Raw genomic sequence first — 57,671 nt, 5'->3', positions numbered from 1 at the left:
TAAGAAAATGAAGAAGTGATTAAGTTTTAGTTTTTAATTTGAAAAATAGGTGTTATCATTTCTTCTGAATATCAATTAACCTTTTTCATTCTCAACTAAACATATATTTTTAATCATGCAAAATAAAATAAATATAAAAAGAACGGAATAGAAACCACATATAGTATGAAGATTTCATTGTTCCGTTCAATAATAATGAATAGGGTGTATAAATAATTTATTTAAGACTCAGGATAATGTTGGAACGTATGTTTAATCAATGACTTTAACTGTGACTGATCCTACTTTGTCATAGTCAGCAGTATACGTACCTTCTTCTAAATTTAAAGGAGAAATAAAGGTTCCAGAAGAAATAAATTGTCCTCTTTTTAAAGATTTGCCATGAGAATGTAATTTTTTATTTAACCATTTCACGGATTCAATAGGGTTTCCAAGCACTTCACTAGAGTGACCAGTTTCAATTTGCTGATTATCTTTGAATAATTTTAAATTAATATCTGCGAATGCTTCATAATCGAGAGGTGTGATGCGTTCGCCCACTACGATGAGTCCTGTAGCAGTATTATCAGAAATCAAGTCACCTAGAGTAAAATTAGGGAACCAATCTTTATAACGTGCATCTGGAATTTCGATTCCTGGTGCGATTTTCACACTTTCTAATATAGTTTGCGTGTCAGCATCTTCAGGTAAGTCAGCAGTTAATTCAAAAATAATTTCAGGTTCTAATAGTGGCGCAAATAATGTAGTGAGTGATACGCCATGACCATTTTCTACAACTTGATGAGATAAAATTGTACCGTAAGCTGGTTCGTTAGTATTAGCGATGGCTTGAGTTGCAGCACTTGTCATACTTACTTTATAACCTTTGATAGGAACTTGCTTCTCAGCTTGGATTTGCTGAATAAGATCATCTTGTGTTTGATAAGCTTCAGGTTCAGTAAGCGTGTGTGTGTTACTTACAAATTCAATAGGTTCCTTTGACATATATGCTTGAAATAAGGCGTTTGATACTTCTTTATTTGCTTGGCTCATGCTATCTCTCCTTAAATATCTGAAAATTGTTACTATTATGATAACTATAAAATGAACATCATGCAAATGGTTTATGAGAGATAAGTAATTCTTTATAAAAGCAAAATAAAAAATAAATTGTTACGATATAGTCAATAGGATTGAAGGAGTGGATACAATGACAGACTATGTTTATGATTTAATGAAAAAACACCATTCGGTAAGACAATTTAAAGATAAACCGCTAAGTGATGACACAGTTAGAAAGTTGGTAGAAGCAGGTCAGAGTGCATCAACGTCTAGTTATTTACAAACATACTCAATCATTGGTGTAGAAGACCCAAACATTAAAGAACAATTAAAAGAAGTATCAGGCCAGCCATATGTTGTGGATAATGGCTATTTATTTGTCTTTGTTTTAGATTATTATCGTCACAATTTAATCAATGAAACTGTTGATTTTGACATGCAAACTTCTTTTGAATCAGCAGAAGGGTTGTTAGTAGGTGCAATCGATGTGGCTTTAGTGTCTGAAAATATGGCTTTGGCTGCAGAAGACATGGGTTATGGTATTGTTTATTTAGGTTCACTACGAAATGATGTTGGTCGTGTTAAAGAAATTTTAGATTTACCTGAATATGCATTTCCATTATTTGGAATGGCTGTGGGAGAACCGGCAGAGGGCGAGAATGGTGCACCTAAGCCACGTTTACCGCTTGATCATGTATTCCATAAAAATGTTTATAATAGTAATGCGAAAGAACAAAGAGAAGCAATTCAAAAATATGATGAGACAGTTAGTAACTATTATAAAGAACGAACGAATGGAAAACGCCAAGAAACATGGTCAGAACAAGTCGCTGGGTTCTTAAGTGGAAAAACACGTTTAGATATGTTAGAAGAATTGAATAAATCAGGATTAATGAAGAAATAATCGAGTTTTAATAAAGAAAGCGTAGCTAACGATTACAATGGTTTGAAATAAACATAGTAACGTTTGAGCTACGCTTTTTAAAATATGAATTAATTTGTTGATAAATCTCCATATTCGTTTGAGTTAAACTTATCTTTGTCCATATTACCAGTCAGCTTAGCTGTACCAGTACCTGCTAATATTGAATCATTAACGTTCAATGCAGTACGTCCCATATCGATGATGGGTTCGATTGAGATAAGTACCCCTGCAAGTGCTACTGGAAGGTTTAAGGTTGATAATACGAGGATAGATGCAAATGTTGCACCACCACCGACACCAGCTACACCAAATGAACTGATAATAACAACGCCAATTAAAGTAAGTATAAATGGTAGATCAATATCTACGTTTGCAACTGGTGCTACCATGATTGCTAGCATCGCAGGATAAATACCTGCACAACCATTTTGACCTATGGATAAGCCAAATGATGCTGAGAAATTAGCAATCCCATCTGGTACACCTAATCGTTGCGTTTGCGTTTGAATGTTTAATGGTAATGCACCCGCACTTGAACGAGAAGTGAATGCGAATACAAGCACTTCGAATGTTTTCTTAACGTAACGAACTGGATTGATACCCATAATTGCTAATAATATTAAATGGATAATGTACATTGTGATTAATGCTGCATATGATGCAATCATAAATTTACCTAATGTCCATATCGCTTGGAAATCACTTGTAGCGATTGTTGATGCCATAATCGCAATGATACCGTATGGTGTGAGTCTTAATACAAATGTCACGATAGACATGACCAATGAGTAAATTGCATCGATACCACGTTTTAATAAACTACCACTTTCCGGTTGTTTGCGAGCCACACGTAAATAAGCAAAGCCTACGAAAATCGCAAAGATAACCACTGCAATTGTAGACGTTGTTCTCTGACCAGTGAAATCTAAGAATGGATTACTTGGTAATAATTCTAGAATTTGTTGTGGTAACGTATTAGCAGTTATATCTTTCGCTTGATTACTAATTTCGCTTCCTCTTGAATTTTCTGCACTGCCTAAATCAATGCTTGAGGCATCGAGGCCAAATACAATGGCATAAAAAATTCCTACGATAGCAGCAATAGCTACAGTCCCAATTAAAAACATAAAAATATAAGTACCGATTTTAGCGAATTTATCACCAATTTGTATTTTACTGAATGCTGATACGATTGAAATGAAAATCAGTGGCATTACAATCATCTGTAGTAATGCAACATAGCCGTCTCCTACAATACTGAACCAATCTGTAGTTGTTTCAAGTACTTTAGAGTTGGCACCATAAATGAGATGTAAAGCAATTCCAAACACGATACCCAATCCTAATGCGGTAAATACTCTTTTAGGAAATGAGACATGCTTTTTAGCCATTATAAATAACCCAATTAAGAATACGATCATAATGACAATATTAATAACTGTAAAAAAAGTCCCCATAATGAATCTCCTTATAATATTCTAATTCCGACATACTTTATAAGGATAATACTATTTATTTTATATTTCAATACTTTGAAATAAAAAGCATAAATTATAAGTTTTTGAAAAGACACAATAGCTAATTAAATTAAAATAATTTAAAGTTTTAAATTATTAATCATATAAAAAAGGGTGAGGCAGTGGATTCAAAATGAATGCTGTCTCACCCTTATATTAATTGTATTGTGACAAATTGATAGTGTCACAACTGTTCGCTTTATTTGAAAGATTTATAAGTTAAATAATCGTGCAAAGAAACCTTTCTTTTCATCGTTAGGTCTGCCAAGAGGAGATGACTGAGATTGTGTCGTAATATCCTCTTTTAATGTATCGATAGATTGTTGATTTTTATCATTAATTTCTTTAACTAAATCATTTTTAGTGTATTCAGATTGCTCTTTTTGAGCCGTTTGAATGGCTTCTTGAGCATTTTGAATAGCTAATAATGATTGATTATTAACATCTAATTTTTCAGTGATTTGATTTTGAAGTTCTTTTAATTCTGTTTGTTGTTGATGCACTTGACTGATCATTTGACCAAGCATTTGACGTTCTTCACGCATTTTTTGAATTTCTGTACGTAATTCTTCTACTAATTGCGTAGCGCTTTGATCCGCAGGTAATTGTTCATTGTCTTCTTTAACAATGACTTGTAAAAAGTCTTTTTCCTTTTCAAGCTCTTCAAAAGCTAAATCATAACTATTTGTTTGTTTTACTTTTTCAGCGATATCTTGGAAAAGTTCAATATCTTCTTCTTTAAAATCAGTAGCTTCACGGCCACGATATTCAGTCTTACTAAGTTGATAGCCACGTTCTTCTAAATGTTGGACTATTTTACGGACTTGTTTTTCACTTAGTTCGACACGCTGAGCGAATTCTTTGGTTAACATAGCTGAAAGTCCTTTCGTTCATTGATTTATGTACACTGACGTTTGTCTTCTGTCAGTGAAACGTCAGTCTAACCTCGACTATTAGTTTAACCCTTTATATCGCTCATTTCAAGTGTTCCTAGTGTGGTAGGCGTAAATTCATTTTTACTAATAAAGGATAGATAATATCGCGTGAAATACCATTAGCAAATACATATTTTAAAATATAATTTGATTTCACACTTGCTGGGTATATATCTTTAGTTAATTCTATATTTGATTTAATGAATAGATCTACTTTAAAAGGCGATTCAATTTTAGAATAATTTGGATGTATATAATCAATTTCACTTTGTCTTTCAAAGCCATTAGATAGCAATAATTGCTGGCGTTGAGTGACTGCTTGTTGATTAATGTCTTGTAATGAGTGGTCTGTTTTAGGGACTTCAACCATTACAAAATTAATATCACGAGCGTGCACCTTATTAGAAAGTAGGTTTAATTGATGCTCAATTTCTTGTAGTGTGCTAACGAGGACATCTTCATAATCTGAAGTGTTATTCGCAATTAAGTGTATTAAAAAGGCTGAATTTGTTGTTGCTTCATAATGTGCCGTCGCTAAACTAATGATTTCATCATCTCGTATGCCCACGAGAAAAGTATAATCATTTTCTGTTTTATTATTTTTTAAGGATCGCTCAATAATATAGCTATCTTCATAAAAATTTACATCTAGTTGTTGATTATAAAAAGCGATTGCTTTGTCATAATATGCATCTTTAATTGATTGAATCACGTGAAATTTCATAATCTCACCCCCACGAATATTTGTTTAAGTATAGCATATTTAGATAATAAGACGTCATTAATAAAACGTTATGAGACGAAAAAAGGCCGTAAGATAAACGCACTACTATAGCGCATCTTACGGCTTCAGAGTTTAAATCCAATCGTGATTATGATTTTGGACCTTTAGATTCATTCGCATAATGTGTGATATCAATTTCTTCGTAAGCTGAGTTATTTTGCTCAACTTCGTCATGTGAAGATTTATCTTTGTTAGCAACTACTAAAAATTTGCCGTCTAAGATTTCTTTTTTGTATTTTTCTTTTTGATCCTCAGATAAATCATAACGAGCTAAAACAGCTTCTTCACCGTCTTCGCCAGTTAATAATTTAGACATGCGATCACTAAATGAACCACTTGTGGCAATTAAAGTCACTTGAGAATCATGTAAATCATCTAAGTGTAATTTACTTTTACTTACAACGACTAATTCATTTTCTGAATATCCTTCAGCTTTTTTCTTTTGTACAACGTTATAAATCTCATCTTGTTTATCTAATACGGTAAAATCTGCCATATTAATCGCCCTCCATCTTTTCGTCCTACTTTTAATAAAAATATACCCTTAAGAATAGTTATAAAACGCAACTATAGTTATTATATAATTAATTAAGAAGTGTTTACAAATAGTGTTGAGCAATATTTAGTTAAACGCTTACACGACAAAATATTATTGTGAAAGGGCTTATAACCATTTCTATGATATTGAAAATCAAGCAAAAGTTTGCTATTATCGTAAAATAATTTATATCACTCATATAATCTAAAGAATATGGCTTTAGAAGTTTCTACCATGTTGCCACAAACGACATGACTATGGGTTCAGAATCAATACATAAAATGGACGATGTTTATTTAAATGACTATCTAGAAATACTGTATAAGGTTGTTTCACTTTGGAGGTTGTATATTCATTCACTTCATCCTATGAGATAAAACAAATTTAAAATTATAAAGTGTTTAAAGAAGAATACATTTAAATTTACGACTTCTTGAAATCTTAAAATGATATGTATTGCCTGTTCGCTCATGGATCCTGAAACTTTCTCGTAAAGTTTGAGGCTTTTTTTGTATACAAATTTAGGAGGTTTTGACGTGGAATCGCTTAGACAGAAAGTCAAAGAAGATGGCGTAGTAATTGATGAAAAAATATTAAAAGTTGATGGTTTTTTAAATCATCAAATCGATGCAAAACTAATGCATGAAGTAGGCAAAACATTTTATGAGCAATTTAAAGATAAAGGTGTCACTAAGATTTTAACAATTGAGGCATCAGGCATTGCTCCAGCTATTATGGCGGCATTACATTTTGATGTCCCATGCTTATTCGCTAAAAAAGCGAAACCAAGTACGTTGAAAGATGGTTTTTATAGTACGGATATCCATTCGTTTACAAAAAACAAAACAAGTACAGTGATTGTCTCAGAAGAATTCCTAGATGAGAATGATACAGTTTTAATCATTGATGATTTCTTAGCAAATGGCGATGCATCACTAGGATTATATGATATTGCACAACAAGCTAAAGCTAAAACAGTTGGTATTGGCATTGTTGTTGAGAAAAGTTTCCAAGATGGCAGACAAAGATTAGAAGAGGCAGGTTTAAATGTGTCTTCATTATGTAAAGTAGCCTCATTACAAGGCAACCAAGTGACTTTACTAGGTGAAAATGAATGAAGACGTTCATTTTAAGTTTACAACACTTATTAGCAATGTACGCCGGTGCAATCTTAGTACCAATCATCGTTGGTACGAGTTTAAAGTTTACACCAGAACAAATTGCGTATTTAGTCACAGTGGATGTTTTCATGTGTGGTGTGGCAACATTTTTACAAGCTAACAAAGTAACAGGTACAGGCTTACCCATTGTACTAGGATGTACGTTTACTGCAGTTGCACCTATGATTTTAATCGGTCAAACGAAGGGTCTGGATGTGCTATATGGTTCATTATTTATATCAGGTATTTTAGTTGTCATTATTGCACCATTCTTCTCTTACTTAGTTAAGTTCTTTCCACCTGTTGTAACAGGAAGCGTGGTTACAATCATTGGTATCAATTTAATGCCAGTTGCAATGAACTATTTAGCTGGTGGAGAAGGCGCTAAAGACTATGGAAATCCTAAAAATTTAATTTTAGGTGGCGTTACACTTATCATTATTCTTATCTTGCAAAGATTTACAAAAGGGTTCTTAAAATCCATTGCGATTTTAATCGGACTGGTTGCAGGAACAATATTGGCAAATCTGCTTGGTTTAGTAGATATTAAGCAAGTGGGAGAAGCCCATTGGTTAGGCATTCCTCAACCATTTCGTTTTTCTGGTTTCGGTTTTGATTTAGGTGCGATACTGGTATTTACGATTGTAGCAATCGTAAGTCTAATAGAATCGACTGGTGTATATCATGCGCTAAGTGAAATTACTGGCAAAAAATTAGAAAGAAAAGATTTTCGTAAGGGTTACACTGCGGAAGGTCTTGCTATTGTATTAGGATCAATCTTTAATTCATTTCCTTACACGGCATATTCACAAAATGTTGGGTTAGTATCTTTATCAGGTGCGAAGAAGAATAAAGTGATATACGGTATGGTAGTTTTACTACTCATTTGTGGTTGTATTCCTAAATTGGGTGCTTTAGCTAATATCATTCCATTACCTGTATTAGGCGGTGCAATGATTGCGATGTTTGGTATGGTGATGGCTTACGGTGTTAGTATTTTAGGTCATATTGATTTTAAAAATCAAAATAATTTATTAATCATTGCTGTATCTGTAGGATTGGGTACAGGTATTAGTGCAGTACCACAAGCGTTTAAAGCTTTAGGTGAGCAATTTGCATGGCTAACTCAAAACGGTATTGTATTAGGCGCGATTTCCGCAATTATTCTTAATTTCTTTTTTAATGGTATAAAGTATAAACAAAGCGAAGAAAATGTGAAATAATAGAAGTAACTATATATAAAAATGGAGGCTGTATTATCAATGTGGGAAAATAAGTTTGCTAAAGAATCTTTGACGTTTGACGATGTTTTATTAATTCCAGCAGCATCAGATGTGTTACCTAGTGATGCGGATCTTAGTGTTGAATTATCAGAACGAATTAAATTAAATATTCCAGTTATATCAGCTGGTATGGATACAGTAACCGAGTCTAAAATGGCAATTGCAATGGCACGTCAAGGTGGTCTAGGTGTCATTCATAAAAATATGGGCATCGAAGAACAAGCTGAAGAAGTTCAAAAAGTTAAACGTTCAGAAAACGGTGTTATCACAAATCCATTCTATCTAACACCTGATGAAAGTGTATATGAAGCAGAGGCGTTGATGGGTAAATACCGTATTTCAGGTGTACCAATTGTGAGTGATAAAGAATCAAGAGCATTAGTAGGTATTTTAACGAATCGTGATTTACGTTTTATAGAAGATTTTTCAATCAAGATTTCTGATGTGATGACTAAAGAAAACTTAATTACAGCTCCTGTAGGCACAACATTGGATGAAGCCGAAACAATTCTACAAGAACATAAAATTGAAAAATTACCTTTAGTGGAAAATGGCCGTTTAGAAGGTTTAATTACAATTAAAGATATTGAAAAAGTCCTTGAATTCCCTCATGCAGCTAAAGATGCGCATGGTCGTTTGCTCGCTGCAGCAGCTATTGGGACATCTAAAGATACAGAAATTCGCGCTCAAAAATTAGTCGAAGCTGGGGTAGATGCATTAATTATCGATACAGCACACGGTCATTCTAGTGGCGTGATTCAAGAAGTTAAGAAAATGAAAGAAACATATCCTGAAGTTACTATCATCGCTGGTAATGTAGCGACTGCTGAAGCAACGCGTGCATTATTCGAAGCTGGTGCTGACGTAGTTAAAGTTGGTATTGGACCAGGCTCAATTTGTACAACACGTGTCGTAGCAGGTGTAGGTGTACCTCAAATTACAGCGATTTATGATTGTGCAACGGAAGCACGTAAATTTGGAAAAGCAATCATAGCAGATGGCGGTATTAAATTCTCTGGTGATATTATTAAAGCGTTAGCAGCTGGTGGACATGCAGTAATGCTAGGAAGCTTATTAGCTGGTACTGAAGAAAGCCCAGGTGCCACTGAAGTATTCCAAGGTAGACAGTATAAAGTGTACCGAGGCATGGGTTCTTTAGGCGCAATGGAAAAAGGGTCAAATGACCGTTACTTCCAAGAAGACAAATCTCCTAGAAAATTTGTCCCTGAAGGTATTGAAGGTCGTACAGCTTACAAAGGTCCATTACAAGATACAATTTACCAACTTATGGGTGGCGTAAGAGCTGGTATGGGTTATACAGGTTCACCTGACTTGAAAACATTACGTGACGAAGCACAATTCACACGTATGGGTCCTGCTGGTTTAGCAGAAAGTCATCCACATAATGTACAAATTACTAAAGAATCACCTAACTACTCATTTTAAAATGAACGTAGTGTGATGATGGCAGTTTGTTAGAAAGAATGGGGAGCACTTTTCAATTCAAATATGTTTGTCTCAGAGTTTGTTCACTTTAAAACATAATCTTGGAGCAATACATTTGGAAAGTGTCTCTCTATTATTTACATAAAATTCAATTTAAAGGAGATCCACAATTATGGAAATGGCTCAAGAGCAAGAGTTGATTCTTGTCTTAGACTTTGGTAGTCAATATAACCAATTGATTACACGTCGTATTCGTGAAATGGGCGTCTACAGTGAATTACACGATCATGAAATTTCAATTGAAGAAATCAAACGTATGAATCCGAAAGGTATCATCCTTTCAGGTGGTCCAAACTCAGTTTATGAGGAAGGTTCATTTACAATTGACCCTGACATTTATAATTTAGGTATTCCTGTACTTGGTATTTGTTATGGTATGCAGTTGACGACGAAACTTTTAGGCGGAAAAGTTGAACGCGCTAACGAACGTGAGTATGGAAAAGCAATAATTAATGCGAAATCAGATGATTTATTCTTCGGTTTACCATCTGAACAAACAGTATGGATGAGTCATTCTGATAAAGTGATTGAAATTCCAGAAGGATTTGAAGTTATCGCGGATAGTCCAAGTACAAGTTATGCAGCAATTGAAGACAAAGAACGCCGAATTTACGGTGTTCAATTCCACCCTGAAGTACGTCATACAGAATACGGTAATGATTTATTAAGAAACTTTGTGCGTCGTGTATGTGAATGTACGGGCGAATGGACAATGGAAAACTTTATTGAAATTGAAATTGAAAAAATTCGTAACCGTGTTGGCAATCGTAAAGTCTTATGTGCGATGAGTGGTGGTGTAGATTCATCAGTTGTAGCAGTCTTATTACATAAAGCGATTGGCGATCAATTAACATGCATCTTTGTTGACCATGGATTACTTCGTAAAGGCGAAGGTGACATGGTTATGGAACAATTTGGTGAAGGTTTCGACATGAATATTATTCGTGTGAATGCACAAGAGCGTTTCATGGATAAATTAAAAGGTGTATCTGATCCAGAACAAAAACGTAAGATTATTGGTAATGAATTTGTATACGTGTTTGATGATGAAGCGGCTAAATTAACAGATGTTGATTTCTTAGCACAAGGTACACTTTATACTGATGTCATTGAATCAGGCACTAAAACAGCGCAAACAATTAAATCTCACCATAACGTAGGTGGATTACCAGAAGATATGGAATTTGAACTTATTGAGCCTATCAATACATTATTCAAAGACGAAGTACGCGCTTTAGGTATTGAATTAGGTATTCCTGAACATTTAGTTTGGAGACAACCATTCCCAGGCCCAGGTTTAGGTATCCGTGTGTTAGGTGAAATTACAGAAGATAAATTAGAAATTGTACGTGAATCGGATGCGATTTTACGTGAGGTTGTGCGTGAAGAAGGTCTTGAAAGAGACATTTGGCAATACTTCACAGTTCTTCCTGGCATTCAATCTGTAGGTGTAATGGGAGATTATCGTACGTATGATCATACTGTAGGTATCCGTGCAGTAACATCTATCGACGGTATGACAAGTGACTTCGCCCGCATTGATTGGGAAGTCTTACAAAAAATCTCAAGCCGTATTGTAAATGAAGTAGATCACGTTAACCGCGTAGTCTATGACATTACGTCTAAGCCACCAAGCACTATTGAATGGGAATAGAATATATGAATGATAAAACCCTTTAACCACAATGGTTAGAGGGTTGTTTTTATGCTTTGAATTTAGAAAAAAGGGCAGAAAAAGGGCAAAGTGTGAGGAAAAGTAGTTATTATGTATCTTTTTTTGATTGTCTATTTCTATTTATGTATTTTTCATCACATGTCCTACGCCCATCAATATGTAACGAAAGACTATCTCTTATGTCTGCACCTAGCGAATCGAGTACGAAGTCGATTCCTTCGGTTCTCGCTAACTTTGCTGCAGGTACAAAGTCACTATCTCCTGCAATTAAAACGATTTTATCTACTAGCTTTTTATAAGATAAGGTGGCAATATCTAACCCGATTTTCATGTCTACACCTTTTTGAACTAATGATAATGCAAAGTCCTTCTCGTCTAATTCATTTATTTCTTTACTGCCTTTCATTAATTTTTTAGTGCTAGTATGTTTGAGATTATAATGCACAGTAGCCTCGTTTAACTCTCCTAATCTCAATGCTACTTTACGTTTTTTTGATATCTCTTTAAAAAAATCTTCGGTCCATTGCTTGGTTTCGCTTTTAGTAAAGTCGATATTCGTTTGTGTTAATGGGTGGAACACTTGTTTATCAATAGGCGGACAATCATAATAAAAAATTCTATATAAGTCTGCATATTTTTCTATTCCAAAATGTGTTTCTTTTAAATGTCGATTACAGTATTTATATAACTCATCTGCTCTTTCTTTTGCTGTAACTTTTCCAAATACATTTTGACTTCTTTTTCGATAGTATCCTCCATCGACTAGTACGGCTATTTTCATCAATAATTTCCCCTTATAATAAAAAATCATACAAAAAACCCATGATTTCGCTCATCCCCTTATGGTGGGGTGTCTACTCTCATGGGTTGAGTTAACTTATTTGTAGATAAATATTAGCACCTTTAATGATAAGAGTCAACAATTTATCTCCCAACCATTTCTAATTTATTCATCATGTCTTTATCCATCTGTTCGGTAACATGGCTGTATATCTGTAATGTAGTTTTGGGGTCTGTATGACCTACACGATTCATTATTGCACGCAGTGACACGCCTAGTTGAAATAATAATGATATATGGCTATGACGCATGGTGTGGCTTGTCTCGTGCTTTTCTATCCCTATATTTTGTGTAGCGGTTTGTATGTTTCTATTAATTGATGTAAGAGGGAGAGGGGGTGCCTCTATGACTTGTGAAAATAAAGTACCTATCCACATACATGTTTTCCCATTGAACTGCTTTCTTATTTTCTAACATAACCTTACGTAAAATATCACAACTTCTAGTAGTTAAAGATGTAGTACGATAAGATGACGCAGTTTTTGAGGTATCTTTGAAACCCATTTTGTTACCATCTTTGCGCCAGTGTATAGTGCTATCAATGACAAGTTTCTTATTTTTAAAATCAATATTATCGGGTTGAAATGCTAAGAGTTTGCCAATACACATGCCATTTAATGCTTGAAATTCAACTATGTAAGCAGTAAATAAGTATGATCTTTTCATATAACTAGCACGCTTTTTATTTGCTATACGTTTTAATTCTTCAACAATAGCTAGAACTTCAGTCATTTCTAAATAATTCTCACGTTTAGCTTTAACTTCTTCTCTTGTAGTCGCTTTTTAGGCATTACAACATCATCTATGTATGATATATCAGTGATGTTATATTTCTTTTAATGTGAGTCACTTTATAAATTTTAGTAGTAATAGTTGACTGTTTAGATCCAGATATTAACTTAACCACTCATCACATGCAGCATGAAAAGTTAACGTTTTAAGGTTAGTAGATGTCTTGTCATTTAACTTTGCCATTATACGCTCATTTAAGCGTTTTTGAGCCTCTTTTTGTGACTGTTTACCAAGCACTACGCTAGTATGTCGCCATTTATTTGTGAGTGGATCTTTATACTTTTCATAATAGCGATATTGTACTTCGCCATGCTTATTAGTAAATTTTTCATGTCACATGTGAGTACATCTCCTAGAATAGAAAGGGTAGACGTGCTACCCTAAATTTAATTATTTCGAATATTTTTGTTCATAATAATTTATAGCATCGAGTTTTTGTTGTGCATCATCACCTTCATATGTACCATTTAATATTTCATTTCTTGTTTGAATTTCACCTGAAGATAAACCACCAGTATTATTACGCCATTCTTGGTTTGGTAAATTCATATACGGGTTATTTGGATCATAATTTGAATTTGATGATTGTTGGCTATTATTAGGAACTGTTACATCATCTGCCATACCAGGACGGCCAGATTTTTTAGTTTCATATTCTGCATGTGCTTGTTGTTCCTCAGTCCAATCACTGTTGTAGTTAGCATTTGGATCATTTCTTAATTCATTTGCACGATTTATTTCCCAATTTGAACGTTGCGTATCAGATTGTTGTGTTTGCTCTTGAGATTGAGCTTCTTCACTTGAGTTGTTGTTTTTATTTTCTTGTGTGTCAGTATCTGGTTTTGAAGTTTTCTTTTCTTCTTTAGTCTTATTATCCTCTTTAGATTTGTTTTCTTTTTTATCATTAGTTTTCTTTTCAGTAGTACTTTCCGACTTTTTATTTTCATCTTCTTTAGTATCGTCTTGACTACAAGCACTTAAAACAAGTGTAGCTGCAAATAAAGTTCCTAGTAATTTTTTCATATATATTCTCCTAAAATTTATTGTCCTTTATATTCATTTTTCTATGGTGTAATAAATATTGTTCGATAGAACTACCACCTTAATTATTAGATGAAAATTTGTTGAATATCTAATACTACATGTGAGTGAGCTTCCTAAAATAAATAGGGTAGATAAACTACTCTGAAATTATTAAGTTATTTCAAACCTTCTTGTTCTAGTTCGTTAGCATGTCGTTCCATAGCAGCTTGTTCTTCTTCAGGAGTAAATTCTTCTACATCTTCATTATTGATGTTTTTATCTTCTTCATAGCGTTGTTTTGCATAGGCTTCCATTTCATCGGCAGCCCCAATATCACCATTAGGAATACCAGTATAACCATTCTCTTTCGCTACTCTAGCATTAGCTTCCATTTGCTCTTGATTTAAAAGGCCGCTGCTTTGTTGGTTATTATTTGCTTGTTGTTCTTGAGTTTGCTGAGATTGTGGATCTTGATTAGTCTGAGTTTGTTGAGTAGGTTGTTCATTGCTAGATGATTTATCTTGGGGATTTTCTTTCTCATTTGCATTCTTATCGTCTTTTTTAGACTTGTTCTCAGATTTCTTTTTATCGTTATCTTTTTTATTATCTTTACTTTTATCCTTATTAGGATCATTTGACTTCATACCAGATTTGGTATCTTCATCTTTCTTAGAAGCGTCATTATGAGTGCTGCATGCTCCTAAAATTAATGTGCTTGTTAGTAATACGCCGAATAGTTTTTTTATATGTATAACTCCTTTTCTATTTATAAAATATTTAATTATCCTTGTTTTTTGCATCAATAACTTGACTTAAAATATCTAAGTCATCTATTAAACCATTCTCAATATACTTTTTTAAATTAGAATTTTCTAAAACAGTGTTCTTTAACATGTTACTTTCCTTATTGACATATAGACATGTAATCAAAAAATTAATTATATTTATTTCTATAGTTTTATCTATCTCATCATTTTTATTCAATTTTGATAATTGTATACCGTATTTGATTAAATCATTTATTACATCTGCAATAAAATAATTCTTAGATTGGTATCTATATAATTTGTTTTGTAAATCTATATAGTTAGCTGAAAAAATTGTTAAGTTTATCAACAGAAGTTATTTTCTCGTTATACGCATATTTTTTGTAGATTAAATTTGTGTCACTCACTTTTTTTATATCTTCTTTATTAAATTCATCAAAATGAGAGATTGTGAGGTTCATTAATTCAATCATGTTATTCATGACTGAATCGACATTTTTATTAGAAAAGTGTAGTAAATCATTATAATCATTAATTTGACTCTATTTAATCTTTTTTATTAGGCAGTTGTTTCCCATTTTCCCAATTAGAAACTACACCAGACTTTACAGGGGTTTCGTTATCTATTTTTTCTCCAAAAAGCTTCCATAGTTAAACCTAAACTATTACGTATATTTTTAATTCTATTGCTAATTTCGATTTTATCCAACGCATCACCTCAATTTTAATTATATAACAAATTGTTATGTTTTAAATTGGCTAAATAGAAATACTATGTTTTACGATGTTTATCGTAGGTAATGAAGATGAATAAAATAGTTGGTTATCGAAATATGTTAGGTATGACGCAAGAAAAAATGGCAAAACAATTTGATATTTCAGTTCAAGCGTAACAAATGAAAGAGAAACAAAAATAAATATTAATAAAGAAGAGATGATTGTCTTTAGAAATTTATTAAGAAAAGATTTGATTCCTAATATAACTATTGATGAAATATTTTTAAATGCTTACTATGTTTTGCTATGAATAAGGAAGAAGGGATACAAAATGTCACACACTAAATTATAGGATCTACCAAAAATGAAGATGTTGAAAGTATGAATATTGTAGATGTAGGACAGCAGGCGTTTTTTAATGAGTTAAATCAATATATACGCCACATGCACCAGTAGGGAACATCTGTTATTTATTATGTTATGTGAAAGACAATCACTAAAACGAATAGCAGATATATTAATGATTACGAAAAGCAGAGTGTATCAAATATACTCAGATTTATTAGACAAATTAGAAAATAAGGAGGGATAACATGAGTGAATTAAGCGCTAGACAAGAAAAGTTTGTACTTGAATACCTTAATTAAACGTCATTCAAAGCGCAATAAAGGCTAGATATAGCCCACATACAGCGCATGTACAGGGTTGTAGATTGCTAAGAAATGAGAAAGTCGGTAGATTTATCAATGAACAGCGTAAAAAGATGGTAGATGAGAGTGGACTTACTGCTAATGAGTTACTTCACATACTTACTAATGTAGCAATCGGTGATGAAATTGGAATACGTGAGGTCGTTGTAAAACGTGGTGAGTTCCAACGCAACCCTGATACTGACAGAATGAACCTAGTTTATAACGAGCATGTAGAACAAGTAGAAGTACCTATCAAAGCTAGTGATCGTTTACGTGATAGAGATATGTTAGGGAAGTATCATAAGCTATTTACAGATAAGAAAGAAATTGACTATAACACACCAGTATTTATTAACGTTGGTGAATGGGAAGATGAAGAAGAGACGCAAAACAGAATTGAAGAAGTTTCAATCCAATACTCTGATAGACCTTTATTTATTGATAATGTACCACTAGAGGACTGATGGCAATGTGTGACACTGTCGATAAGTTGAATATGATAAGCGTTAAGGATATTTATAACAGAGCGATGGCAATTAAGAAGTACTCAGTTATATATTATGATGATCTAATGAATGATAAAGAGCGTGCAGTATGGAATACATTGAACAAAACTCAGAGAGTGGGTTATCATACTACCTTTTAATTTAATGATTGCGAGAAATGGTGTAGATAGACGCATAGTACCATCAGTAAAACTAAATGATGAAAGGATATTTATTTATCCCAATAGATAGTTAAATATGGAAGTGTATGATATTAAAAAAAGTAATGTAATATAATAAAAAATACCTAGTATATACATTGTAACAAATTATAAGCGTTAAATCTTAATTGGTTTAGCGTTTATTTTGTTTAAATTAGCATAATTCAAAATTAATTGGATTATTATTGAGTTTAATTTTATAATTACATAATTAGTTAAAATATAATCATAATAATAAAGTTATGAGGAGAATAATAAATGAATGATGATAAAAATATAGAGCAGTCTAATAATATAATCGGAGATACTAGTTGTAAAAGTACAATAGAGATAGTAAAAGTAAAAAACAATAAACAGATATATTATTATAACAAGCAAATTAAAAAATAAGGACATAATAATAGAACGTTATGAAATCGACAAAGAAAATCAAAGTATGGAAAATGAGTTAATAGGTGAAAATAAGGCTTTTTTACTTTGGTCAAATATTACTTTATATGGATCCTTATTTCTAAATTTTTTAGCATTTTGTTTATTATTATTTTTTACAATAATGGTGGAAGGAAATACTGATAAAAAAAATTTATTAGATTTATTAAAAAATAATAGTTATTTATTAGGCGCTTTTATTACTAGTTTAATCACGTTTATAGGTGGAGGGCTAATTCCATCTTTTTATGGATTGATGACAAGTTTGAGGAAAGTAGGTACCAGTAAGCCTATAACAGAAAATGGAATAAATTTCAGAGAAGACGTTAAAGATCTTTGTATGTTTGTAAGCTATGTGATTGTTATTTTTTACTTTATGCTTTTTATATTATTTGGATTATTTCCTAAAAAAATGGAAACATTAAGTACAATCATATTTTTTGTTATAATTCTAATTGGAATGATTTTAATAATTAAAGAACTATTTTTAATTTTCACTAAAAAAGATTTCGTAAAAAAAATTATTTTACTTATTAAAAAGAAATTAAGGGGCAAATAAAGGGCGATTCATTGCAACAAAGAGCAAGGCTATGAATTTCAATTTGATTATTGAGTAGCTATAACTACTGATATAAACCCTTTTTGAAAGAATATGCTATTGTATAAAATAAAATTTATGATTGAGTGGGAGTAAGAGTCAACAAATAAGTATAGGCTAGAAACACCTTCATAATAAGGTTTCTAGCCTTTTTTAATATGAGAGGTTAAAAAATGAGATTAAGTAAAATTGAACTACATAAAAAGGATTATCCCAGAGCAGTAGATATTTGGGAACGTTCAGTTGTCGCGACACACCACTTTTTAAAAGAGAAGGATAGAATCGCACTTAAAAAGGAAATACCAACCTATTTTCCATATGTTGAAGCATATTTATGGTTCGACGGGAACGACATCATTGGCTTTTCCGGGACTCATGATTCAAATTTAGAAATGTTATTTTTAGATCCTAAGTATTTTAAACAGGGGTATGGCACGGCAATACTTCAAAGTTTAATTCGAGACCATAATGTTAGGTATGTGGATGTAAACAAAGATAACCCCGGTGCCTTGGCATTTTATCGCAAGAATGGATTCATAAAATATGATGAATCTGCAAAGGATGGACAAGGTAGGGATTATCCAATCGTGCATCTTAAATTGTAAATGGTTTTACTTCTTCCATGCCATTAATAATTCAGTATGGTTTGTTTTATCAATATTGGCGTCGATTTTTATGAAACCTAAATCCGTATAAAAATGAACGGCGCGATGGTTTTCTTCAAATACTTTTAAAGATAAATAATCATATTCAGATTGTAAATGCTTAATGAGTGCATGCCCAATCCCTTGGTCTCGAAATTCTTCTTTTACAAACAAGCCGGCTATGTAAGTGTCATTAAGCCCGCAAAATGCGACAATGTCCTTACCATTTTTATAAACGTAAACCTCAGCATCCTTAAGAGCGTCAAGTACAGTAGTATAGTTGTCTATCCAATAAAAACTATCAATAAAGGTATGTGTATCTAAATTTGCATTAAGCCAAATATTGCCTAATACTTTTATTGTTTTGCGATTTTTCTTTTTTAAATGTTCAATCATAGTAGACACCAACTTTAAATGTTTAATAGGTTATATCAAAGTGATAAAGGTATTAATACTATAGTCTGGGACGACGAATTTAAAAGAATTCTGTCCCAATCCCCCTTGTCTAAAGATACGAATCCGATTCGTTCGTCACCATAAACGGTGATTGCGTTAGTCAATGAAGATAATCTGATTATGTATTAATCACAACATATCTGATGATGTACATCTCTAGTATTTGATTCACTATTACCCTAAATTTATGTGTATTGTTCTGAAATGAAGATATTATTAAGAAAAATTCACTAAATATTAATTAAATCGATAATTATAAGAGGTTTTTTAAAATATTTTTAAGCGGTTTCACAAAATTGTTACATGCATGACCGTTAAAATATGTTACTTTATAGTTAAACAAAATAAATTCATTTTATCCACTGACGTTCAATCTTTATCCATATAGAGATTGAGCGTTTTGTTTATTAACGCAAAAAAAAGAGTGAAATCATTCGATTTCACTCTTTTTTATATGGAATGTTTATGTGCGTTATGCGAGACTTATTTTTTAGTTAAGTCGATGATGAATTTAACAAGTTCAATAATACCAGAAATGATTCCCATTTTGAGTACCTCCTTATTAAATGTTAAATAAAGTATAACGTGACTTTGAATATCTGTGGGCGATAGTTCCTAACTCAATGAAAGCGTTTCGTATTCGTTAGATTTCAGACAATTAGTAACGATAAATCATGCCTATCTGAATGATTAAAGGTCGATATTAATATTGGATAAACGAAATACCCTTCGAATACGTTAATAGATTGACTTTTTAGCAATAATTTTTTATATTGTATGTATTGTGCTGAATTTTTACATAGGTCTTTATCAAGCAGTTGTGCAAGGGTACGCAGTACTCATTGTTCAATTGAAGGATGAGACATATGGTTGATGATACATATAAGGTAGCTTGAAAGAGCATTTATACATATTAAGTAAATGAGTTCTCATAGAAACCTACAATAGTTAGTAAATATCTGATATCTAAGGATAAAACTAGACTATTGTAGGTTTTTTCTTATATTGTTAATAGTATAAGGGAACTTTTTTAATGAGATAGATTGAAGACATGGAGGAGCGGCAATGTTAAGTTCAGGTTTTTTACTAACATTATTTTTCGTAACGCTTGTCATTGCAGTGTTAAGTGGCTTGATTTTTTTAGTGCCATCGGTTCCTGTAAAATACATACGTTTACATTTAACTTTACTTCTATTACCTGTCATTGTAGGAGTAATTGGCTTAATCACTATTAATGGCAGAGATATCGTAGGCATCTTTGCTCCAGACAAATTAGCTTGGTTAGTAGGTGCCTTTGTACTCGCTTTAGGGTTTATAATTCAAAAATTCTCTACACGTTACTTATTAGGTGATCGTAATTATCGTAAATACTTCCCGTTATACACATTTACAACGGTATTTGCGTCTGTAGGTTGGCTAAGTAATGATTTACGTTTAATGGTTATTTGTTGGGGATTGACATTATTTTGTTTAACGCAACTGATTCGACTCAATCGTTCATGGAAAGTACCAGCTGAAGCAGCAAAGGTTTCAGCACGATCATTTATCATTGGTTGGGTAGCATTACTTTTAGCTGTCGTTGTATTTTATATTGGTACAGGCGATTGGGTGATCGACCCATCACAAGATTATGATGTTGCAATGAGTTATGGACTGAAATTAATTGTAGATTTATTACTCGTTATTGCAGTTATTATTCCAGCAGCACAGTATCCATTCCAAAGCTGGTTAATTGAATCTGTTGTAGCACCCACACCTGTTTCTGCAATTATGCATGCTGGTATTGTAAATGCAGGTGGCATCATTTTAACGCGTTTTTCACCTGTGTTTGATAATAGTATTGCCTTAACGTTATTACTTGTTATTTCAAGTATTTCTGTACTTATCGGTTCAGGAATTAGCTTGGTGCATGTTGATTATAAAAGACAGCTTGTAGGTTCAACAATGAGCCAAATGGGCTTTATGCTTGTACAATGTGCGTTAGGTGTTTATTCTGCTGCGATTATTCATTTGGTTTTACATGGCGTCTTCAAAGCAACGCTATTCTTACAATCAGGATCAATTGTTAAACGTTTTAATATTCCAACACCACCTAATGTTAAACGTTCTTATGCTTGGACAGTGTTAGGGAGAACATTAGCAATTGTTATTGCAGTTATTTTCTTTTTAACAAGTTCGCACACACCTTATACATTAATTAGTGCATTTATTTTAGCATGGTCTTTATCTGTATCGTGGAATCAGATGGTTGCGCTAAATAGAGGAATGATGGGTAGGATGATTGGCATCGCAATGCTCATCATTGTAGCGCTTGTTTATGTTGTGACGCATGACGTATTTGTCAATATTTTAAGTAGTGTATATATGGTTGCGCCACACCCACCATTCATTAGCGTGATCATTTGTATTGCCATTCTAGTATTAGGTAGTATCTTTAGCATTTGGGTAGCACGTCGTCGTTCGTCAACAGCTTTTGCTAAAGTATATTTATGGCTTGTGAAAATTGGGGAAGCAAAATTTAAATCGGTTGAAAGTCATCCGAACTATTTAAAAAAATATTTATAAGAGGTGGAATCAAACATGACTATAACTAAATTTAACATAGAGGACACAGTCAAAGCGGCACGTCGTGTGATTACACCACTATCTCCGATCTCTATCTTTGCTGCACGTAATCCATGGGAGGAAATGGAACATGAAACGTTTGATCAAGTTGCTCAATGGTTTAAACATGTTCGCGATATAGATTTGTACCCAAGTCATGCATCGGTGATGACTGCTTTGGAAAATGGCGAGATAGATCAAACACTCGTAGAAGCAGACGTTCAACAAGCTATTAAAGCTTACGATACATCAGTGCCAAAATCACATATTGATACTTATTGTAAGAACGCAATGCGCATTAAGGATGTGCCTACAAACCTAATTACTAAAGAAGCCTATTTAAAGATTGAAGTTTCTAAGCTTAAACGTGTATTTGAAGATGAACCTTTTAAATACGCACGTTCAAAAAGTGCGAATGCGTTTAATGCTAAAGGTGAATCTTTAATGGATGAACTGAATACACATATTATTAAGTGGTCTAAATTATATTTGGATAACTTCCAATCAAGTTGGACAATGCCGAAAAGAGAAGAAGGATTTTATATCTCTTGGTTGCATCTCGCACAGCATGATCCCATGTTGAGTAAGACGCAACGTAAAATGGTTAAAACATTACCTCAAGATTATAGAGAAGCTTTAATTATGGCATTGAACCACTTAGATATAGCGGAAGATGAACGAGAGTCTTATTTAACAGGACATTTCTTATCATTACCAGGTTGGGCTGGAATGATGTATTATCGTGCCGAACAACATGAGCATGAAGCGGACTTATTAACACAGTATCTTGCTATACGATTAACGATGGAATGTATTTTATTAGATACTGAAAAAATGAGTCGCCCGGCAGTCTTAAATGTGGAAAGACGAATTAAAGAGTTGGTAAGTAAGTGGTTATATTATGGAGAAATGTCTATTGATGATTGGGCATCGATGTCCATTGAAGATCAGTTAGAACATTTAAGATTTGCACATGATTTTAACCCGCTTTATTTCAAAAAATTATGGCTTGAAGCATGGGAAGAAACGCATGAACGTGAGTTAGTGGAAGCGATATATGATAAATCTGTTAAACCAGTTAAACAAGAAACACAAGTTCAATTAGCCTTTTGTATTGATGTGCGTTCTGAACCATTCCGTCGTCATTTAGAAAGTGAAGGACCATTTGAAACAATCGGCATTGCAGGTTTCTTTGGACTTCCAATTAGAAAAGAAGTGCTAGATGAACAATTTACACATAATTCATTGCCTGTTATGGTACCGCCGGCTTATGCCATTAAAGAGTACGCGGATCGTCATGCTCTAAATACGTATAATCAACAACAACATTCAGTTACATCTATGTTCTATACATTTAAATTGATGAAACATAATGTTTTACCAAGTTTATTATTACCAGAATTAAGTGGACCATTTTTAAGTTTGAATACGATTGCGAGTACATTGATGCCGAAGAAGACAGGGCATTTTGTTCGTAATTTTACCAAGAATTGGTTGAAGAAACCTGAAGCTAAACTAACAATAGACCGTGAACATGAAGTTTATAGTGATTTACCAATCGGTTTCACAGAAGAAGAACAAGTTGCCTTTACAAGACAAGCATTACAATTGATGGATTTAACGACGAACTTTGCCCCTTTAATTGTATTAGGGGGTCATGGAAGTGTGTCTAATAATAATCCGTACCATGCCTCGCTAGAATGTGGTGCTTGTGGCGGTGCATCAAGTGGCTTTAATGCTAAATTATTAGCAATGATGTGTAACTTGCCTCACGTACGTAAAGCTTTAAAAAATGAAGGTATAGTGATTCCAGATTCAACGGTCTTTGTGGCTGCAGAGCACAAGACGTCTATCGATGACTTAGAATATATTTATATGCCTGAATTAACGACAGAAGCACAACATGCATTGGATATGTTAAATGAAGCTATGCCGCGTGTAAGTTATAAGGCAAATTCTGAACGTCTAGCAAATCTTCCTGGCTTAGATCAAGAACATTTAAAAGACCCAGTGGCAGAAGCACATCGCTTTGCGAATGACTGGAGTGAGATTCGTCCAGAATGGGGCTTAGCACGTAATGCGGAATTTATTATTGGCCAACGTAGTATTACTGCTGGTACTGATTTAGAAGGGCGTGCTTTCTTACATAATTATGATTGGAAGAAAGATGCTGATGGACAATTATTAAACACAATTATTTCAGGACCAGCGCTAGTAGCCCAATGGATTAATTTACAATATTACGCATCGACGGTTGCGCCGCATTTTTACGGAAGTGGAAATAAAACGACGCAATCTGTTACGTCTGGTGTCGGTGTTATGCAAGGGAATTCAAGTGATTTACTTGCCGGGTTGCCTTGGCAATCAGTTATGGCAGCGGATAACAAGATTTATCATTCTCCAATTCGATTATTGGTCGTTATTCAAGCGCCAGATCAATATATCAAAGACTTACTTGAGAATAATGTTAAGTTCAAACAGAAAGTGGATAATCACTGGGTACGTTTGGCTAGTATTGATGAGAACGATAGCTGGAAAGACTGGTAGGGAGTTCGGTTTTTCCGAAAAAAATGATAAAATAAGGTTAATCAATCAATAGGAGATAAAAGATTAATCATGGCTAAATCTAAAGGTGCTTATGAGGCAGAAATTAGTAAAGCAATTACGCAATGGGAAAAGGACTTTCTCGGACGTGGCTCACTCTCAGTAAAAACGGATATATTACGCGATATGATTATCGTCAATTTGCAAGGCGTATTAACACCAGCCGAGTATAGAGTATGTAAAACGCAAGAAGGTTTACTTAACATTAAACGTACGCGTTCAGAACTTGTGGAATCCGGTCAAGACGATTTGATGCAATTAATCTTAGATATTACTGGGGTTAGTGTAAGTAGTTTCCATAGTGATTTAAGTACGATTACAGGTGAACGTGTGATTGTATTTAAACTAGATACTAATTTGGAAAAGCAACTTTAATATTCAACAACAAGCATTGTAATATAAATTTAGAAAAGTACCCTATCTAGTCAGCAATAGAAACTGACCTTCAGGGTACTTTTCATTTATGTAAAGGTTAATGGATGCATGATTCATTTATATTTTATAATTTCTAATTAAGAGATTATTTTAGTGGTTTAGTGTACAATTTACACAAAGGTAATCTAGGAGTTGAAAGTGATGCGCGTAAATGAATTTAAGCAACCAATTGGAGAAGCATTAGATGATTTTGTGACGCCGCCCTTTCCTAATAAACAATTATTAGAAGGGCATTATGGTAGTTTAGCAAAGTTAAATAGTCATCACACAGATGATTTGTATGACGTGCTATGTGATGTTGAATCAAGACACATTTGGACGTACCTTTATGAAGGCCCTTTTGATTCTAAGTCGGAATTTGAACAATACATTAACCAACTGATTGATAGTGAAGATAAATATTTCTTTACGATTATAGATAAGGTGCAGTGCAAACCTCTAGGTATTGTGGCATTGATGCGCATAAATCCAGAACAAGGATCGATAGAAGTGGGCAATATCATTTGTTCTAATCAATTACAGCAAACACGTGTAGCTACAGAAGTTCAATATTTGTTAGCAAAATATGTATTTGAACAATTAGGTTACAGACGATATGAATGGAAATGTGATAATTTAAATGCGCCTTCTAAGCATGCTGCACAACGATTTGGCTTTACATACGAAGGATTATTTAGACATTCTAATATTTGTAAAGGTCGTAATCGTGATACGGCTTGGTTCTCAATGTTAGATAGCGAGTGGCCAGATGTGAAATTAAGATTCGAACATTGGCTTGCACCGTCTAATTTCAATAAGGATGGACAACAAATTAAACATTTAAATGACTTTTAATGTAGTGAATTAAATGACTGTGAATTACAGAAAACAATGAAATTAGGGACTGATGAACGTATGATGAAACAAAAAAGAGAAATATCACCTATGACGACGGTACCTATGTTCATGATTGGGTTAATTATTTTTATTATTGTAGCAATAAATGTCAGTCGTGATACATTAATGGTTCAATATATCGATAAAGGATCATTACATTGGCTAACCGATTATTTTGGTGAACCAGAACGCAGATTTGGTGACGGCCTTTGGCATAATTTTATGACGTTTTGTGCTGAAATAGGAGAAGTAAAATCTGTTATCTATATCACGTTATTTTTAGCTATCATTTTATTATTTAAACATTTTAAACTAGCTATTTGGATGCTTTTAACGGTATCCAGTGGTACGTTATTAAATTATTTGATTAAACAGCTAATTGAAAGACCACGTCCATATAATCATTTGATGCGAGATCATGGTTATTCATTTCCAAGTGGCCATTCTAATGCGAGTACGCTACTTGCGTTAATGTTACTCATTATCTTAATTCCACTAATCAAGTTTAAAGCTATCAAGATTATAATCAGTATTATAACCATTATCGTATGGATAGGTGTATTGTGTTGCCGACTATATTTTCATGCGCATTATATAACGGATGTAGTTGGAGGTGTGACATTAGCTGTGGTGTGGATAGCATTGTTTTTAATGATATTACCACTGTTTAACCTTAATCTTCGTCATAAATCTAATAAAAATGAATAGGACAACATCTTTTTAACAAAGGGGAGATGGCAATGCCAAAAGATAAAGCATGTACTTTAGTTCTTGGTGGAGGCGGTATTACAGGGATTGCATGGGAATCAGGCGTCTTAGCTGGAATGATTGAAAGTGGTGTGAGTTTAGATTTAGCAGATAGAATCATTGGCACATCAGCAGGATCATTTGTAGGGGCAGTACTGGCGAATGGTGATGATATGCGCACATATTACTATGAATTAAATGAGCGCAGAGATGATAGTGATCGGGCGACGGTTTCTTCAGATATTTATCGTTTATGGCAGAATGCCTTTATTGTAGGTCGTGATGATGCTGTAAAAGTAGGGCAAATGATGGGAGACATTATATATACGAGACCCTCTCGTGTCGATTTATCTAAACGTAAACAAGCCATACGACAGCGTTTAGGAGATGTAGAGTGGCACGATAATTTAGAGATTACCGCTATGAATGCTAAAACAGGTGAAGTTACTACATTTCATTCACATAGCGATGTGACACTTGAAGAAGCTGTGACAGCAAGTAGCGCAGTACCAGGTATTTGGCCGCATATACGTTTGAATCATCGTGACTGGATTGATGGGGGCATGGTTTCTCCTACGAACGCAATGTTAGCAGAAGGTGCTGATAGTATCATTATATTGGCACCGTTAGCGGATGGCTTAGGTATGATACCGGGGGCATTTGATGACGCTAAACGATTGCGTGAACATAGTCATGTTCTAGTGATAAGTCCAGATAGTAAGAGTAGAGCAGAAATTGGAGATAACATTTATAATCCTAATAACATCTTAAAAATAGGAAATGCGGGTTATGAGCAAGGCAAATCCCTCGCACAACGCGTTCATATGGAATTTAGCGAGTGGGTTGAATGATTTTTCACATTTAAGACTACGCGCAATGTCATTATGTGTTTATTTTTAAAATAAGGAGAGATTAAGAATGAAAGTAAAATCACCACGTCCTATTCATTTGCAAGGGACACGCGAAGAAGCAGTATTATTGCTACATTCATTTACTGGTACAATTCGTGATATTAAACCATTAGCACAGACACTTAATAATGAAGGTTACACATGTTACGCACCTAATTATAAAGGGCACGGGTTACCACTCGACCAGTTTACACAATATACTGTTCATGATTGGTGGAATGATGTCCTTGATGGTTATCAATTCCTAAGAGATGCAGGATATGACACAATTTATGCAACTGGCGTATCTTTAGGCGGTCTATTCACTTTAAAATTAGCTGAAACGGTAGATGTTGCCAAAATTGCAGTTATGTCCGCACCAAGTGAAAAGGAAGAAGCAGGTATTGTATGGCGTATGGAACGTTACGGACAACGCATGAATGAGTTGATGAATGTAGATGGTGATGCCGCACAGGCGCAGCTAAATTATATAGAAGACTATCGCCCTAGCGTTCGTGTATTTAAAGATTTTATTTCAAATATTACTGCTCATTTAGGCGATATTACAACACCGGCAAGCATTCTTTATGGAGAAAAGGATGAACAATCTTATCAAGATAGCGCACATTATATTTATGAACATATTAATAGTGCAGATAAAGATTTAACACCTCACCCTTTATGTAAACATCTTATGACACATGGTGAGGGTAGTGATAAAGTAGAATCACAAATTGCAGAATTTTTTATGACTAACTAAATGGAGTGTAAAGAATGAAACGTACATTTTTATTAACATACATAACGACGTCTGGTAAAAATTATACTGAATTTAAAACATTTCAAAATGGCCCTGATCATGATACATGCGTACAACGTCTTATTGATGAATTTGATGAACTGGCTTATTTATTTTTAAAAACGGGCCAACAATCGCATTATATTAACATTGATCATATTGAAAGTTTAAGCATTCAAGAAGTCGTGGACGGACAAGAAGTGATGTACGATTTTGAAGATTAATCTATTCATTAATCGCATAATATAAGTAGTATATATTTTGAAATACTGGATAATCATTGTCTGGATACAAACTATTTTATTGATGAAGAAAATTAGAAATAAAATAAATTCATTGCCGGTCCCCAGCATGCTTAGCTTTTAGCGAATTTTTGATGAAGTTCTATTTGTTGGGGTCGGGCCCACCTCTGCAGGGTGACTAGAACTGAGAAAAGCTTGATTAAAGCGCCTTCTCGGTTCAGTCAGCTACTGCGAATTTGCTAAATAGCATTATTATATTATTTATGTCACAGACTGTTTTTTCTTTCATGAACAAACGCATTGATGTATATTGTGGTCTTTATCAATTATTTTGATACCATTAGGGACGATGAATAACATAACGTCCTGAATATGTTGATAAAGTACAAACACTGAACCGCTTTGAATGTTAAATGGGGGGTGTAAACCTGAATCCCTCATCCTCAAATACAATACAACCACCTATAACTTCTATACCTTTCCAATAATTAGCGCTAATTTTTTGTGAAGCAATGTCGTTATACTCCTTCGTTCATCATTAGGATTAGTTAAATTTTACTATAAATTTAAAAAAATAAAAAAACTATGTATATTGCACTTATAAGCAAGACATGTTACAGTATTACTTAAGTGCATAAACGCTTTAACGCGTTAAAGGGAGTGAAACGATTGAGCAAAGAATCACAATGGAAGACATCAACTGGATTTATTTTAGCGAGTGCGGGATCGGCGATTGGCTTGGGTGCAATGTGGAAATTTCCGTACATGGCAGGCATCTATGGTGGTGGTGCTTTTCTACTGCTATTCTTAATATTTACTATATTTGTAGGATTACCACTATTAATTATGGAATTTACAGTAGGTAAGATGGGGAGAACTTACACTACTCAAATATATAGCAAGTTAACTGGTAAGAAGTGGCTAAATATTATTGGGTGGAATGGTAATTTAGCAGTATTCATATTATTTGGTTTTTATAGTGTTATAGGTGGATGGATCATTATTTATATCGGTAACGTGATATTACAAATGTTATCTATCGAGAAGACATCTTTAACTAGCATTAATTTTGAAGCAATTATTAGTAATCCATGGTTAACCGTTTTGGGCCAAGGGATTTTTATCTTTTTAACGATGATTATCGTAATGTTAGGCGTTGAAAAAGGATTAGAAAAAGCATCAAAAGTGATGATGCCGTTGTTATTTATTTTTCTAATTATAGTTGTGGTGAAATCTTTAACTTTAGACGGTGCGGTAGACGGTGTTCGCTATATTTTACAACCACGTTTAGAAGATATTTCTATGGAAGGTATTTTATTTGCGTTAGGGCAATCATTCTTTACATTATCGTTGGGAACAACCGGAATGATTACTTACGCTAGTTACGCGCCTAAAGAAATGACTATTAAGTCATCAGCAATTTCAATTGTGATTATGAATATTTTAGTATCCGTACTAGCTGGCTTAGCTATATTCCCAGCTTTGAAGACATTTGGCTACGAACCTCAAGAAGGTCCAGGCTTATTATTTAAAGTATTACCTTTAGTGTTTAATCAAATGGGCTTTGGTGTTACGTTTTACTTCCTATTCTTAATCTTATTCTTATTTGCAGCATTAACATCATCTATTTCATTATTAGAATTAAACGTATCAAACTTTACTAAAAATGATAATTCTAAACGTAAATCTGTAGCGTTTATCGCAAGTATACTGATATTAATGATTAGTATTCCAGCGACTTTATCGTTTAGTAGTTTAAGTGATATTAAGTTTGGCGCAGGAACAATTTTTGATAATATGGATTTTGTCGTATCAAATATTTTAATGCCTTTAGGTGCGCTTGGAACAACGCTAGTAGTGGGTCAATTGTTGGATAAAGATGCCTTAAAAGAAAGCTTCGGCCGCGACAAGTTCAAATTCTTTGCACCTTGGTATTTTTTAATTAAATTTGTCATGCCAGTCGTTATCATACTTGTGTTTATCGTGCAGTTATTCTAAGAAATATATTAAAATAGAGGTTAGCCACATACATGTGGCTAACCTCTTATTTTTTACTTGAAACGAGCATTGATAAAGTCGCGCTCAATTTCTAATAACGTTATATAATCGTTAGACATTATTTCTTTGGCAATCTCAATATTTTTAGAAATAATAAAGTCGGCAAGTTCACGATTATCTTCCTCAGAATCAAAGAATGTGAGTGCCCGTTTTATTGTATCCTTTTCGGAAAAGAGGATTAACGTCCGTCCGTAGGTTAAGTCCTCTTTACTTCTTTGATACGAAGCTTCTAAAAACGCAAATATTTTTGCGCCATCATTGTATTCAAAAGCTGTATTGATATCACTTTGAACTTTATCAGCAATATTTGACAATCGTGATTGTTCTGCTGGTGCTTCAGGCTTATAGTGATCTCTTACATATTCTTTCCATTTCGTTAATTCAGTATCAATATGTTGTTTTAATTCTGAGTTATTATTTTTTGTATTGAATGTTTCAACGCGTTGTTGTAAGTCGCTTAAATCCATTAAATCGTCACGATGAAGTTGACTCTGTTCAAATGCTTTATAGTGATCATTTTCATGAGTAGTCATTAATTACTCCCTCCCTTTGGAATACTTAAATGATTATTCCTTTAACGGTTCTATTTGAAACATATGTTTTAGAACGTTAAAGAGATCATTGATAAGTTAGGAAGTGTATAGGTGTAACTACTCAAAGTTACATATTTTCAAAATGAACGTCTTGTTTACGTAATTCTTTCATGACTTTCTCAGAAATTGCAGAATTATTAATTGAAACATTTTTAAAAATGCAATCTTTAATTTTTACGCTATCTAGTTGGCATAAATCTAATGCTACATTTTCAAAGACTACTTTCTTTAAAACAACATCCTTGAAAGTAACGTTACGTAGACTACAGTCTTTGAAGGTCGTATGTTCTATCGTTAATGCGTTGAATTCACTATTATCGAAAGTAGTTACACTGTAATTCACTTTACGCATTAGTGTCTTAAAGAAATTAATATTCACAAAAATACTACTGCTAAAATCACAATTAATTAACTTAGTATTAACTACGGAATGAACATTTTTAAATATACCTTCTGAGAAGTCGCAATTTTTAAAATAACTTTTATTGACTTCTAAATCGTCATACATCGCGTTTCTGAAGGTACTATGAGTATATTTTTTACTTTTAAACTGTTCATTAGTGAACACAGATAAAGATAAATCGGCTTTTGATGTCATTATGATTCTCCTTTAAGTATGATTCATATAAATCATCAGTTATTGCTTTTGCATCGTTATTATCGTAACACGAGTATTAAGTTGAACGATAGTTATTGAGATACGAGTACATGTATGATTACATAGGAAATTTTAAAATTTGTAGTTTTGCATAAATCTTAAGATTATCGTATAATTCATAGTGATTGAGTAAGAATTTGTAAAACAGTATTGGGAATCATGAATATTTTAAACAGAAGGTAGGTTGAGTCAAAGCGAATAAAGCGCTTTAGATGATTAATATGATTGCATTTGACTTAATAGGACAAACACCATTAGTATTACTGGAAAGTTTCAGCGATGAAAATGTTCAGATATATGCAAAATTAGAGCAATTTAATCCGGGTGGCAGCGTGAAAGATCGACTAGGTAAATATCTTGTTGAAACAGCTATAAAAGAAGGTCGTGTGTCATCTGGCGATACAATTGTTGAAGCTACGGCAGGTAATACAGGAATAGGACTTGCAATTGCTGCTAATCGATATCATTTAAATTGTGTTATTTTTGCGCCGGAAGGTTTTTCTGAGGAGAAGATATCTATCATGCGTGCATTAGGCGCTGATATTAAACGTACACCGAAAGCCCAAGGAATGATTGGTGCGCAAACTGAAGCAAGACGTTATGCTCGAGATTTCGGAGCAGTATATATGAACCAATTTGAAACTGAGCACAATCCGGCTGCATACACCCATACATTAGGGAAACAATTGACAGATGCTTTACCAAACATTGACTACTTTGTTGCTGGTGTTGGTTCGGGAGGCACATTTACAGGTGTTGCACAGCATCTTAAACAATACAATGTAAAGAATGTGATTGTTGAACCCGAAGGCTCAATATTGAATGGTGGCGAAGCACATGCACACGATATTGAAGGTATTGGTTCAGAGAAATGGCCAATCTTTTTGGAACGTAGCTTAGTTGATCACATTATTACAGTGAGTGATAACGATGGCTTTGAGAATGTGAAACGCTTAGCGCAACAAGAAGGATTGTTAGTAGGTAGTTCATCAGGAGCTGCACTGCAAGGTGCTTTAGACATTAAAAATAAAATCGATAAAGGCGTTATTGTGACAATTTTTCCAGATGGAAGCGATCGTTATATGTCGAAGAAAATATTTGATTACAAAGGAGAATAATGATTATGAAGAAAAAAACACAAATGATTCACGGTGGACATACAACAGATGATTTTACAGGTGCAGTAACAACACCAATTTATCAAACAAGCACGTATTTACAAGATGACATTGGCGACTTGAGACAAGGGTATGAATACTCTCGTACCGCTAATCCAACACGTAGTGCTATTGAAAGTGTGATTGCTAATTTAGAAAATGGGAAACATGGTTTTGCTTTTGGCTCAGGCATGGCAGCCATTAGTGCGGTTATTATGTTATTAGATAAGGGCGACCACCTTATTTTAAATTCTGATGTATATGGTGGAACTTACCGTGCCTTAACTAAAGTGTTTACGCGTTATGGCATCGATGTTGATTTCGTAGATACAACACATATCGAAAATGTGAAGGACTATATTAAACCAGAAACTAAAATGTTATATGTTGAAACACCATCTAACCCATTACTACGTGTAACGGATATTAAACGTACTGCAGAAATTGCAAAAGAAAATAATTTAATTTCAGTAGTAGATAATACATTTATGACACCTTATTATCAAAACCCATTAGATTTCGGCATTGATATTGTATTACACTCAGCTACTAAATACATTGGTGGCCACAGTGATGTAGTAGCTGGCTTAGTTGCTACTGCAGATGACGAACTTGGTGAACGTTTAGCATTTATTTCAAATTCAACAGGAGGTGTGCTTGGACCACAAGACAGTTACCTATTAGTCCGTGGTATTAAAACATTAGGCTTACGCATGGAACAAATTAATCGTAACGTTGAAGCGATTGTTGAAATGTTACAAAATCATCCAGCCGTTCAACAAGTCTTCCATCCAAGTATTAAAGACCATTTAAATCATGATATTCATGCTTCTCAAGCTAGCGGTCACACTGGTGTCGTAGCGTTTGAAGTAAAAGATACAGAAGCAGCCAAACAACTTATTCGTGAAACACATTACTTCACATTAGCTGAAAGTTTAGGCGCAGTTGAAAGCTTAATTTCAGTGCCTGCTTTAATGACACATGCGTCTATCCCTGCCGATGTACGTGCTAAAGAAGGTATCACTGATGGACTCGTACGTTTATCAATCGGTATTGAAGATACTGAAGATTTAGTTGAAGATTTAAAACAAGCCATCGATACTTTGGAATAACTATTAAAAAAATAAAAATCTTAAAATAAGATGTTGACCCTAAAATAACTACGTAACAATACGTGTTGTTTTAGGGTTTTTTTAAAATTGTTAAAAAAGGCAGAAATAGGTAAGAAATGATGATATTAAAATAATTTTGTTCTATATTTAAATTCAGAAAATTTTAAAAATTTTTGAAATAATATTGACGCACAATTTACTTTTAAATATAATTCATTTATTCATATAGGCAATAGAAGTAATAAATGAGGGTGAAATCGATTGATTGAATTTCAAAATGTGAATAAAGTATTTCGCAAAAAGCATGAAAAAATTCATGCCTTAAAAGAAGTATCTTTCAAAATAGATAAAAACGATATATTTGGTGTTATTGGCTATAGTGGTGCTGGAAAAAGTACGCTCGTACGCTTGGTCAATCAGCTAGAAAAAGCAACAAATGGACAAGTGATTGTCAATGGTCATGAAATTAATACATATAGAAAAAAGGAACTCCGTAACATAAAAAAAGATATAGGAATGATATTTCAGCATTTTAATCTTTTAAACTCAAAAACAGTTTTTAAAAACGTAGCAATGCCACTTATTTTAAATCATAAAAGTAGTTCTGAAATAAAAGAAAAGGTAGAAGAAATGCTAGAATTTGTAGGATTAGCAGACAAGAAAAATCAATTTCCTGATCAATTATCTGGTGGACAGAAACAACGTGTCGCAATAGCTAGAGCACTTGTCACTAATCCTAAAATTTTATTATGTGATGAAGCAACAAGTGCGCTAGATCCTGCTACAACAAACTCTATTCTTCATTTATTGAAAAATGTAAATGAGACTTTCGGTATAACAATTATGATGATTACGCATGAAATGAGTGTAATACAAAAAATTTGTAATCGAGTGGCAGTTATGGAGCGCGGTGAAGTGATTGAATTGGGCACTGTCAAAGATGTGTTTAGTCACCCTCAAACTAAAACTGCTAAAAGCTTTGTTTCTAAAGTTATAAATACAGAACCGTCACGTAAATTACTTGAATCATTTAAAAGAAAGGATTGTCATTATACGGATTACAAACTTTTTATTGATGAACATCAAATTAAATTTCCTATTATAAATGAACTCATTAGTCAATATAATTTCGATATTAATATTTTATTTTCATCAATGTCTGATATTCAAGAAGAAACAGTGTGCTATTTATGGTTGAGATTTAATCATGACAGCAATTTTAAGCGTGATAAATTAGAAAGCTACTTTAAGAATCATAGTATTCAGTTTGAGGAGGTGCATTAGATGTTTGGTTCAAGTATTGATGCATCTCAATTATTACAAGCATTATATGAAACATTGTATATGGTCACAGTTGCACTTATCATAGGTGCCTTAATTGGTATTCCATTAGGTGTTCTATTAGTTATAACTCGTAAAAATGGTATATGGCCTCAATCTATTGTAAATCACATACTTAATCCGATTATAAATATATTAAGATCGATACCATTTATTATTTTATTAATAGCTATTGTGCCTTTTACGAAATTATTAGTAGGAACGTCAATAGGGACAACAGCAGCTATAGTGCCTTTAACAGTGTACGTAGCGCCTTATATAGCTAGACTAGTTGAAAACTCACTACTAGAAGTAGATGCTGGCATTATTGAAGCGGCAAAAGCGATGGGAGCATCACCTATTCAAATTATTAGATATTTTTTAATACCGGAAGCGTTAGGCTCGCTTGTATTGGCAATAACGACAGCTATTATAGGGTTGATTGGTAGTACTGCTATGGCTGGTGCAGTTGGTGGAGGTGGAATTGGTGATTTAGCATTAGTGTACGGTTACCAAAGATTTGACACCTTAGTCATAATTATCACAGTTATTGTATTAATAATTATCGTACAGATTATTCAATCATTAGGTAACTTTATTTCTCGATTAATTCGTCGAAATTAGTTACTTGAAATATAATTTTATTAAGGAGACTTTGTGAATGAAAAAGATTATTGGATTAATATTAGCGACGTTGATCGTCCTTGCAGCTTGTGGTGGAGGCGGAGACAATAAAAAAGTGACGCTAGGCGTAGCCTCAAACGATACAGCTGCATGGGAAAAAGTTAAAGAATTAGCGAAAAAAGAAAATATTGATATTGAAATTAAACACTTTTCAGACTATAACGTGCCAAACAAAGCTTTGAGTGATGGCGATATTGATATGAATGCATTTCAACATTTTGCTTTTTTAAATGAGTATAAAAAAGCACATAAAGATGCCAAAATTGAAGCAATTAGTACAACTGTCTTAGCACCCTTAGGCATTTATTCTAAAAAGGTGAAAAATATTAAAGATATAAAAGATGGTGCAGAAGTTACAATTCCTAATGATATATCAAATCAAGCACGTGCTCTAAAATTATTGTAATCAGCAGGTTTATTAAAGCTTAAAGACAACTTTGGTTTAAATGGAACTATTAAAGATATTCAATCCAACCCTAAAAACATAAAAATAAAAGCAGTAGACGCTCAACAAACTGCGCGTGCTTTAGATGATGTTGATTTTTCAGTAATTAATAATGGGGTAGCAACTAAAGCAGGATTAGATGCTAAGAATGATCCTATTTATTTAGAAAAAACGTCTTCTGATGCAGTTAAACCATATATTAATGTTGTAGCAGTAAATTCTAAAGATGTAGACAATGAAACTTTCAAGAAAATTATAGAACTTTATCATGGTAAAGAAGCACAAGAAGCATTGAAAAAAGATACAAAAAATGGAGAAAAAGCAGTTAATTTATCAAAAAAAGCTATCAAAGAAATTGAAGATAGTTTAACTAAATAATATTTGAAATGAGTCGGGTAAGGTATGAATACTTACTCGACTTTATTAATAAAAGATGAATACGTCATATTTTAGTCGATTTTATATCAAACACGTTACATTAATCGGTGAAAATGTGTTATACACTTATGAAAAGTAAATTATATTTCTAAGGATATTATTTGAAATTTTATAGTAGTGCACAAAAAATTCATAGACATGTAATCAAAATGAAATGGAATATCATGCTAAATTGTATTAATTTAGTATAAGTACACTACTTGAACGGATAAAAGAAAGAAGTATGTAATAAAGATTTAATACAGATAAGTGTCTAGTACAACTAGAAATAAGTGGTGAGTAACCCAATGAACAAGCATAAGATTAAGGAGGCGCTTTGTATGAATAAAAAAATTCTAGCAACAGCAGTATTAGGGACAGGAGCACTTAGTACACTATTTGCTCATCAAGCTGAAGCATCAACAACGCACACAGTTCGAAGTGGTGAATCTTTATGGTCTATTTCAAACCATTATGGTATCACTGTATCTAAATTAAAATCATTAAATGGCTTATCATCAAATCTTATTTTTCCAAACCAAGTATTAAAAGTATCAGGATCTTCTAATTATTCAAGTCGTTCAAATTACGGTAATTCAAGTAGTACATATACTGTGAGAGCAGGGGATAGTTTATCATCTATTGCTAGCCGATATGGTACAACATATCGTCATATTATGAATTTAAATGGATTAAATAGTTTTTTAATTTTCCCTGGTCAACAATTAAAAGTATCAGGTTCTGCTAGCTCTAATTCTCAATCAAGTTATAATTCAAATTCAGGTGCATCATCAAGCACTTATACAGTACGTTATGGTGACTCACTATCATCTATTGCTAGCCGATATGGTACAACATATCAACATATTATGAAATTAAATGGATTGAATAATTTCTTTATTTATCCTGGTCAAACATTAAGAGTGAGTGGTTCAGCTTCTTCAAACACGTATACAACACGTTCAACGCAATCAACTTACTATTCATCACCAGTATTTAACCATAGTAACTTATATGACTGGGGACAATGTACTTGGCATGTATTCAATCGTCGTGCTGCTATTGGAAAAGGAATCAGTACGTATTGGTGGAATGCAAATAATTGGGATAATGCGGCAGCTAGAGATGGATATCGCATTGATAGCAATCCAACAGTAGGTTCAATTGCACAATCAGATGCTGGTTATTACGGCCATGTGGCTTTTGTAGAGCGCGTAAATAGTAATGGTAGTATTTTAGTTTCAGAAATGAACTTTAGTGCTAGTCCAGGTGTTCTAACATATCGTACAATTCCTGCGTACCAAGTACGTAGTTATAAATTCATTCATTAGAAAGCTTGAAACAAAAATAATACTTTGGCTATGTAGCCAAATTGCAGTAGCTGACTGAATTGAGAAGGCACTTAAATGAAGCGTTTCTCAACTCAAGTCATCCTTGCAGGGCTGGGAAGACGAATTCAATAAGAATTCTGACCCAGTCCTTTTATTTTATTGAAATTGATAATCTTCTTTAACTTTTCTGAAACTTGAAGCTAAGCGTGTAACATTAATAATGAATGAAACGAATGAAAATAACTTACGGAATTTGTAAGGAGATTTCATTGATACTACGAAATCTAAAAGTGTACCCACTGTACTTAGGCCTAAAGATAAATAAACTAGGTTTTTATTTTTTGCATCAAATTTAATACCGTTGTAACCATCAACGATAAAGCCTGCAGTACTTACTAAATTTGAAACGCGTGTTAATTTTGATTTCTTTGCCATGAATAATACCCTCCGAATATCAAAATGTCACTAAACGGACATTTAGTATATTAATATATGTTAACATCATACTAAATTAACATATATTTTTGAAGTACAAAACATTTAATAGAAAAGGTGTGCAGGTATGATCAAATGTGTTTGTTTAGTGGAAGAAACAAATGACCAAATCTTATTAGTACAAGTAAGAAATAGAGAAAAATATTATTTCCCGGGTGGTAAAATTGATGCGGGTGAAACGCTATTAGAAGCGATACAACGAGAAGTTAAAGAGGAATTACAATTGGCTTTCGAACAAAGTGACTTTACATATTTAGGTACAGTTGTTGGGGATGCTTACCCACAAAAGAATACGTTAACGGAACTAAATGGATTTAAAGTTCAACAGAAAATTGATTGGGATAGTGTGAAAATTGATAATGAAATTACAGATATTCGTTGGTTCGATAAATCTGATACAACCTTAATCGCACCAGCTGTTGTAAAATGGATTGAGACCTTTTCAGAGAGAAAGTAGGGAGAAAATGGAAATACGACCATATTCAATTCACGATCAACCACTATTAAATGGGTTTGAAATATTAGCAGAAGATAGAAAATTCACTCGAACGCCTAATGATAATATTGCATCGGCTAAAGGGGACAATGAGCGTCATCCGACACTTGTTATGTTAAATGATCAATGTGTGGGCTTCTTTACTTTGCATGAAGGTCAAGGGGTTAAACCGTATAGCAATCATCAAAATGCTATATTTTTCCGTTCATTTAGTGTAGATGCACGATATCGTGGCCAGGGTGTTGGAAAAGCTGTGATTCAACAACTACCAAGTTATATTAAAGCAACGTTTCCCTATATTAATGAAATAATATTGACTGTAAATACTGACAATGACAAAGCGATGGCGTTGTATAAACAAGCCAAATATTCAATAACTGGAGAGACGCGTTTAGAAGGTCGACCAGTTTATATTATGAATTTGAACATATAGCTTTTATAAATATGCGCATTAAAAAAGTGCCATTACAATCAATATGAAATAAATGAGGTAGGACAAGGCATTCATAAAGGCTTCTGTCCCAATCTCGATAACTTATTTCAAGATTGTATAGCACTTGTTGTTTTATCAATTTAATGATTGATGTTTTGCTCTGAAGTTTGTGAAACTTCTTGTGAAGGCTTTGCACTCAATTTAGGATGCTTTATTAATAATGCAGTAATCCATGCTGTGATAGGGATACTAATCGCTACAGCAATTCCACCGAGTAAGATAGAAATGAATTCTTGCGCAAATATCTTTGAGTTAATAATGTGTCCAAAAGAATAATGTAATTGGAAAAACCAAAAGAATAGTGTTAATTGACCCCCAAAATAAGCTAAATATATTGTATTGGCAGAAGTTGCTAAAATTTCTCTCCCTACACGCATACCTGACTGGAACAATGCTTTGCGTGAAAGATTAGGATTGGTTTCATTGAGCTCATACATAGGTGAACTTATCGTTATCGTTAAGTCAATGACAGCTGCAATAACAGCTAAAATAACCGTAAATACTGAGAATTGAACCATATCGATACCGATATTCATTGAAAAAATATAGGTTTCATCTTGTTGTTCCGTAGTAAACCCTTGTAGATGGCCAATACTTATAGATAAATAAATGCCTAATATTAATAAAATCGTAGTTAATATTGTAGCAATAAAAGCAGCCTTGGTTTTAATATTGTAACTATTTAAAATAAACAAGTTACAAGCAGCAATGACGATACAAAATATTAATGAAACTAAATAAATAGGTGTTCCAAATAAAATGAACACAATACTGATTAGTAAGATCATAAAGTTTAGGAATAACGTTAAGTATGAAACTAATCCTTTTTTACCGCCGAAAATAAGCATTAAAATAAATAAAATGAGTGCTAGTAGGACGACTGCATTCATCTTGTCACACCCTTCCATTTCATCCACATAACCATCAGACTAATTGTAATTGGAATCGTGAGTACGATACCAATACCACCTGTTATAGCACGAGCGATTTCTAAAGACCAATTCATCGAAATCGTATATGTAAATGTGTTAGCATTTTTTAAATAAATTAGGAACATTGGCAAACTTCCTGATAAGTAGGAGAAAAGTAAAATATTTGTCATAGTGCCCATGATATCTTGTCCTATATTGCGACCTGCTAGAGCCCAACGCGATAAAGAAATGTTAGGCGTACGTTGTAAGATTTCATACATACCACTTGATATTGTAATGGCGACATCCATTACAGCGCCTAAAGATCCAATAAGCACGGATGCTAAGAATATATCTTTAGGTGGTAATGTTAGAAAACTCATTGTTTCATATTTAATGCCAGCTCCATTGGTTAATTGAATAATGATTTGAGTGATACCAATACATAAAAATGTACCTAATAACGTACCGATTGTTGTGATCCAAGTGCGCATATGCCAACCGGTTACGAGCAATAGCGTGACAATGGTAGACAGCACGATTGCCACACTCATTAGAATGAATAGGTTAGTAGATGGATGTTTATCATGGATTGCAATAGCTATTAAAATAGCACCAGTGTTAAAGATAAGTGACAGGATAGACTGTAAACCTACATTACGTCCAACCAGTAATAGGGACATAATAAATATACCTACAATTGCTACAGTAAGACTATCGCGTTTTTTCTCCAAGATCGTTGCATCTTTCGGGCTATTTTGAATGTGCATTAAGACCTTATTATTTTTACTAAAGTGCTCTGAATCTGCTTGCGATTTGACATAGGTATTATCTATCGTAGTAGATTCACCTTTATATTTACCATTTAATATTTCTATTGTTAAATGTTGTTTGTATTTGAAGTCGGTATTATGTTGTTCATCAACGACTTTGTGAGCGTTACTCATTTCTACATGTGTCACTTTACCGATAGGGGTGTTATAAAAACGTGCATTGAAAAACGTAAAAATAAAGGCGCCGATGATAAATAATCCGATAATTACAATAATGGTATTCATTATACGATGACTAAAATAGTTGCGATTTTGTGCATTCATTATATTTAACCCTCATTTATAACTCGAAATTCTACGCTTTAATAAGTTAGAGTGATTATACGCTCCTCAACTGTATTATTCAAATAGTAACTATTTGAATTATGACATATCACCTCATACTGTTAATGGTATGTCGACACTTTACTTAGAAGTTGATGTATTAAATTCGATAAATTGAGAATATCTACTTTTTTATTATCTTTTTTGAAAGCGACGCAAAAGGAGCGTTTTAATTCTGTATGCGCTAATGATATATCACATAATGCCTCCACCTCATTCTCCAATGATAAGTAATCAGGCAAGATGACATAGCCACGGTGATGCTTAAGTAAATAGTGTGCTAGGGATTTCGTTCCAATGATATGAATTGGTAACTTTAAAGTATGTTGTAAACGGCTTTCTATAGTTGTTGCTAAAGGTTTCAAAGTAAATAGTTGTGTTTCAGCTAGTTGAGTTAGTGGCGGATTTATAGATAAAGCAATCACATCATCTTTAGGCACATAAACATGGTATGTTTCTTCAAATAATGGTTTGAGTGATAAATTAGCATTCTTCTGAAGAGCCGTGTTTATTTCGACCAATCCAATATCAATTTTACCAGTATATAGCGCTTCAGAAATCTCAGATGATGACATCATATGAGGAACAATTATGCTATCATATTGGCGCTCAAACGCTTGAATGATGGCAGTAATCATTTGAGAAATATAGCTCTCTTCAAACCCAATATTAAGTATGCGCGCATTTTTGTGATTAGTTTGTTGAAATAACGCTACTGTTTCGTCTAATTGCTCCAAAATCTGAGTCGCCTGAGTGAGTAACGCTTTACCATGTGATGTTAAATGGATGTTTCGCCCTTGTCGATTAAATAAAGTAACTTGTAGTTCTTGTTCTAACAATGTGATTTGTCGACTTATTGCAGATTGGGCAATATTCAACTCGAGTGCTGCTTCAGAGAGGTGTTCTCGACGTGCAACTTCTACGAAATATTTTAATTGTTTAATTTCCAAATGAATGCTCCTTTCTACTGTGCGCATAACATTTTATTGTCGATTGTTCTAATTTTTAGAATTAAGTCATCTAATTAATATATTGTTCAGATAAATATTTTACATTATATTAATTATTATTAACAGTAAATTTTCTGAAAATTCTCAAAAGGAGTGGGCATCATGTTTGATGAAAGATTAAAAAGAGGATTATATGATTACCGTGAGGAACATGATGCATGCGGTATTGGTTTCTACGCAAACATGAATAATTTAAGGTCGCACGATATTATTGAAAAATCACTTGAAATGTTACGTCGACTTGACCATCGTGGTGGTGTTGGTGCAGATGGTATAACAGGTGATGGTGCAGGTATTATGACCGAAATACCATTTCAATTTTTTGAAGCACATGTCGATTTAGACTTACCTAATGAGGGCGATTATGCGGTAGGTCTTTTTTTCTCTAACGAAAAGATACAAGGTACGACACACGAATCGCAATTTAATCATTACTTTCAAAGTGAAGGCCTAAAAGTAATTGGCTATCGAGATGTACCTGTTGATGTCAACGCCATAGCGCCTCATGTTGCATCTACAATGCCACACATTCAACAAGTGTTTATAGATATTCGATCAGTTGCAACGCCGGTTAAACCATTATATATAGCAAGAAAGCAAATAGAACAATATGCTGAACAGCAAGACTTAGGTCTTTATTTTACAAGCTTATCCCATAAGACGATTGTATATAAGGGGTGGTTACGCTCAGATCAAATAAAAAAATTATATTTAGATTTAAATCATGAAGATTATCAATCTAAGTTAGGTTTAGTACATTCAAGATTTAGTACAAACACTTTTCCGAGTTGGAAACGTGCACATCCCAATCGTTTATTAATGCATAATGGTGAAATCAATACAATTAAAGGTAATGTGAATTGGATGAGAGCACGTCAAAGACAATTAATTCAAACATTATTTGGCGAAGAGCATAGTAAAATACAGAACATTGTTGATGAAGATGGAAGTGATTCAGCAATTGTAGACAATGCGCTAGAATTTCTATCATTGGCAATGGAACCTGAAGAAGCTGCGATGTTGCTTATCCCTGAACCATGGTTATATAACAAAGAAAATGATGCGAATGTTCGTGCGTTCTATGAATTTTATAGTTATTTGATGGAACCATGGGATGGTCCAACGATGATTTCGTTCTGTAATGGAGATAAAATTGGTGCATTAACTGACCGTAATGGATTACGACCAGGTCGCTATACAATTACAAAAGATAATTTTATTGTCTTTTCATCTGAAGTAGGTGTTGTGGATGTACCAGAAGACAATGTTGCTTACAAAGGACAACTTAATCCTGGAAAGTTACTTCTTGTAGATTTTGAGTCACGTCAAGTGATTGAAAATAATGAGTTGAAAGCGCGTATTGCCAGTCAATATCCTTATAAGAAGTGGTTAGATAACAATAAAATAGATTTACAATTAGAAACGCAAACCTATCGCCAGCCTTCATTGAATCACAAGATATTATTTAAGTTACAACGTCAATTTGGATATACCAAAGAAGATATATATAAATATATGGCTGAGTTAGTGAAAGGTAAGAAAGATCCAATCGGTGCGATGGGGTATGATGCACCACTTGCCGTATTAAACGAGAGACCAGAATCATTATTTAATTACTTTAAACAGTTATTTGCGCAAGTAACCAATCCGCCTATTGATGCCTATCGTGAAAAGATTGTAACGAGTGAATTATCATATTTAGGTGGAGAAGGTAACTTATTCCATCCGGATGAAACGGTATTGGATCGTATTCAATTAGCGAAACCGGTCTTGACTCTAACGCAACTCAATAGGATTAAACAAAGTAAGTTTAACGTGAAACACTTGTCTACACTGTATCAAGATCATCTTGAAGCGGCATTGGAAAGATTAGGTGACGCTGCAATACAAGCTACACGAGAAGGTTATACGATATTAGTCCTAGATGATAGTGGACTCATTGATTGTCATATTGAGGATGAGGCATCGAAACAACACTACGCTATGCCAATACTTCTAGCTATCAGTCATATTCACCAGTTATTGATAAGAGAAGGTTTACGCATGGATACGAGCTTAGTAGCGCTATCTGGTGAAACGCGTGAGGTACACCATGTGGCATGTTTATTAGGATATGGTGCGAATGCGGTCATTCCATATTTAGCACAACAAACTATTGCCCATTTAACTGAAACACATCGTTTAGAAGGCACGCTTTCAGATAATGTTGAAACTTACACACGTGTTCTATCAGAAGGTGTTATTAAGGTGATGGCGAAAATGGGTATCTCAACTGTTCAAAGTTATCAAGGGGCTCAAATCTTTGAAGCGGTTGGTTTATCTCAAGATGTAATTGATGCTTATTTTACTGGAACGCAATCCAAATTATCAGGGTTAAGTATTCAACAAATTGACGTAGAGAATAAAATGCGTCAACAAAGACATAATGAGTACCTTGATTCGGGAAGTGTCTTCCAGTGGCGCCAACAAGGTCAACATCACGTATTTAATCCTACAACTATACACTTGTTACAACATGCATGTCGTGAGAATGACTATACACAGTTTAAAGCTTTTTCTAATGCTGTACATGATCAAAGAAACGATCATTTACGTGATTTATTAGAATTTAAAGCACAGCGACCGGTTCATATTAGTGAGGTTGAGCCAGTAGAAACCATTGTTAAACGTTTTAATACAGGTGCGATGAGTTACGGTTCTATTTCTGAAGAAGCGCATCAAACATTGGCCCAAGCCATGAATCGTCTTGGTGGTAAAAGTAACAGTGGTGAAGGTGGCGAAAATCCCAAACGGTATGAAATTCAAGCGGATGGTAGTGTGTTATCAAGTGCGATTAAGCAAGTGGCTTCAGGGCGTTTTGGTGTAACGAGCGAGTACTTACAACATGCAAAAGAGTTACAAATTAAAGTTGCTCAAGGTGCTAAGCCGGGTGAAGGTGGACAGTTACCTGGAACGAAAGTTTATCCATGGATCGCTGAAACACGTGGTTCAACGCCAGGTATTGGGTTGATTTCACCACCGCCTCATCATGATATTTATTCAATTGAAGATTTGGGGCAACTTATTCATGATTTAAAGAACGCGAATAGAAATGCAGACGTAGCAGTTAAATTAGTTTCAAAAACAGGGATCGGAACCATTGCATCAGGTGTTGCTAAAGCATTTGCAGATAAAATTGTCGTGAGTGGATATGACGGAGGTACAGGTGCATCACCTAAGACAAGTATTCAACACGCTGGGTTGCCTTGGGAACTTGGCTTAGCTGAAACACATCAAACATTGAAATTAAATCATTTACGTAGCCGTGTCCGCTTAGAAACAGATGGTAAGTTGATGACGGGTAGGGATGTGGCGCTAGCATGTGCATTAGGTGCTGAAGAATTTGGATTTGCGACTGCGCCATTAGTTGTTTTAGGGTGCATCATGATGCGTGTTTGTCATAATGATACATGCCCAGTAGGTATTGCGACACAGAATAAAGATTTGAGAGCACTATTTAGAGGTAAGGCTGACCACGTTGTTAACTTTATGCATTTTATTGCTGAAGAGTTAAGAGAGGTCTTAGCTTCATTAGGATTAAGAACGGTTGAAGAATTGATCGGACGTACCGATTTGTTACAACGTTCAAGTCGAATCGATGAACGTTCGAAAGCAGCAACATTGGACATCGAAAAGTTATTGGATTCAGTTGATGGGCCTAACGCAAAAGAAATCAATCAAAATCATCATTTAGATATCGGTTTCGATTTAAATTATCTTTATAAAGATGCTAAACAAAGTATTGAGGATGGAGAAGTATTTAAAGGGAACTATGTGATTAATAATGAACAACGAGATGTAGGGGTTATTACAGGAAGCTATATTACACAGCAACACGGTGCTAATGGCTTACCAGAAGCAACTATTGTAGCTGAAACGCATGGACATGCAGGACAGAGTTTAGCAGCATTCGCACCGTCAGGATTGTTAATTCAACATACAGGCGATGCAAATGATTACGTTGGTAAAGGTTTATCAGGCGGTATAGTTGTTGTTAAAGCGCCAAATAAACAGCGGGAACGTGAAATTATAGCTGGAAATGTATGCTTCTATGGCGCTTCAAAAGGTAAAGCCTTTATTAATGGTAGCGCTGGCGAACGCTTCTGTATTCGAAATAGTGGAGTTGATGTGGTTGTCGAAGGTATCGGTGATCACGGTTTGGAATATATGACCGGAGGACATGTCGTCAACTTAGGGGATGTTGGTAAGAACTTTGGTCAAGGCATGAGTGGTGGTGTTTGTTATGTATTTCCAAGTGATATTGAATCATTTAAACATAAGGATCAATTGCCAACCTTAGCGTTTAAGGAAGTGACGCATAATGAGGAGAAAACGTTACTTAAAGCTATGTTAGAAGAGCACTACCACTATACACAAAGTACAAAAGCAGCAGCAATTTTAAATGATTTTGCACATGTGGCAGATAAAGTTGTCAAAGTAATTCCAAAAGATTACGAACTAATGATGCAAAAAATTGAATTACAAAATCGTAATTTACTACAAATAGATGAAGCTAAACTAGCAGCATTTTACGATGACCGTACGGCAATTGACAAAGAATTACAACCAGCAGTGATTTATTAAAGAAAGGAGTGGTCTGTGATGGGGGAATTTAAGGGATTTATGAAATATGAAAAGCAATCATTATCTGAACTGTCTTTAGTTGATCGTTTGAAGCATCATGATGCTTTTCAACAGCGATTTTCTCGTGAAGAAGCGTCCATTCAAGGTGCACGATGTATGGACTGTGGGACACCATTTTGTCAAACAGGTCTTCCTTTTGGGCGAGAAACTATTGGTTGTCCAATCGGTAACTATATCCCTGAATGGAATGATTTAGTTTATCGACAAGATTTTGAGTCTGCCTATCATCGATTGAGTGAAAGAAATAATTTTCCTGAATTTACGGGACGTGTCTGTCCAGCACCTTGTGAACAGTCTTGTGTTATGAAAATTAATCGTGAATCAGTTGCCATTAAAGGTATTGAGCGTACGATTATTGACGAAGCCTATGAACACGGGTGGGTTAAGCCTAAATATCCTAAGCGACGATTAGAACAATCTGTAGCAATTGTAGGAAGCGGTCCAGCCGGTCTTACTGCTGCAGAAGAGCTCAATTATAAGGGGTACCAAGTGACAGTGTTTGAAAGAGCTGCTGAAGCGGGTGGCTTACTCATGTATGGTATTCCAAATATGAAATTAGATAAAGAGGTTGTACGTCGTCGTATCGCATTAATGAAAGAAGCGGGTATTACCTTTAAGACGAATACCAACATTGGTGTAGATATATCACGTGAAACATTAGAGCAGACGTATGACGCTATTATCTTATGTACGGGTGCTCAAAAAGCGCGCGACTTACCATTAGAAGGGCGCATGGGCCAAGGGATACACTTTGCTATGGATTATTTAACTGAACAGACTCAGTTATTAAATGGTGAAATAGATGAACCAACAATAACGGCTAAAGGGAAAAACGTCATCATTATTGGTGCTGGTGACACTGGTGCAGACTGTGTCGCTACCGCATTACGTGAGAATTGTAAGTCAATAGTACAATTCAACAAATATACAAAAGCACCTGAAGAAATCGCATTTGAAAGTAATACGTCATGGCCATTGGCATTACCTGTCTTCAAAATGGATTATGCACACAAAGAATATGAAGCACGTTTCGGTAGAGAACCGCGTGCCTATGGTGTTCAAACAATGCGGTACGATGTAGATCACATTGGTAATGTTCGTGGTGTATACACACAAATTTTAGAAGAAACACCAGAAGGAATGGTTGTTGTAAATGGTACTGAAAGACATTGGCCAGCAGATCTAGTTCTTTTATCAATCGGTTTTGAAGGCACAGAACCAACTGTCCCAAGGTCATTTGATATTGCGACGCAACAAAATAAAATTATCGCCAACGATAAAGACTATCGTACTAATAAAGAAAAGATTTTTGCCGCTGGAGATGCGCGAAGAGGTCAGAGTTTGGTAGTTTGGGCAATTAAAGAAGGGCGTGGCGTTGCTCAATCAGTAGATCACTTCTTAAAACAAAAGGTATTCGTGTAAGTTCAATGACGTATAAGCGCGTACTAAAAATAAAAATGAATAATTTTACATTTTGACTATAAAAGTGATTGACTTCCAATGAACCGTGGTATATGATATTTATTGTGTTCATTGGAGGAATACCCAAGTCCGGCTGAAGGGATCGGTCTTGAAAACCGACAGGGCCTTAACGGGCCGCGGGGGTTCGAATCCCTCTTCCTCCGCCATTATAATTAAAATCCAAGACTAATAAATATAAAAAAGACAAGTACTCAATGTTTAATATGTTGAGTACTTGTCTTTTTTATTGCATTTAGCGCCCATTCTAGAATGAAAATTCAACAATATTATGAAAGCCTTTACAAAACTTGTCTAGACAAGTTATACTTGGGTTATTAAAAATAAGGGAGTGAAAGGCGTGGCTGTAAAAAGAAAAGATGTGCAGGATATCGTCAAAGCAATAGGTGGGCAAGAAAACATTGAAACTGCAACGCATTGTGTTACACGACTGCGTTTAGTGTTAAAAGATGACAATCAAGTTGATAAAGATGCATTAGACGATAATGCACTTGTTAAAGGTCAATTTAAAGCGGATAACCAATACCAAATCGTTATAGGACCTGGTACCGTGGACGAAGTGTATAAACAATTTATTCAAGAAACAGGTGTAGCAGAATCCTCAAAAGATGAGGCTAAAGCTGCTGCAGCGAAAAAAGGCAATCCTTTACAACGACTTATAAAACTATTGGGAGATATCTTCATTCCGATTTTACCGGCATTGGTTACAGCAGGTCTCTTAATGGGGATTAATAATTTACTTACTATGGAAAAATTATTTGGCCCTAAACCACTTGTTGAACAATATCCTCAGTTGGGTGATATATCGAATATTATTAACGTCATCGCAAGTACAGCGTTTATCTTTTTACCAGCGTTAATTGGTTGGAGTAGTATGAAAGTGTTTGGTGGTAGTCCAATATTAGGTTTAGTACTTGGACTTATCCTAATGCATCCACAGTTAGTTTCACAATATGACATTGCTAAAGGCCATATTCCGACATGGAATCTTTTTGGGCTTGAAATCAAACAATTAAACTATCAAGGCCAAGTCTTACCAGTTTTAATTGCAGCTTATGTCTTATCACTCATTGAAAAAGCACTAAATAAAGTTGTTCATGACTCAATTAAAATGTTAGTTGTCGGACCGGTAGCATTACTGGTCACTGGATTCTTAGCATTTATAATTATTGGTCCGATTGCACTTGTGATAGGTACTGGAATTACTGGCGCAGTTCAATTTGTCTTCGAACATGCTGGTTGGTTAGGCGGTGCGATTTATGGATTCTTCTATGCACCACTTGTTATTACGGGATTACACCATATGTTCTTGGCAGTTGACTTCCAATTAATGGGAAGCAAACTGGGCGGTACATATTTATGGCCGATCGTTGCAATATCTAATATCTGTCAAGGTTCGGCAGCGTTTGGAGCGTGGTTTATCTATAGACGACGCAAAATGGTAAAAGAAGAAGGTTTAGCCTTAACTTCAAGTGTATCAGCATTTTTAGGTGTTACAGAACCTGCAATGTTTGGTGTGAATTTACCGTTAAAAGTACCTTTCTTTGCTGCTATTTGTACATCAAGCGTTTTAGGTGCTATTATCGGCGCTAAAAAGGTATTGGGTAGTGTCGGTGTAGGTGGTGTTCCAGCCTTCATTTCAATTCAAAGTGAATTTTGGTTTATTTATGTGCCAGTTACATTACTTGCTATGGCAATACCAGCTGTTTTGACAATTGTCTTTGCAAGATTTACAACAATTAAAGCTAAGAAGATGGTTGAAAACCCTGAAGAAACAACAGCTAAATAAATTTACAAATAAAGACGTTGAAATATAAATAATATAAAATGCTATTTTGCAATTTTGCAGTAGCTGACTGAACTGAGAGGGCATTTAAATCAAGTTTTTTCGGTTCTAGTCATTCTTACAGGCGGGCTCTGCAGAGAGACTTTCACAAAGAAATTTTACAAGTTAAGCAAACTGGGAGGGGGATAACGAATTCGAAAAAATTCTATCCCACTCCTTTTAAATCACATTAATACGATTAATAAGCGAAAGGTGAGTATACATGGCACAAAAAGATTGGAAAAAGTCTGTCGTTTATCAAATTTATCCCAAATCATTTAACGATACAACAGGTAATGGTGAGGGAGATTTAAAAGGAATTATTGAAAAATTAGACTATATTCAATATTTAGGTGTTGATTACATTTGGTTAACACCTGTTTATGAGTCGCCGATGAATGATAATGGTTATGATATTAGCAATTACTTGAAAATTAACGAACGCTTCGGGACGCTAGAAGATTTTGAAACATTAATCAGTGAAGCACATAAGAGAGACTTAAAAGTCATGATAGATATTGTTATTAATCATACATCTACAGAACATGAATGGTTTAAAGAAGCGATCCGTTCGAAAGACAATCCGTATCGTGATTATTATTTCTTTAAACCATCACAAGATGGGCCTCCAACTAATTGGGAATCGAAGTTTGGTGGTAATGCTTGGCAATACGACGAGAAGACAGATGAATATTATTTACATTTATTCGATGTCACACAAGCAGACTTAAATTGGGATAATGAAGCAGTGAGACAGGCTTTATATGATGTTGTTAACCACTGGATTGAATTTGGTGTAGATGGTTTCCGCTTTGATGTAATTAATCTTATTTCTAAAGGTGAATTTAAGGATTCTCCTAAAATTGGAAAAGAGTTTTATACTGACGGACCACATGTACATGAGTATCTACATGAACTCAATCGTCATACATTTGGAGATAAAGATATGATGACGGTAGGAGAAATGTCATCAACAACCATTGATAATTGTATCAAATATACAAAATCTGACCGACAAGAATTAAGTAGTGTCTTCAACTTCCATCATCTAAAAGTAGATTATGTTGATGGAGAAAAGTGGTCAAATGCGAAATTAGACTTTTTAAAACTAAAAGAAATATTGATGGATTGGCAAGTTGGAATATACGAAGGTGGCGGATGGAATGCGATTTTCTGGTGCAATCATGATCAACCACGCGTTGTATCTCGTTTCGGTGATGATTCTACAGAAGAAAATCGACAAGCAAGCGCTAAGATGTTAGCTATCGCATTGCATATGTTGCAAGGTACACCATACATTTATCAAGGCGAGGAAATCGGTATGACGGATCCGCACTTTGATTCTATTCAACAATATCGTGATGTTGAGTCACGTAATGCCTATGATAACTTAAAACAACAAGGTAAAGATGAAAGTGAAATTTTAACTATTCTAGGGCAAAAATCACGTGACAATTCTAGAACACCTATTCAATGGACATCAGGTGAACAAGCAGGTTTCACTACTGGTACGCCTTGGATCGATATACCAAACAATGCGCAATATATTAACGTAGAAGCAGCAATTGAGAACAAAACATCCGTACTACACACGTATCGCGAACTGATTCGATTGCGTCATGAACATGATATTATCACTTATGGTGACATCGAGCCGTTATATATGGAGCACCCACAATTATTCATGTACCGTCGAAATTATGATGGTCAAACATGGCTCGTGGTTGCTAACTTTTCAAAAGAAGCAGTAAAATTACCTGAAGACATCAATAGACAAGGAACAGTTATTATTCAAAATGGCACAATAGAAAATGGTGAAATATCTCCATTTGGTGCAATTGTCATTGATGTTCAATAGATTGATGTAATGGAGAAGGACATGGCAACACAAAAATTCATAACGATATATGAACAACTCAAGCAACAAATACATGAAGATGTATATACCAATGGACAACAACTTCCGTCAGAACATGAATTGGTAACACGATATGGCACATCGCGTGAAACTGTTCGAAAAGCACTGGACTTGTTAGCAAATGATGGTATGATTCAAAAAATTAGAGGTAAGGGCTCTATTGTTATTGATCAAGGTGTTACGGAGTTCCCATTTTCAGAATTAATTAGCTTTAAAGAAGTGCAAGAAGAACTGGGTTTGAAACATGAAACTGAAGTACTCATTAACGAACTGATTAAAGCTAATTCGGTACCTTATGTTAAAACGCAATTGAATCTTAAAGGTGATGAGGAACTGATTCATGTTGTACGTACAAGAAGTATCAATCATAGAGTGAAGATTTTAGATGAAGATTACTTTTTAGCTTCAATCGTTCCGGGCATTACGAATTCAGTAGCAAAAGATTCTATTTATCATTATTTAGAAACACAATTAGAATTAGATATCAGTTATTCAAGCAAATCGATTACGTTTGAGCCTTTTACTGAAAGTGCCTATGATGTTTTCGGTGAAATACAACCACCATATACTGCAACAGTGAGAAGTGTCGTTTATTTAAATAACACAATGCCATTCCAATATAATGTGTCAAAGCATTTAGCAACAGAATTTAAATTCCAAGAATTTTCAAGACGACATAAATTATAAGATGGCATCAAGCTATTTTTGAGTCGATGATATGGAGAATTAAAACTTTACACTTGCAATAGGAAGAACGTTTATAGTATTATAAAACTTACCGTGCTAGGTGGGGAGGTAGCGGTTCCCTGTACTCGAAATCCGCTTTATGCGAGACTTAATTCCTTTGTTGAGGGTGTGTTTTTGTGAAGTCTGCCCGAAGCACGTAGTGTTTGAAGATTTCGGTCCTATGCAATATGAACCCATGAATCATGTCAGGTCCTGACGGAAGCAGCATTAAGTGGATCCTCATATGTGCCGTAGGGTAGCCGAGATTTAGCTGTCGACTTCGGTAACGTTTGTGATACACACTCGATTCGAAGGTGCACGGTTTTTTAATACGTTAAATTAACCGAAATAAATCAAATTTTTAGTATAAATTTAAAAGAGAGCCTGTAATATAAATAATGTAATGATGCTACTTTGCGAGTTCGCAGTAGCTGTCTAAATTGAGAAGGTGCTTAAATCAAGCATTTCTCAGTTCTAGTCATCCTTGAGGGGGTAGGACAACGAATTTAAACAGAATTCTGTCCTGCTCCCATTTTTTTGTATAAAATATAGATAAATAAAAACGGGAAAGCGATATGTCCAAGTGTCGAACGAAGAACACTTTGACGCATTAGAGGGGGGTCAATATGCGATTATTCTTAAGTACATTAACGGAAATGGATTATAGCGAAACTTTGAATAGAATAGAATCAAGTTATGATGAGAAACATCAAGGTGCTGGTCAAAGACAACGTGCACTCATTTCAAAATTACGTCAAGCAGCGAATTATAATTATGAACTCGAAGTCATTGCTAAAGATGAATCGGGCGATATTATAGGACATGTCATGCTTAGCGAGATTAATTTGAATGCTGGAAATCAGCGTTACAAAGCACTAGAATTAGCGTCCCTTATAGTTGAACAGCCATATCGTAATGAAGGGTTGGGCAAAGCCTTAGTCCAAGCTGTTGAAGAACGCGCGAAATCACAACACTATACGACTATCATTGTGGGGTGTTGTCCAGAGTATTTCGAAGGGTTAGGTTATGAATCGGCAGACAAACATCATATTTTCTCAAAAGAAACAGATGCGTCTATGTTACGTGTTAAATTTCTATGGGATCAACTGGATGATTATCCACATGGTATTGTGCAAGACGCAGATATGACATAATAAATTCATTGAAAATAAGGCGATAATGCGTGATATAATGTAGAGTAATTGTTAACGGAGGTGCGGATGTGAATTATCAAGCTTTGTATCGAATGTTTAGACCCCAAAGCTTTCAGGATGTTGTGGGGCAAGAACATGTAACTAAGACGTTACGAAACGCCATTTCCAAAGGTAAACAATCACATGCCTATATCTTTAGTGGCCCTCGTGGAACTGGTAAAACGAGTATTGCTAAAGTGTTTGCTAAAGCAATAAATTGTTTAAATCCTCAAGATGGCGAACCATGTAATGAATGTGCGATTTGTAAAGGTATTACGCAAGGTACGAATGGCGATGTGATTGAGATTGATGCTGCAAGTAATAATGGTGTAGATGAAATTAGAAACATTAGAGATAAAGTTAAATATGCGCCTAGTGAGTCGAAATATAAAGTATATATTATTGATGAGGTGCACATGCTAACAACTGGTGCGTTTAATGCGCTATTAAAAACACTCGAAGAACCACCGGCACATGCTATTTTTATTCTTGCTACAACTGAACCACATAAAATCCCGCCTACGATTATTTCGCGAGCGCAACGTTTTGACTTTAAAGCGATAGGTACAGAACAAATTACAGATCGCTTGCGCTTTGTAGCTGAAGAACAACATTTAGATTATGATAATGAAGCCCTTGAGTTTATTGCTAAAGCATCTGAAGGTGGTATGCGTGATGCGCTAAGTATTATGGACCAAGCTATCGCATTTGGTGATGAGCATCTTACACTACAAGATGTATTAGATGTAACGGGTAGTGTGGATGAAGCGGCATTAAATGAATTATTTAAAGACGTTGTTGAAGGAAATGTTAAAAATGCATTTACACGCTATCATCAATTTATTTCAGAAGGAAAAGAAGTAAACCGTCTTATTAATGATATGATTTATTTTGTTCGCGATACAATTATGAATAAAACGGTCGATAATCATGCAGAATTCGATGCGCTAATGAATTTTAATTTAGATACGCTTTATCATATGATTGATATCATTAACGATACTTTAGTATCGATACGTTTTAGTGTGAACCAAAATGTGCACTTTGAAGTGTTACTAGTAAAAATTGCTGAAATGATGAAATCACAGCCTGACACTGTAACAAATGTTGCGACAACACAAGTTGCGTCACAACCTAATAATGACGTGTTGTTACAACGTATGGAACAACTAGAAAATGAACTAAAAACACTCAAAGCTCAAGGCATCACTCAAGCAAATTCAAAACAGCATGCTACACAAACGAACACGCGTGGTAGACGTCAGAATAAAGGTACTTTCTCAATGACGAATATTGCTAAAGTATTAGACGAAGCAAACAAAGAAGATATTCAACTATTGAAGAAACACTGGCTAGAAGTAGTAGACTATGCGAAAAAGAATGATAAGAAATCATTGGTAAGTTTATTACAAAACTCAATTCCTGTAGCTGCTAGTGAAAAACGCGTATTAGTTCAGTTTGATGAAGAAATACACTGTGAAATTGTTAATAGAGATGATGAAAAACGAACTAGTATTGAAAATGTAGTGAGAAACATCATTAATAAGAATGTTGAAGTAGTGGGCGTTCCTTCAGATCAATGGATGAGAGTAAGAACTGAATATATTAATAGTAGAAAGCAACAAGATAAAGATAATCAAACAACACCAACTAATGGTGAAGAAAGTAAGCAAGACACAGATGTAGCACAGAAAGCCCGTGACTTATTTGGTGAAGAAACTGTTCATTTAATAGATGAATAATCCTTTTTGTTATATTAATAGTAAGAAGTTGATTTGAGTATAGGATTGTTGAATTGATTCTAGAAATAGAGATACATGACAATAAATATAAACGTATGTATAATAAAATATAAATTAATAGATAATGTCGATACATTCAAGGAGGAAATGATATTATGCGCGGTGGCGGAAATATGCAACAAATGATGAAACAAATGCAAAAAATGCAAAAGAAAATGGCTCAAGAGCAAGAAAAATTAAAAGAAGAACGCATTGTTGGTACTGCAGGTGGTGGCATGGTAGCTGTTACAGTTACTGGTCACAAAGAAGTTGTAGATGTTGAAATTAAAGAAGAAGCGGTAGATCCAGATGATATCGAAATGCTACAAGATTTAGTTTTAGCAGCAACGAATGAAGCGATGAATAAAGCTGACGAATTAACTCAAGAACGTTTAGGTAAGCACACACAAGGCTTAAATATTCCGGGAATGTAATATAGATGCATTATCCTGAACCTATATCTAAATTAATAGATAGTTTTATGAAACTGCCAGGCATTGGTCCCAAGACGGCTCAACGTCTGGCATTTCATACTTTAGATATGAAAGAAGACGATGTAGTCCAATTTGCTAAAGCCTTGGTAGATGTTAAACGTGAGCTTACTTATTGTAGTGTATGTGGTCATATAACTGAGAATGACCCTTGTTATATTTGTGAAGATAAGCAACGTGATCGCTCAGTTATATGTGTAGTTGAAGATGATAAAGATGTTATTGCGATGGAGAAGATGAGAGAATATAAAGGACTTTACCATGTACTACATGGCTCAATCTCTCCAATGGATGGAATAGGGCCAGAAGATATTAATATACCGACATTAATAGATAGATTAAAAGATGATGAGGTTAAAGAATTAATATTAGCTATGAATCCTAACTTAGAGGGAGAATCAACGGCGATGTATATATCTAGATTGGTGAAACCTATTGGAATTAAAGTCACTAGGTTAGCCCAAGGACTCTCAGTAGGTGGAGATTTAGAATACGCTGATGAAGTTACTTTATCTAAAGCAATAGCAGGAAGAACAGAAATGTAAAACATAGAGTCGCTATTAGCAAATTGATAGCAAATATAGCTATAACGGTTATATTTCAATTTGCAATAGCGTTTTTTTTAATTTGTTTTAAAAAAATGTAAATTTTTTAAAGTTTGTTATTCGAGTGATTAAAACGCATTAAAGTGGGTATAGAAAACGATATAATACGTATAAACGAACTATTTAATTATTAGTATTAACTAAAGTTCGTTTATTAAGTGTTTTAGAACTTTTTACACTGGATAAAGTGTAATTTTTACTGTTGTTAAAATGGATAAATGCCTGTATAGTATATATTTGTTGAGCGGAACAAATCAACGAACATTAAAACACTTCAAAAATTAATAAAAAAAGTTATTGACTTTATTGTTGATAGCGAGTATAATTAATTCTTGTGGTAACAAAAAATGAACATTGAAAACTGAATGACAATATGTCAACGTTAATTCCAAAAACAGTAACTTAAC

At 34.2% G+C, this 57,671-nt stretch carries 49 protein-coding genes, 1 tRNA gene, 1 other RNA gene, 4 pseudogenes and 1 riboswitch; of the genes and pseudogenes, 37 read left to right on the top strand and 18 right to left on the bottom strand.

Translation table 11 applies throughout. The features are described from left to right. Window positions 1-252 precede the first annotated feature (252 nt). Entirely contained in the window at window positions 253-1,032 is a 780-nt protein-coding gene (locus tag AK212_RS08425) for a 2-keto-4-pentenoate hydratase (protein WP_053030263.1), read from the bottom strand. Window positions 1,033-1,189: 157 nt separating this feature from the next. Between AK212_RS08425 and nfsA the strand changes: the two genes are divergently transcribed. Continuing rightward, window positions 1,190-1,945 (top strand): oxygen-insensitive NADPH nitroreductase, encoded by a 756-nt coding sequence (gene nfsA / locus AK212_RS08420; RefSeq protein ID WP_053030262.1) that lies wholly within the window; start codon window positions 1,190-1,192, stop codon window positions 1,943-1,945. Between the two features lie 89 nt (window positions 1,946-2,034). Here the strand turns inward: nfsA and AK212_RS08415 are convergent, their stop codons facing one another. The 4 genes and pseudogenes from AK212_RS08415 to AK212_RS08400 all read right to left on the bottom strand — a co-directional run bounded on the left by AK212_RS08415 (window position 2,035) and on the right by AK212_RS08400 (window position 5,698). Continuing rightward, window positions 2,035-3,423: an L-cystine transporter gene (locus AK212_RS08415; RefSeq protein WP_053030261.1), complete on the bottom strand. Its 1,389-nt coding sequence runs from the start codon at window positions 3,421-3,423 to the stop codon at window positions 2,035-2,037. Window positions 3,424-3,851: 428 nt separating this feature from the next. Then, window positions 3,852-4,355: pseudogene (locus AK212_RS08410) on the bottom strand (DNA-binding protein); the annotation flags it as partial. A 118-nt stretch (window positions 4,356-4,473) separates the two neighbouring features. Next, a complete protein-coding gene (locus AK212_RS08405; protein WP_053030259.1) occupies window positions 4,474-5,142 on the bottom strand; it encodes a hypothetical protein in 669 nt (222 codons plus the stop codon). Between the two features lie 148 nt (window positions 5,143-5,290). After that, the gene (locus AK212_RS08400; RefSeq protein ID WP_053030258.1) at window positions 5,291-5,698 is read right to left on the bottom strand and encodes a general stress protein; all 408 of its coding nucleotides are present in this window, start codon (window positions 5,696-5,698) and stop codon (window positions 5,291-5,293) included. A 217-nt stretch (window positions 5,699-5,915) separates the two neighbouring features. Further along, a riboswitch (purine riboswitch) is annotated at window positions 5,916-6,018 on the top strand. A gap of 258 nt (window positions 6,019-6,276) precedes the next feature. Here AK212_RS08400 and xpt point away from each other — a divergent pair. The 4 genes from xpt to guaA all read left to right on the top strand — a co-directional run bounded on the left by xpt (window position 6,277) and on the right by guaA (window position 11,343). Then, a complete protein-coding gene (gene xpt / locus AK212_RS08395; protein WP_053030257.1) occupies window positions 6,277-6,858 on the top strand; it encodes a xanthine phosphoribosyltransferase in 582 nt (193 codons plus the stop codon). Beyond that, the gene (gene pbuX, locus AK212_RS08390) at window positions 6,855-8,123 is read left to right on the top strand and encodes a xanthine permease PbuX (protein WP_053030256.1); all 1,269 of its coding nucleotides are present in this window, start codon (window positions 6,855-6,857) and stop codon (window positions 8,121-8,123) included. The genes xpt and pbuX overlap by 4 nt, the downstream gene beginning before the upstream one ends. A 39-nt stretch (window positions 8,124-8,162) precedes the next feature. Beyond that, the gene (gene guaB / locus AK212_RS08385; RefSeq protein ID WP_053030255.1) at window positions 8,163-9,629 is read left to right on the top strand and encodes an IMP dehydrogenase; all 1,467 of its coding nucleotides are present in this window, start codon (window positions 8,163-8,165) and stop codon (window positions 9,627-9,629) included. Window positions 9,630-9,801: 172 nt separating this feature from the next. Then, window positions 9,802-11,343: a glutamine-hydrolyzing GMP synthase gene (guaA, locus tag AK212_RS08380; protein WP_053030254.1), complete on the top strand. Its 1,542-nt coding sequence runs from the start codon at window positions 9,802-9,804 to the stop codon at window positions 11,341-11,343. Window positions 11,344-11,452: 109 nt separating this feature from the next. Here the strand turns inward: guaA and AK212_RS08375 are convergent, their stop codons facing one another. From AK212_RS08375 to AK212_RS13650, 5 genes and pseudogenes are all read right to left on the bottom strand, one after another. Continuing rightward, window positions 11,453-12,145, bottom strand: coding sequence for an NYN domain-containing protein (locus tag AK212_RS08375; RefSeq protein WP_053030253.1), 693 nt, complete (start codon window positions 12,143-12,145; stop codon window positions 11,453-11,455). A gap of 143 nt (window positions 12,146-12,288) precedes the next feature. Beyond that, window positions 12,289-13,330 (bottom strand): annotated as a pseudogene (locus AK212_RS13655) (tyrosine-type recombinase/integrase); the annotation flags it as partial. 57 nt (window positions 13,331-13,387) lie between these two features. Beyond that, the gene (locus tag AK212_RS08365) at window positions 13,388-14,020 is read right to left on the bottom strand and encodes a hypothetical protein (RefSeq protein WP_053030252.1); all 633 of its coding nucleotides are present in this window, start codon (window positions 14,018-14,020) and stop codon (window positions 13,388-13,390) included. 176 nt (window positions 14,021-14,196) lie between these two features. Further along, a complete protein-coding gene (locus AK212_RS08360) occupies window positions 14,197-14,664 on the bottom strand; it encodes a hypothetical protein (protein ID WP_231119762.1) in 468 nt (155 codons plus the stop codon). A 133-nt stretch (window positions 14,665-14,797) separates the two neighbouring features. After that, on the bottom strand, window positions 14,798-15,136 hold the full coding sequence (locus tag AK212_RS13650) for a hypothetical protein (RefSeq protein WP_053030251.1): 339 nt from the start codon (window positions 15,134-15,136) through the stop codon (window positions 14,798-14,800). Window positions 15,137-16,097: 961 nt separating this feature from the next. Between AK212_RS13650 and AK212_RS08345 the strand changes: the two are divergent. From AK212_RS08345 to AK212_RS08330, 4 genes and pseudogenes are all read left to right on the top strand, one after another. Further along, window positions 16,098-16,660: pseudogene (locus tag AK212_RS08345) on the top strand (terminase small subunit). A gap of 500 nt (window positions 16,661-17,160) precedes the next feature. Beyond that, complete coding sequence (locus AK212_RS13945; RefSeq protein WP_269204124.1) at window positions 17,161-17,292, top strand: hypothetical protein; 132 nt, start codon at window positions 17,161-17,163, stop codon at window positions 17,290-17,292. Window positions 17,293-17,338: 46 nt separating this feature from the next. Continuing rightward, the gene (locus tag AK212_RS08335) at window positions 17,339-17,890 is read left to right on the top strand and encodes a hypothetical protein (RefSeq protein ID WP_053030250.1); all 552 of its coding nucleotides are present in this window, start codon (window positions 17,339-17,341) and stop codon (window positions 17,888-17,890) included. A gap of 212 nt (window positions 17,891-18,102) precedes the next feature. Continuing rightward, a complete protein-coding gene (locus AK212_RS08330) occupies window positions 18,103-18,534 on the top strand; it encodes a GNAT family N-acetyltransferase (RefSeq protein WP_053030249.1) in 432 nt (143 codons plus the stop codon). A gap of 6 nt (window positions 18,535-18,540) precedes the next feature. On the opposite strand, the gene AK212_RS08325 is transcribed toward AK212_RS08330, so the two are convergent. Together AK212_RS08325 and AK212_RS14020 are read right to left on the bottom strand one after the other, a co-directional pair. After that, window positions 18,541-18,969, bottom strand: coding sequence for a GNAT family N-acetyltransferase (locus AK212_RS08325; RefSeq protein WP_053030248.1), 429 nt, complete (start codon window positions 18,967-18,969; stop codon window positions 18,541-18,543). A 543-nt stretch (window positions 18,970-19,512) separates the two neighbouring features. Next, window positions 19,513-19,575: an alpha family phenol-soluble modulin gene (locus tag AK212_RS14020; RefSeq protein ID WP_089046351.1), complete on the bottom strand. Its 63-nt coding sequence runs from the start codon at window positions 19,573-19,575 to the stop codon at window positions 19,513-19,515. A gap of 519 nt (window positions 19,576-20,094) precedes the next feature. Here AK212_RS14020 and AK212_RS08320 point away from each other — a divergent pair. The 9 genes from AK212_RS08320 (at window position 20,095) to AK212_RS08280 (ending at window position 30,224) form a co-directional block, all read left to right on the top strand. Beyond that, window positions 20,095-21,594: an NADH dehydrogenase subunit 5 gene (locus AK212_RS08320; protein ID WP_053030247.1), complete on the top strand. Its 1,500-nt coding sequence runs from the start codon at window positions 20,095-20,097 to the stop codon at window positions 21,592-21,594. A gap of 15 nt (window positions 21,595-21,609) precedes the next feature. Then, the gene (locus AK212_RS08315; protein ID WP_053030246.1) at window positions 21,610-24,180 is read left to right on the top strand and encodes a DUF2309 domain-containing protein; all 2,571 of its coding nucleotides are present in this window, start codon (window positions 21,610-21,612) and stop codon (window positions 24,178-24,180) included. 69 nt (window positions 24,181-24,249) lie between these two features. Further along, complete coding sequence (locus tag AK212_RS08310) at window positions 24,250-24,612, top strand: Na-translocating system protein MpsC family protein (RefSeq protein ID WP_011276808.1); 363 nt, start codon at window positions 24,250-24,252, stop codon at window positions 24,610-24,612. Between the two features lie 201 nt (window positions 24,613-24,813). Beyond that, window positions 24,814-25,506: a GNAT family N-acetyltransferase gene (locus AK212_RS08305; RefSeq protein WP_053030245.1), complete on the top strand. Its 693-nt coding sequence runs from the start codon at window positions 24,814-24,816 to the stop codon at window positions 25,504-25,506. 63 nt (window positions 25,507-25,569) lie between these two features. Next, window positions 25,570-26,256: a phosphatase PAP2 family protein gene (locus AK212_RS08300; RefSeq protein ID WP_053030345.1), complete on the top strand. Its 687-nt coding sequence runs from the start codon at window positions 25,570-25,572 to the stop codon at window positions 26,254-26,256. 32 nt (window positions 26,257-26,288) lie between these two features. Beyond that, window positions 26,289-27,146, top strand: coding sequence for a patatin-like phospholipase family protein (locus AK212_RS08295; RefSeq protein ID WP_053030244.1), 858 nt, complete (start codon window positions 26,289-26,291; stop codon window positions 27,144-27,146). Between the two features lie 67 nt (window positions 27,147-27,213). Beyond that, on the top strand, window positions 27,214-27,945 hold the full coding sequence (locus AK212_RS08290) for an alpha/beta hydrolase (protein ID WP_053030243.1): 732 nt from the start codon (window positions 27,214-27,216) through the stop codon (window positions 27,943-27,945). Between the two features lie 14 nt (window positions 27,946-27,959). Beyond that, entirely contained in the window at window positions 27,960-28,208 is a 249-nt protein-coding gene (locus AK212_RS08285) for a hypothetical protein (RefSeq protein WP_053030242.1), read from the top strand. A gap of 687 nt (window positions 28,209-28,895) precedes the next feature. Then, complete coding sequence (locus AK212_RS08280) at window positions 28,896-30,224, top strand: sodium-dependent transporter (protein ID WP_053030241.1); 1,329 nt, start codon at window positions 28,896-28,898, stop codon at window positions 30,222-30,224. Window positions 30,225-30,277: 53 nt separating this feature from the next. Here AK212_RS08280 and AK212_RS08275 read toward each other — a convergent pair whose 3' ends face one another. Both AK212_RS08275 and AK212_RS08270 read right to left on the bottom strand, forming a co-directional pair. Continuing rightward, complete coding sequence (locus AK212_RS08275; protein ID WP_053030240.1) at window positions 30,278-30,817, bottom strand: hypothetical protein; 540 nt, start codon at window positions 30,815-30,817, stop codon at window positions 30,278-30,280. Between the two features lie 127 nt (window positions 30,818-30,944). After that, window positions 30,945-31,475, bottom strand: coding sequence for a pentapeptide repeat-containing protein (locus tag AK212_RS08270; protein WP_053030239.1), 531 nt, complete (start codon window positions 31,473-31,475; stop codon window positions 30,945-30,947). 281 nt (window positions 31,476-31,756) lie between these two features. Between AK212_RS08270 and AK212_RS08265 the strand changes: the two genes are divergently transcribed. The 6 genes and pseudogenes from AK212_RS08265 (at window position 31,757) to AK212_RS08240 (ending at window position 38,001) form a co-directional block, all read left to right on the top strand. Further along, on the top strand, window positions 31,757-32,653 hold the full coding sequence (locus AK212_RS08265) for a PLP-dependent cysteine synthase family protein (RefSeq protein ID WP_053030344.1): 897 nt from the start codon (window positions 31,757-31,759) through the stop codon (window positions 32,651-32,653). Between the two features lie 5 nt (window positions 32,654-32,658). Next, complete coding sequence (locus tag AK212_RS08260) at window positions 32,659-33,804, top strand: bifunctional cystathionine gamma-lyase/homocysteine desulfhydrase (RefSeq protein WP_053030238.1); 1,146 nt, start codon at window positions 32,659-32,661, stop codon at window positions 33,802-33,804. A 261-nt stretch (window positions 33,805-34,065) separates the two neighbouring features. Continuing rightward, window positions 34,066-35,088: a methionine ABC transporter ATP-binding protein gene (locus tag AK212_RS08255; RefSeq protein ID WP_053030237.1), complete on the top strand. Its 1,023-nt coding sequence runs from the start codon at window positions 34,066-34,068 to the stop codon at window positions 35,086-35,088. Continuing rightward, window positions 35,089-35,748, top strand: a complete 660-nt coding sequence (locus AK212_RS08250; protein ID WP_053030236.1) for a methionine ABC transporter permease — start codon at window positions 35,089-35,091, stop codon at window positions 35,746-35,748. A gap of 37 nt (window positions 35,749-35,785) precedes the next feature. Then, a pseudogene (gene gmpC, locus AK212_RS08245) lies at window positions 35,786-36,631 on the top strand (dipeptide ABC transporter glycylmethionine-binding lipoprotein). 380 nt (window positions 36,632-37,011) lie between these two features. Beyond that, entirely contained in the window at window positions 37,012-38,001 is a 990-nt protein-coding gene (locus tag AK212_RS08240; RefSeq protein ID WP_053030235.1) for a LysM peptidoglycan-binding domain-containing protein, read from the top strand. A gap of 156 nt (window positions 38,002-38,157) precedes the next feature. Here the strand turns inward: AK212_RS08240 and AK212_RS08235 are convergent, their stop codons facing one another. Beyond that, a complete protein-coding gene (locus tag AK212_RS08235) occupies window positions 38,158-38,436 on the bottom strand; it encodes a hypothetical protein (protein WP_053030234.1) in 279 nt (92 codons plus the stop codon). Between the two features lie 127 nt (window positions 38,437-38,563). On the opposite strand from AK212_RS08235, the gene AK212_RS08230 reads away from it, so the two are divergent. After that, window positions 38,564-38,953, top strand: a complete 390-nt coding sequence (locus AK212_RS08230) for an NUDIX hydrolase (protein ID WP_053030233.1) — start codon at window positions 38,564-38,566, stop codon at window positions 38,951-38,953. A gap of 7 nt (window positions 38,954-38,960) precedes the next feature. Next, entirely contained in the window at window positions 38,961-39,425 is a 465-nt protein-coding gene (locus tag AK212_RS08225; RefSeq protein ID WP_053030232.1) for a GNAT family N-acetyltransferase, read from the top strand. Between the two features lie 140 nt (window positions 39,426-39,565). On the opposite strand, the gene AK212_RS08220 is transcribed toward AK212_RS08225, so the two are convergent. The 3 genes from AK212_RS08220 to gltC form a co-directional block, all read right to left on the bottom strand. After that, entirely contained in the window at window positions 39,566-40,375 is an 810-nt protein-coding gene (locus AK212_RS08220; protein ID WP_053030231.1) for a YibE/F family protein, read from the bottom strand. Then, complete coding sequence (locus tag AK212_RS08215; protein WP_411841265.1) at window positions 40,372-41,454, bottom strand: YibE/F family protein; 1,083 nt, start codon at window positions 41,452-41,454, stop codon at window positions 40,372-40,374. Before AK212_RS08215 ends, AK212_RS08220 begins: the two co-directional genes overlap by 4 nt. A 161-nt stretch (window positions 41,455-41,615) precedes the next feature. Continuing rightward, complete coding sequence (gene gltC, locus AK212_RS08210; RefSeq protein WP_053030229.1) at window positions 41,616-42,503, bottom strand: glutamate biosynthesis transcriptional regulator GltC; 888 nt, start codon at window positions 42,501-42,503, stop codon at window positions 41,616-41,618. 162 nt (window positions 42,504-42,665) lie between these two features. On the opposite strand from gltC, the gene gltB reads away from it, so the two are divergent. The 11 genes from gltB to recR all read left to right on the top strand — a co-directional run bounded on the left by gltB (window position 42,666) and on the right by recR (window position 57,204). Further along, window positions 42,666-47,186, top strand: a complete 4,521-nt coding sequence (gene gltB / locus AK212_RS08205; RefSeq protein ID WP_053030228.1) for a glutamate synthase large subunit — start codon at window positions 42,666-42,668, stop codon at window positions 47,184-47,186. A gap of 18 nt (window positions 47,187-47,204) precedes the next feature. Continuing rightward, window positions 47,205-48,668 (top strand): glutamate synthase subunit beta, encoded by a 1,464-nt coding sequence (locus tag AK212_RS08200; protein WP_053030227.1) that lies wholly within the window; start codon window positions 47,205-47,207, stop codon window positions 48,666-48,668. A 113-nt stretch (window positions 48,669-48,781) separates the two neighbouring features. Next, window positions 48,782-48,874 (top strand) — tRNA-Ser (locus tag AK212_RS08195). Window positions 48,875-49,065: 191 nt separating this feature from the next. After that, complete coding sequence (treP, locus tag AK212_RS08190) at window positions 49,066-50,514, top strand: PTS system trehalose-specific EIIBC component (RefSeq protein ID WP_053030226.1); 1,449 nt, start codon at window positions 49,066-49,068, stop codon at window positions 50,512-50,514. A 259-nt stretch (window positions 50,515-50,773) separates the two neighbouring features. After that, window positions 50,774-52,408: an alpha,alpha-phosphotrehalase gene (gene treC / locus AK212_RS08185; RefSeq protein ID WP_053030225.1), complete on the top strand. Its 1,635-nt coding sequence runs from the start codon at window positions 50,774-50,776 to the stop codon at window positions 52,406-52,408. Window positions 52,409-52,429: 21 nt separating this feature from the next. Continuing rightward, window positions 52,430-53,155 carry a trehalose operon repressor gene (treR, locus tag AK212_RS08180; protein ID WP_053030224.1) on the top strand — a complete coding sequence of 242 codons (726 nt, stop codon included), beginning with the start codon at window positions 52,430-52,432 and terminating at the stop codon, window positions 53,153-53,155. 91 nt (window positions 53,156-53,246) lie between these two features. Then, an RNA gene (gene ffs, locus AK212_RS13075) (signal recognition particle sRNA large type) lies at window positions 53,247-53,516 on the top strand. Between the two features lie 304 nt (window positions 53,517-53,820). Further along, window positions 53,821-54,348: a GNAT family N-acetyltransferase gene (locus tag AK212_RS08175; RefSeq protein ID WP_053030223.1), complete on the top strand. Its 528-nt coding sequence runs from the start codon at window positions 53,821-53,823 to the stop codon at window positions 54,346-54,348. A 68-nt stretch (window positions 54,349-54,416) separates the two neighbouring features. Continuing rightward, window positions 54,417-56,129: a DNA polymerase III subunit gamma/tau gene (dnaX, locus tag AK212_RS08170; RefSeq protein ID WP_053030222.1), complete on the top strand. Its 1,713-nt coding sequence runs from the start codon at window positions 54,417-54,419 to the stop codon at window positions 56,127-56,129. A gap of 155 nt (window positions 56,130-56,284) precedes the next feature. Beyond that, window positions 56,285-56,602, top strand: a complete 318-nt coding sequence (locus tag AK212_RS08165) for a YbaB/EbfC family nucleoid-associated protein (RefSeq protein WP_001213992.1) — start codon at window positions 56,285-56,287, stop codon at window positions 56,600-56,602. Window positions 56,603-56,607: 5 nt separating this feature from the next. After that, window positions 56,608-57,204, top strand: coding sequence for a recombination mediator RecR (gene recR, locus AK212_RS08160; RefSeq protein WP_053030221.1), 597 nt, complete (start codon window positions 56,608-56,610; stop codon window positions 57,202-57,204). The last annotated feature ends 467 nt before the right edge of the window (window positions 57,205-57,671 follow it).

It is taken from the genome of Staphylococcus borealis, assembly GCF_001224225.1.
Lineage (GTDB): Bacteria > Bacillota > Bacilli > Staphylococcales > Staphylococcaceae > Staphylococcus > Staphylococcus borealis.
The sequence above is the reverse complement of the archived record's forward strand: the minus strand, read 5'-3'. Positions and strand labels throughout refer to the sequence as shown.

Bases quoted from the DNA above. Each gene is read 5' to 3' on its own strand.
- treR (WP_053030224.1), top strand. From the start codon at position 52,430: ATGGCAACACAAAAATTCATAACGATATATGAACAACTCAAGCAACAA.
- AK212_RS08260 (WP_053030238.1), top strand. From the start codon at position 32,659: ATGAAGAAAAAAACACAAATGATTCACGGTGGACATACAACAGATGAT.
- AK212_RS08240 (WP_053030235.1), top strand. From the start codon at position 37,012: ATGAATAAAAAAATTCTAGCAACAGCAGTATTAGGGACAGGAGCACTT.
- AK212_RS08400 (WP_053030258.1), bottom strand. From the start codon at position 5,698: ATGGCAGATTTTACCGTATTAGATAAACAAGATGAGATTTATAACGTT.
- AK212_RS08300 (WP_053030345.1), top strand. From the start codon at position 25,570: ATGAAACAAAAAAGAGAAATATCACCTATGACGACGGTACCTATGTTC.
- AK212_RS08320 (WP_053030247.1), top strand. From the start codon at position 20,095: ATGTTAAGTTCAGGTTTTTTACTAACATTATTTTTCGTAACGCTTGTC.
- AK212_RS08290 (WP_053030243.1), top strand. From the start codon at position 27,214: ATGAAAGTAAAATCACCACGTCCTATTCATTTGCAAGGGACACGCGAA.
- AK212_RS08310 (WP_011276808.1), top strand. From the start codon at position 24,250: ATGGCTAAATCTAAAGGTGCTTATGAGGCAGAAATTAGTAAAGCAATT.
- guaA (WP_053030254.1), top strand. From the start codon at position 9,802: ATGGAAATGGCTCAAGAGCAAGAGTTGATTCTTGTCTTAGACTTTGGT.
- AK212_RS08215 (WP_411841265.1), bottom strand. From the start codon at position 41,454: ATGAATACCATTATTGTAATTATCGGATTATTTATCATCGGCGCCTTT.
- AK212_RS08295 (WP_053030244.1), top strand. From the start codon at position 26,289: ATGCCAAAAGATAAAGCATGTACTTTAGTTCTTGGTGGAGGCGGTATT.
- AK212_RS08270 (WP_053030239.1), bottom strand. From the start codon at position 31,475: ATGACATCAAAAGCCGATTTATCTTTATCTGTGTTCACTAATGAACAG.
- AK212_RS08375 (WP_053030253.1), bottom strand. From the start codon at position 12,145: ATGAAAATAGCCGTACTAGTCGATGGAGGATACTATCGAAAAAGAAGT.
- gltB (WP_053030228.1), top strand. From the start codon at position 42,666: ATGTTTGATGAAAGATTAAAAAGAGGATTATATGATTACCGTGAGGAA.
- recR (WP_053030221.1), top strand. From the start codon at position 56,608: ATGCATTATCCTGAACCTATATCTAAATTAATAGATAGTTTTATGAAA.
- AK212_RS08250 (WP_053030236.1), top strand. From the start codon at position 35,089: ATGTTTGGTTCAAGTATTGATGCATCTCAATTATTACAAGCATTATAT.
- AK212_RS08315 (WP_053030246.1), top strand. From the start codon at position 21,610: ATGACTATAACTAAATTTAACATAGAGGACACAGTCAAAGCGGCACGT.
- AK212_RS08415 (WP_053030261.1), bottom strand. From the start codon at position 3,423: ATGGGGACTTTTTTTACAGTTATTAATATTGTCATTATGATCGTATTC.
- pbuX (WP_053030256.1), top strand. From the start codon at position 6,855: ATGAAGACGTTCATTTTAAGTTTACAACACTTATTAGCAATGTACGCC.
- AK212_RS13945 (WP_269204124.1), top strand. From the start codon at position 17,161: ATGAATGATGATAAAAATATAGAGCAGTCTAATAATATAATCGGAGAT.
- AK212_RS08235 (WP_053030234.1), bottom strand. From the start codon at position 38,436: ATGGCAAAGAAATCAAAATTAACACGCGTTTCAAATTTAGTAAGTACT.
- guaB (WP_053030255.1), top strand. From the start codon at position 8,163: ATGTGGGAAAATAAGTTTGCTAAAGAATCTTTGACGTTTGACGATGTT.
- AK212_RS08275 (WP_053030240.1), bottom strand. From the start codon at position 30,817: ATGACTACTCATGAAAATGATCACTATAAAGCATTTGAACAGAGTCAA.
- AK212_RS08305 (WP_053030245.1), top strand. From the start codon at position 24,814: ATGCGCGTAAATGAATTTAAGCAACCAATTGGAGAAGCATTAGATGAT.
- AK212_RS08360 (WP_231119762.1), bottom strand. From the start codon at position 14,664: ATGAAGTCAAATGATCCTAATAAGGATAAAAGTAAAGATAATAAAAAA.
- AK212_RS08365 (WP_053030252.1), bottom strand. From the start codon at position 14,020: ATGAAAAAATTACTAGGAACTTTATTTGCAGCTACACTTGTTTTAAGT.
- AK212_RS08335 (WP_053030250.1), top strand. From the start codon at position 17,339: ATGGAAAATGAGTTAATAGGTGAAAATAAGGCTTTTTTACTTTGGTCA.
- AK212_RS08220 (WP_053030231.1), bottom strand. From the start codon at position 40,375: ATGAATGCAGTCGTCCTACTAGCACTCATTTTATTTATTTTAATGCTT.
- AK212_RS08330 (WP_053030249.1), top strand. From the start codon at position 18,103: ATGAGATTAAGTAAAATTGAACTACATAAAAAGGATTATCCCAGAGCA.
- AK212_RS08285 (WP_053030242.1), top strand. From the start codon at position 27,960: ATGAAACGTACATTTTTATTAACATACATAACGACGTCTGGTAAAAAT.
- AK212_RS08225 (WP_053030232.1), top strand. From the start codon at position 38,961: ATGGAAATACGACCATATTCAATTCACGATCAACCACTATTAAATGGG.
- nfsA (WP_053030262.1), top strand. From the start codon at position 1,190: ATGACAGACTATGTTTATGATTTAATGAAAAAACACCATTCGGTAAGA.
- AK212_RS08165 (WP_001213992.1), top strand. From the start codon at position 56,285: ATGCGCGGTGGCGGAAATATGCAACAAATGATGAAACAAATGCAAAAA.
- AK212_RS08265 (WP_053030344.1), top strand. From the start codon at position 31,757: ATGATTGCATTTGACTTAATAGGACAAACACCATTAGTATTACTGGAA.
- AK212_RS08175 (WP_053030223.1), top strand. From the start codon at position 53,821: ATGCGATTATTCTTAAGTACATTAACGGAAATGGATTATAGCGAAACT.
- AK212_RS08325 (WP_053030248.1), bottom strand. From the start codon at position 18,969: ATGATTGAACATTTAAAAAAGAAAAATCGCAAAACAATAAAAGTATTA.
- AK212_RS08230 (WP_053030233.1), top strand. From the start codon at position 38,564: ATGATCAAATGTGTTTGTTTAGTGGAAGAAACAAATGACCAAATCTTA.
- treC (WP_053030225.1), top strand. From the start codon at position 50,774: ATGGCACAAAAAGATTGGAAAAAGTCTGTCGTTTATCAAATTTATCCC.
- AK212_RS08425 (WP_053030263.1), bottom strand. From the start codon at position 1,032: ATGAGCCAAGCAAATAAAGAAGTATCAAACGCCTTATTTCAAGCATAT.
- AK212_RS08405 (WP_053030259.1), bottom strand. From the start codon at position 5,142: ATGAAATTTCACGTGATTCAATCAATTAAAGATGCATATTATGACAAA.
- AK212_RS08200 (WP_053030227.1), top strand. From the start codon at position 47,205: ATGGGGGAATTTAAGGGATTTATGAAATATGAAAAGCAATCATTATCT.